Source organism: Streptomyces meridianus (assembly GCF_023703325.1).
Lineage (GTDB): Bacteria > Actinomycetota > Actinomycetes > Streptomycetales > Streptomycetaceae > Streptomyces > Streptomyces meridianus.
In genome coordinates, this window is sequence record NZ_JAMQGM010000033.1 from 1 (window position 1) to 57,671 (window position 57,671).

At 70.9% G+C, this 57,671-nt stretch carries 43 protein-coding genes (1 of these 43 running past the window's edge); 29 read left to right on the forward strand and 14 right to left on the reverse strand.

Annotated elements, in window-relative coordinates:
- Nucleotides 1–40: 40 nt before the first annotated feature.
- On the reverse strand, nucleotides 41–2,677 hold the full coding sequence (locus tag M1E25_RS15695) for a SpoIIE family protein phosphatase (protein ID WP_251415802.1): 2,637 nt from the start codon (nucleotides 2,675–2,677) through the stop codon (nucleotides 41–43).
- Nucleotides 2,678–3,134: 457 nt separating this feature from the next.
- On the opposite strand from M1E25_RS15695, the gene M1E25_RS15700 reads away from it, so the two are divergent.
- From M1E25_RS15700 to M1E25_RS15745, 10 genes are all read left to right on the forward strand, one after another.
- Nucleotides 3,135–8,645, forward strand: a complete 5,511-nt coding sequence (locus tag M1E25_RS15700; RefSeq protein ID WP_251415804.1) for a HAMP domain-containing protein — start codon at nucleotides 3,135–3,137, stop codon at nucleotides 8,643–8,645.
- Between the two features lie 286 nt (nucleotides 8,646–8,931).
- Nucleotides 8,932–9,609 carry a response regulator gene (locus M1E25_RS15705; protein ID WP_251415806.1) on the forward strand — a complete coding sequence of 226 codons (678 nt, stop codon included), beginning with the start codon at nucleotides 8,932–8,934 and terminating at the stop codon, nucleotides 9,607–9,609.
- Nucleotides 9,610–9,731: 122 nt separating this feature from the next.
- A complete protein-coding gene (locus M1E25_RS15710; protein ID WP_251415809.1) occupies nucleotides 9,732–12,446 on the forward strand; it encodes a DNA translocase FtsK in 2,715 nt (904 codons plus the stop codon).
- A gap of 189 nt (nucleotides 12,447–12,635) precedes the next feature.
- Nucleotides 12,636–13,439: a helix-turn-helix domain-containing protein gene (locus tag M1E25_RS15715; protein ID WP_251416027.1), complete on the forward strand. Its 804-nt coding sequence runs from the start codon at nucleotides 12,636–12,638 to the stop codon at nucleotides 13,437–13,439.
- 222 nt (nucleotides 13,440–13,661) lie between these two features.
- A complete protein-coding gene (gene rimO / locus M1E25_RS15720) occupies nucleotides 13,662–15,143 on the forward strand; it encodes a 30S ribosomal protein S12 methylthiotransferase RimO (RefSeq protein ID WP_251415811.1) in 1,482 nt (493 codons plus the stop codon).
- The gene (gene pgsA, locus M1E25_RS15725; RefSeq protein ID WP_251415813.1) at nucleotides 15,140–15,820 is read left to right on the forward strand and encodes a CDP-diacylglycerol--glycerol-3-phosphate 3-phosphatidyltransferase; all 681 of its coding nucleotides are present in this window, start codon (nucleotides 15,140–15,142) and stop codon (nucleotides 15,818–15,820) included. The genes rimO and pgsA overlap by 4 nt, the downstream gene beginning before the upstream one ends.
- Nucleotides 15,817–16,332, forward strand: a complete 516-nt coding sequence (locus M1E25_RS15730; protein WP_251415815.1) for a CinA family protein — start codon at nucleotides 15,817–15,819, stop codon at nucleotides 16,330–16,332. The genes pgsA and M1E25_RS15730 overlap by 4 nt, the downstream gene beginning before the upstream one ends.
- A 109-nt stretch (nucleotides 16,333–16,441) precedes the next feature.
- Nucleotides 16,442–16,825 (forward strand): helix-turn-helix domain-containing protein, encoded by a 384-nt coding sequence (locus M1E25_RS15735; RefSeq protein ID WP_251415818.1) that lies wholly within the window; start codon nucleotides 16,442–16,444, stop codon nucleotides 16,823–16,825.
- Between the two features lie 169 nt (nucleotides 16,826–16,994).
- On the forward strand, nucleotides 16,995–17,480 hold the full coding sequence (locus tag M1E25_RS15740) for a Dps family protein (protein WP_251415820.1): 486 nt from the start codon (nucleotides 16,995–16,997) through the stop codon (nucleotides 17,478–17,480).
- Nucleotides 17,481–17,628: 148 nt separating this feature from the next.
- Nucleotides 17,629–17,880, forward strand: a complete 252-nt coding sequence (locus M1E25_RS15745; protein ID WP_251415822.1) for a hypothetical protein — start codon at nucleotides 17,629–17,631, stop codon at nucleotides 17,878–17,880.
- A 37-nt stretch (nucleotides 17,881–17,917) separates the two neighbouring features.
- On the opposite strand, the gene M1E25_RS15750 is transcribed toward M1E25_RS15745, so the two are convergent.
- Nucleotides 17,918–18,715 carry an Fpg/Nei family DNA glycosylase gene (locus tag M1E25_RS15750; RefSeq protein WP_251415824.1) on the reverse strand — a complete coding sequence of 266 codons (798 nt, stop codon included), beginning with the start codon at nucleotides 18,713–18,715 and terminating at the stop codon, nucleotides 17,918–17,920.
- Between the two features lie 4 nt (nucleotides 18,716–18,719).
- Nucleotides 18,720–23,414 carry an ATP-dependent helicase gene (locus tag M1E25_RS15755; RefSeq protein WP_251415826.1) on the reverse strand — a complete coding sequence of 1,565 codons (4,695 nt, stop codon included), beginning with the start codon at nucleotides 23,412–23,414 and terminating at the stop codon, nucleotides 18,720–18,722.
- A 143-nt stretch (nucleotides 23,415–23,557) separates the two neighbouring features.
- Here M1E25_RS15755 and M1E25_RS15760 point away from each other — a divergent pair, with 143 nt between their 5' ends.
- The 5 genes from M1E25_RS15760 to recX all read left to right on the forward strand — a co-directional run bounded on the left by M1E25_RS15760 (nucleotide 23,558) and on the right by recX (nucleotide 26,823).
- A complete protein-coding gene (locus tag M1E25_RS15760; protein ID WP_251415828.1) occupies nucleotides 23,558–24,337 on the forward strand; it encodes an AzlC family ABC transporter permease in 780 nt (259 codons plus the stop codon).
- Complete coding sequence (locus M1E25_RS15765; protein ID WP_251415829.1) at nucleotides 24,334–24,642, forward strand: AzlD domain-containing protein; 309 nt, start codon at nucleotides 24,334–24,336, stop codon at nucleotides 24,640–24,642. Before M1E25_RS15760 ends, M1E25_RS15765 begins: the two co-directional genes overlap by 4 nt.
- A 44-nt stretch (nucleotides 24,643–24,686) precedes the next feature.
- The gene (locus M1E25_RS15770) at nucleotides 24,687–24,881 is read left to right on the forward strand and encodes a DUF3046 domain-containing protein (RefSeq protein ID WP_251415831.1); all 195 of its coding nucleotides are present in this window, start codon (nucleotides 24,687–24,689) and stop codon (nucleotides 24,879–24,881) included.
- Nucleotides 24,882–25,065: 184 nt separating this feature from the next.
- Nucleotides 25,066–26,181 carry a recombinase RecA gene (gene recA, locus M1E25_RS15775; protein ID WP_251415834.1) on the forward strand — a complete coding sequence of 372 codons (1,116 nt, stop codon included), beginning with the start codon at nucleotides 25,066–25,068 and terminating at the stop codon, nucleotides 26,179–26,181.
- 3 nt (nucleotides 26,182–26,184) lie between these two features.
- Nucleotides 26,185–26,823, forward strand: a complete 639-nt coding sequence (gene recX, locus M1E25_RS15780) for a recombination regulator RecX (protein ID WP_251415836.1) — start codon at nucleotides 26,185–26,187, stop codon at nucleotides 26,821–26,823.
- Between the two features lie 147 nt (nucleotides 26,824–26,970).
- Here the strand turns inward: recX and M1E25_RS15785 are convergent, their stop codons facing one another.
- The 6 genes from M1E25_RS15785 to M1E25_RS15810 all read right to left on the reverse strand — a co-directional run bounded on the left by M1E25_RS15785 (nucleotide 26,971) and on the right by M1E25_RS15810 (nucleotide 32,839).
- Nucleotides 26,971–27,405, reverse strand: a complete 435-nt coding sequence (locus tag M1E25_RS15785) for a rhodanese-like domain-containing protein (protein WP_251415838.1) — start codon at nucleotides 27,403–27,405, stop codon at nucleotides 26,971–26,973.
- A gap of 103 nt (nucleotides 27,406–27,508) precedes the next feature.
- Nucleotides 27,509–29,176 (reverse strand): FAD-dependent monooxygenase, encoded by a 1,668-nt coding sequence (locus M1E25_RS15790; RefSeq protein WP_251415840.1) that lies wholly within the window; start codon nucleotides 29,174–29,176, stop codon nucleotides 27,509–27,511.
- A gap of 272 nt (nucleotides 29,177–29,448) precedes the next feature.
- The gene (locus M1E25_RS15795; protein ID WP_251415842.1) at nucleotides 29,449–30,354 is read right to left on the reverse strand and encodes an amino acid ABC transporter permease; all 906 of its coding nucleotides are present in this window, start codon (nucleotides 30,352–30,354) and stop codon (nucleotides 29,449–29,451) included.
- A complete protein-coding gene (locus tag M1E25_RS15800) occupies nucleotides 30,351–30,998 on the reverse strand; it encodes an amino acid ABC transporter permease (protein ID WP_251415844.1) in 648 nt (215 codons plus the stop codon). The genes M1E25_RS15795 and M1E25_RS15800 overlap by 4 nt, the downstream gene beginning before the upstream one ends.
- Nucleotides 30,999–31,096: 98 nt before the next feature.
- Complete coding sequence (locus M1E25_RS15805) at nucleotides 31,097–32,014, reverse strand: glutamate ABC transporter substrate-binding protein (protein ID WP_251415846.1); 918 nt, start codon at nucleotides 32,012–32,014, stop codon at nucleotides 31,097–31,099.
- Between the two features lie 48 nt (nucleotides 32,015–32,062).
- Nucleotides 32,063–32,839, reverse strand: coding sequence for an amino acid ABC transporter ATP-binding protein (locus M1E25_RS15810; protein ID WP_251415849.1), 777 nt, complete (start codon nucleotides 32,837–32,839; stop codon nucleotides 32,063–32,065).
- A 320-nt stretch (nucleotides 32,840–33,159) separates the two neighbouring features.
- Between M1E25_RS15810 and M1E25_RS15815 the strand changes: the two genes are divergently transcribed.
- On the forward strand, nucleotides 33,160–33,864 hold the full coding sequence (locus M1E25_RS15815; protein WP_251415851.1) for a response regulator transcription factor: 705 nt from the start codon (nucleotides 33,160–33,162) through the stop codon (nucleotides 33,862–33,864).
- A 19-nt stretch (nucleotides 33,865–33,883) separates the two neighbouring features.
- Complete coding sequence (locus M1E25_RS15820) at nucleotides 33,884–35,314, forward strand: sensor histidine kinase (protein WP_251415853.1); 1,431 nt, start codon at nucleotides 33,884–33,886, stop codon at nucleotides 35,312–35,314.
- Nucleotides 35,315–35,408: 94 nt separating this feature from the next.
- Here M1E25_RS15820 and M1E25_RS15825 read toward each other — a convergent pair whose 3' ends face one another.
- The 3 genes from M1E25_RS15825 to M1E25_RS15835 form a co-directional block, all read right to left on the reverse strand.
- On the reverse strand, nucleotides 35,409–38,438 hold the full coding sequence (locus tag M1E25_RS15825) for an alpha-mannosidase (RefSeq protein WP_251415854.1): 3,030 nt from the start codon (nucleotides 38,436–38,438) through the stop codon (nucleotides 35,409–35,411).
- Between the two features lie 113 nt (nucleotides 38,439–38,551).
- Complete coding sequence (locus tag M1E25_RS15830) at nucleotides 38,552–39,550, reverse strand: TAXI family TRAP transporter solute-binding subunit (protein ID WP_251415856.1); 999 nt, start codon at nucleotides 39,548–39,550, stop codon at nucleotides 38,552–38,554.
- A gap of 65 nt (nucleotides 39,551–39,615) precedes the next feature.
- Nucleotides 39,616–40,029, reverse strand: a complete 414-nt coding sequence (locus tag M1E25_RS15835; RefSeq protein ID WP_251415858.1) for a DUF5997 family protein — start codon at nucleotides 40,027–40,029, stop codon at nucleotides 39,616–39,618.
- Nucleotides 40,030–40,088: 59 nt separating this feature from the next.
- On the opposite strand from M1E25_RS15835, the gene M1E25_RS15840 reads away from it, so the two are divergent.
- The 8 genes from M1E25_RS15840 (at nucleotide 40,089) to hflX (ending at nucleotide 49,684) form a co-directional block, all read left to right on the forward strand.
- Entirely contained in the window at nucleotides 40,089–40,838 is a 750-nt protein-coding gene (locus M1E25_RS15840; RefSeq protein ID WP_251415860.1) for a LysR substrate-binding domain-containing protein, read from the forward strand.
- 100 nt (nucleotides 40,839–40,938) lie between these two features.
- Complete coding sequence (miaB, locus tag M1E25_RS15845) at nucleotides 40,939–42,459, forward strand: tRNA (N6-isopentenyl adenosine(37)-C2)-methylthiotransferase MiaB (RefSeq protein ID WP_308290434.1); 1,521 nt, start codon at nucleotides 40,939–40,941, stop codon at nucleotides 42,457–42,459.
- A gap of 31 nt (nucleotides 42,460–42,490) precedes the next feature.
- Nucleotides 42,491–43,225 carry a class III extradiol dioxygenase subunit B-like domain-containing protein gene (locus tag M1E25_RS15850; protein ID WP_251415862.1) on the forward strand — a complete coding sequence of 245 codons (735 nt, stop codon included), beginning with the start codon at nucleotides 42,491–42,493 and terminating at the stop codon, nucleotides 43,223–43,225.
- Between the two features lie 79 nt (nucleotides 43,226–43,304).
- Complete coding sequence (gene miaA, locus M1E25_RS15855; protein WP_251415864.1) at nucleotides 43,305–44,243, forward strand: tRNA (adenosine(37)-N6)-dimethylallyltransferase MiaA; 939 nt, start codon at nucleotides 43,305–43,307, stop codon at nucleotides 44,241–44,243.
- A 107-nt stretch (nucleotides 44,244–44,350) separates the two neighbouring features.
- Nucleotides 44,351–44,800: a hypothetical protein gene (locus M1E25_RS15860; protein ID WP_251416034.1), complete on the forward strand. Its 450-nt coding sequence runs from the start codon at nucleotides 44,351–44,353 to the stop codon at nucleotides 44,798–44,800.
- Between the two features lie 20 nt (nucleotides 44,801–44,820).
- Complete coding sequence (gene dapF / locus M1E25_RS15865; protein WP_251415866.1) at nucleotides 44,821–45,729, forward strand: diaminopimelate epimerase; 909 nt, start codon at nucleotides 44,821–44,823, stop codon at nucleotides 45,727–45,729.
- A gap of 142 nt (nucleotides 45,730–45,871) precedes the next feature.
- Entirely contained in the window at nucleotides 45,872–48,022 is a 2,151-nt protein-coding gene (locus tag M1E25_RS15870) for a RelA/SpoT family protein (protein WP_251415868.1), read from the forward strand.
- 168 nt (nucleotides 48,023–48,190) lie between these two features.
- A complete protein-coding gene (gene hflX, locus M1E25_RS15875; RefSeq protein ID WP_251415870.1) occupies nucleotides 48,191–49,684 on the forward strand; it encodes a GTPase HflX in 1,494 nt (497 codons plus the stop codon).
- A 72-nt stretch (nucleotides 49,685–49,756) separates the two neighbouring features.
- On the opposite strand, the gene M1E25_RS15880 is transcribed toward hflX, so the two are convergent.
- Nucleotides 49,757–50,941, reverse strand: coding sequence for a trypsin-like serine peptidase (locus M1E25_RS15880; protein WP_251415872.1), 1,185 nt, complete (start codon nucleotides 50,939–50,941; stop codon nucleotides 49,757–49,759).
- 204 nt (nucleotides 50,942–51,145) lie between these two features.
- On the opposite strand from M1E25_RS15880, the gene M1E25_RS15885 reads away from it, so the two are divergent.
- Together M1E25_RS15885 and M1E25_RS15890 are read left to right on the forward strand one after the other, a co-directional pair.
- Nucleotides 51,146–52,519, forward strand: a complete 1,374-nt coding sequence (locus M1E25_RS15885; RefSeq protein WP_372500874.1) for an aminotransferase class III-fold pyridoxal phosphate-dependent enzyme — start codon at nucleotides 51,146–51,148, stop codon at nucleotides 52,517–52,519.
- Between the two features lie 80 nt (nucleotides 52,520–52,599).
- Nucleotides 52,600–54,594 carry an ATP-dependent DNA helicase gene (locus tag M1E25_RS15890; RefSeq protein WP_251415875.1) on the forward strand — a complete coding sequence of 665 codons (1,995 nt, stop codon included), beginning with the start codon at nucleotides 52,600–52,602 and terminating at the stop codon, nucleotides 54,592–54,594.
- A 133-nt stretch (nucleotides 54,595–54,727) separates the two neighbouring features.
- On the opposite strand, the gene lexA is transcribed toward M1E25_RS15890, so the two are convergent.
- Nucleotides 54,728–55,516, reverse strand: a complete 789-nt coding sequence (gene lexA, locus M1E25_RS15895; protein WP_251415877.1) for a transcriptional repressor LexA — start codon at nucleotides 55,514–55,516, stop codon at nucleotides 54,728–54,730.
- A 502-nt stretch (nucleotides 55,517–56,018) separates the two neighbouring features.
- On the opposite strand from lexA, the gene nrdR reads away from it, so the two are divergent.
- Nucleotides 56,019–56,552 (forward strand): transcriptional regulator NrdR, encoded by a 534-nt coding sequence (gene nrdR, locus M1E25_RS15900; protein ID WP_251415879.1) that lies wholly within the window; start codon nucleotides 56,019–56,021, stop codon nucleotides 56,550–56,552.
- Nucleotides 56,553–56,668: 116 nt separating this feature from the next.
- Nucleotides 56,669–57,671: the beginning of a vitamin B12-dependent ribonucleotide reductase gene (locus M1E25_RS15905; RefSeq protein WP_251415881.1), read on the forward strand. Its footprint extends 1,862 nt past the window's final position; only the first 1,003 of its 2,865 coding nucleotides appear in the window; the start codon lies at nucleotides 56,669–56,671; the stop codon falls past the right edge of the window.

A 57,671-nucleotide genomic window follows, 5' to 3' on the forward strand; every position in this document is an offset into this window, starting at 1 on the left:
GGCCCTTCCCATGTGTGGAGGTGCCCGGAACCCGTTGGGCTCAGTGGTTGTGCGGCTCCGGGACGCGCAGGGCGAGGATGGCCATGTCGTCCGAGGCCGGTTCCGCGGCGAACCGCTCCACGGCGCGCAGAATGCGGGCCGCCACCGCGCCGGCTGTCAGGCCCGTGCAGGTGGTCAGGACGTCCGCGAGGCCGTCGTCACCGAGCATTCGGGAACCTTCACGGCGCTCGGTGACACCGTCCGTCACGCACAGCAGCACATCGCCCGGGTCCAGGGTCACCGTCTGCTCGTACAGGTCGAGGTCGTCCATCACTCCCAGCAGCGGCTGCGGTTCCGCGGCCGGCTCCACCGTCCCGTCCTGGCGCAGGCGCAGCGGCAGCGGGTGACCCGCGCACACGACCTTGAGCAGGGCGCTGCCGTCCCTCTGCGGCCACAACTCGCCGTACAGCAGCGTCAGGAACCTGCTGCGAGCCCCTTCGTCCAGGATCGCCGCGTTGAGCCGCTCCAGCACAGCAGGGCCGCCGAAACCCTCCCGGGCGAGGAGACGCAGAGCATGCCGGGCGAGACCGGTCACGGCTGCCGCCTCCGGGCCGGTGCCGCAGACATCGCCGATGGCGAAGCCGTAGGCGCCGTCACGGATGGGGAAGAGATCGTAGAAGTCGCCGCCGACCTCGTTGCCCTCGCCGGCGGCCCGGTAGATGACCTCGACCTCGACTCCCGGCACCTCGGGTAGTTCGGGCGGCAGCAGGCTGCGCTGCAGGGACTGACTGATGGCGGTGCGTTCCGAGTACAGCCGCGAGTTGTCCAGGGCCAGCGCCGCCCGCCTGGACAAGTCCTCGGCCAGTTCCAGGATTTCCTGTCGGAAGTGCTCGTCCGAGGGCTTCCCCAGCGTGAGCATGCCGATGACGCGGTTCCGGGCGACCAGGGGCAGGACGACGGTCTCGCCGCCCACTGCCGCGGCGGTGGCCAGCGAAGGCCCCGGCCCGTGTGCCAGCTGGGACGGATCGGCGAGCACGACGTCCCGCAGCGACGAACGCAGTGCCGAGGCGTGGGCAGCTTCGGTGGGGGCGGTCCACACACGTGCACCCGGAGTGGGCACCGGATCCGGCGGAGGGACCTTGCCCAGCAGATTCTTGAGGCCGTCGATCCGATCCTCGTCCTCGTGCAGGACGTAGGACAGTTCGGGCTCCGATGTCTGGTCGGCGACGGTGTAGACCGCGCACCACGCTGCGAGCGTGGGGACGGTCATCTGCGCCATCAGCGCCAGCGTCTGATCGCGGTCGAGCGTCCCGGCCAGCAGATCCGACGCCTCGACCAGGAAGGACAGGGAGCCGCGGCGCAGCCGTTCCAGTTCGGTGAGCCGGGCGCGCTCCACGGCGAGCGCGATGCGGTCGGCGGCGAACTGAAGGCGCAGGGCTTCTTCGTTGCTGTAGCGACCAGCGCTCTCGGCGGCCACCCCGAGTGAGCCGGTGAGACGGCCCTCGACCTTGAGGGGCACGGTCACCACGGACCGCATTCCCGTGCCCGAGAGCAGTGGCACGGCGCCGGGCACCACGGTCAGGTCCTCGTGCACAGCCGGCATGCGGGCCGAGCCGTAACGTCCGGTTCCGGCTTCGACCGGAACACGGGCGAACCGCTGGCGGGCCGACGGCAGGCCGGTCGAGGCGCGTACCTCGAGTTCGGTCTCGTCGTCGGTGGCCAGGAGCAGGTAGGCGGCATCGGCGTCGAGCATGTCCCGTGCCCGCTCCACGGTCCGCTGGAGGAGCCCGTCCAGGTCGTCGGGGGCGGGCGAGCCGATGAAGACCTCGAACGGATCCGTGGCGGGTACGCGGTTCTCGTGCGAGGGGCCCGAGTCGCCGGAGGAGGACCGCATGGACGCCTGCAGGACCGCGCGGTCGTGGGCGAGCACCAGCAGACAGACCGTCGAGGGTGCGCCCGCGGAGTCCCGGACCCGCAGATGAGAGGCGTACACCGGTACCACCCGGTTGTCCGCCGCGCGGATCCCGTACGACCCCTCCCAGCGGGACAGGTGCAGTGCCTCCGAGAGGCCCGTTCCCGTGCCCGGGGTGTGCGGCCAGGCCGCGAGGTCGTTGAACGGCTTGCCGAGGACCTGGTCCGCGGCGTGGCCGAAGAGGGACTCGGCGTCCTCGTTCCAGGAACCGATCCCGCCGTCCTGGTCGATCTGGATCACGGCGACCCGGACCCGGGTGTCGGCGACCGGCAGCGCGTCGGTGGGCAGTGCCGGGCCGGCGGACCGGGTGCCCGCGGGACGCTCCGGATGGTCGAGCCGGAACCAGACCTGTTTGCGGGTGGTGGAGTACTCGACCCCCCAGGCCGACGCGAGGGCCCCGCACAGCAGCAGTCCGCGACCGCCCTCCCGGTCGGGGTGGGCGATCCGGCTGCCGTTCTGCAACGGAAGTTCGCGCTCCGGGTAGCGGTCCGCCACCTCGACGCGAATCCCGGCGTCCGTCCTCAGGCAGAGGACGTCCGCGGCGGTTCCCGCGTGCACGACGGCATTGGTGACCAGTTCACTCGTCAGCACGACGGCGTCGTCGACGATGTCGGAGAACCCCCAGCCCTGGAGTGTGTCGCGAACGAATGCGCGTGCTGTGGCAACCGAACGTCCGACCGGCTCGAAGGTGGCCGTAGCCCGCGCCGTGATCACTGGTCTCCTCATCAACGTCTTTCCACTCCCCCCGGTTCTCTGCCCCGAACCGAGGGGCCGCCACACTCGCCGATTTGCAGGGGGCGTGCGCCGAACCGGATGCCAGGTTAGACCGTACGGAACACACGGAACGGGCCGAGCCCGGGGGAAGAGGAAAGGCGGCTTTCGGGGGACGGGCCATGGGGACAGGTTGACAGCCACCCACGGCGTAATGGGATCTTCGAGGATGGCAGGTGCGACATCATGCCCCGGTCAGGCTGATCGACTCTGCCCCAGGCACAGCCTTCTCGTTCCCGCCGGGTACGGAAAGGCAGCGGAAGGCTACGACGCGTAGTACCCGGGTCGCAGCCGAACACCGCAAAATCCCCCTTGCGTGAGTGCTGGACGGGGTCGCGAGAATCAGTGGAACACTGGGAGTGCTTCGAGAGCAGGCCCGGGTAGAACGGTCGACCCATGCGGGAGGGACACGGTGGAGTCTGGCGCAGCGGCGCGGGGCGCAGGCACGCGCGCGAAAGGCGGCCCGAAGTCTGGACGCTCCCGCGCGAACGGGACCACGGAAGTGGACACGGCGGCCCTCAACAGACTGCTGACGGCCCTCGTCTCCATGCGGGACGGAAACTTCCGCAAGCGCCTCACCGTCTCGGGCGACGGCGTGATGTCGGAGATCGCCGCGGTCTTCAACGAGGTGGCCGACCGTAACCTGCAGCTCACGGGCGAGATCGCCCGGGTCCGGCGGGTGGTCGGACGCGAGGGCAAGCTTGCCGAGCGCCTGGAGACGGGTGCGTGCGAAGGGGCCTGGGCGGTGGCCATCGACGGGGCGAACGCTCTCGTCGACGACCTCGTGCGACCGGTTTCCGAGGTCGGGCGTGTGCTGTCGGCGGTGTCCGAGGGCGACCTCGAGCAGCGGATGGACCTACGGGCCCTGGCCTCGGACGGTTCCGCGCACCCGTTGCGCGGTGAGTTCCTGAAGGTGGGCCGTACCGTCAACGGGCTGGTCGACCAGCTGTCCGCCTTCACCGACGAGGTGACCCGGGTCGCCAGCGAGGTGGGCACCGAGGGCAAGCTCGGCGGCCAGGCCAAGGTCCGCGGAATGTCGGGTTCGTGGAAGGACCTGACCGACTCCGTCAACACCATGGCGTACCGGCTCACCGCACAGGTGCGGGACATCGCCCTGGTCACGACGGCCGTCGCCAAGGGCGACCTCTCGCGGAAGGTCACGGTTCACGTGGCCGGCGAGATGCTCGAGCTGAAGAACACCGTCAACACAATGGTGGACCAGCTGTCGTCCTTCTCCTCGGAGGTGACCCGGGTCGCCCGCGAGGTGGGCACCGAAGGGGAGCTGGGCGGGCAGGCGAAGGTCCCCGGGGTCGCAGGGGTCTGGAAGGACCTGACCGACTCGGTGAATCTGATGGCCGGGAACCTGACGGCTCAGGTCCGCGGGATCGCCCAGGTGACGACCGCGGTGGCCAGCGGTGATCTGTCGCAGAAGGTCACGGTGAGCGCGCGCGGAGAGGTCGCCCAGCTCGCCGAGACGATCAACACGATGACCGAGACGCTGCGCACGTTCGCCGACGAGGTGACGCGCGTTGCGAGCGAGGTCGGCGCCGAGGGTGTGCTCGGCGGTCAGGCGCAGGTGCCGGGCGCGGCGGGTACCTGGAAGGACCTGACCGATTCGGTCAACACGGCCTTCCGGAACGTGACCACCCAGGTGCGCGACATCGCGCAGGTGACGACCGCGGTGGCCAGCGGTGATCTGTCGCAGAAGGTCACGGTCGACGTCTCCGGCGAGATGCTGGAACTGAAGAACACCGTGAACACGATGGTCGACCAGCTGTCGGCGTTCGGTGCCGAAGTGACGCGCGTGGCCCGGGAGATCGGTGTCGAGGGTGAGCTCGGCGGTCAGGCGCAGGTGCCGGGCGCGGCGGGTACCTGGAAGGACCTGACCGATTCGGTCAACACGGCCTTCCGGAACCTCACCGGACAGGTGCGCAACATCGCCCAGGTGACGACCGCGGTGGCCAACGGCGACCTGTCGCAGAAGGTCACGGTCGACGTCTCCGGCGAGATGCTCCAGCTGAAGAACACCGTGAATACGATGGTGGACCAGCTGTCGTCGTTCGCCGACCAGGTGACGCGGGTGGCGCGGGACGTGGGCACCGAGGGACGGCTGGGCGGCCAGGCCCGGGTCGACGGCGTCTCGGGCACCTGGAAGGACCTGACCGACTCCGTCAACTTCATGGCCGGGAACCTGACGTCGCAGGTGCGGCAGATCGCGCAGGTGACGACCGCGGTGGCCCGTGGTGACCTGTCGCAGAAGATCGAGGTGGACGCGCGCGGTGAGATCCTCGAGCTGAAGAACACCATCAACACGATGGTGGACCAGCTGTCGTCGTTCGCCGACCAGGTGACGCGGGTGGCGCGCGAGGTGGGCACCGACGGGCGGCTGGGCGGTCAGGCGCAGGTGCCCGGTGTGGCCGGCGTGTGGCGCGACCTGACCGATTCGGTGAACGGCATGGCCGGGAACCTGACGTCGCAGGTGCGCAACATCGCCCAGGTGGCCACGGCGGTGGCCCGAGGTGACCTGTCGCAGAAGATCGACGTGGACGCGCGCGGTGAGATCCTCGAGCTGAAGAACACCCTCAACACGATGGTGGACCAGCTGTCGTCGTTCGCCGAGCAGGTGACGCGGGTGGCGCGCGAGGTGGGCACCGAGGGAATCCTGGGCGGTCAGGCGGAGGTCCAGGGCGTCTCCGGCACCTGGAAAGACCTCACGCAGTCCGTGAACTTCATGGCGAACAACCTGACGTCGCAGGTGCGCAACATCGCCGAGGTGACGACCGCGGTCGCCGAGGGCGACCTGTCGAAGAAGATCACGGTCGATGCCAAGGGCGAGATCCTCGCCCTCGTCACCACGGTGAACACGATGGTGGACCAGCTGTCGTCGTTCGCCGAGCAGGTGACGCGGGTGGCGCGCGAGGTGGGTACGGAAGGCCAGCTGGGCGGTCAGGCGCGGGTGCGGGACGTATCCGGCATCTGGAAGGACCTGACCGACAACGTCAACCTGATGGCCTCGAACCTGACCACCCAGGTGCGCAACATCGCCCAGGTCTCCGCAGCCGTCGCCAATGGCGACCTCACGAAGAAGGTGACGGTCGAGGCGCGCGGGGAAGTCGCCCAGCTCGCCGACACGGTCAACACCATGGTGACCACCCTGTCGTCGTTCGCCGACGAGGTGACGCGGGTGGCGCGCGAAGTGGGTACCGAGGGAATCCTGGGCGGCCAGGCGCGGGTGCCCGGCGTTTCCGGCACCTGGAAGGACCTCACCGAGTCCGTGAACTCGATGGCGTCCAACCTGACCGGCCAGGTGCGGAACATCGCGATGGTGATGACCGCGGTCGCCAAGGGCGACCTGACCAAGAAGATCGACGTGGACGCGCGGGGCGAGATCCTCGAGCTGAAGACGACCATCAACACGATGGTGGGCCAGCTGTCGTCGTTCGCCGAGCAGGTGACGCGGGTGGCGCGCGAGGTGGGTACGGAAGGCCAGCTGGGCGGTCAGGCGCGGGTGCGCGACGTGGCGGGCACCTGGCAGGACCTCACCGAGTCCGTGAACGAGATGGCCGGCAACCTGACCCGTCAGGTCCGGGCCATCGCGGCCGTCGCCGCGGCCGTGACCCGTGGCGATCTCAACCTGAAGATCGACGTCGACGCCGCGGGCGAGATCCTGGAGCTCCAGGACAACATCAACACCATGATCGCCACCCTGCGCGAGACGACACTCGCCAACAAGGAGCAGGACTGGCTCAAGGGCAACCTGGCCCGGATCTCCGGTCTGATGCAGGGACGACGCGACCTGCAGGACGTGGCCCGTCTGATCATGAGCGAGCTCACCCCGGTGGTCTCCGCGCAGCACGGAGCCTTCTTCCTGGCCATGCCGACCGGCGAGAGCGAGGTTGCCGGCGCCGATCAGGACGGTTCGTACGAGCTGCGGATGATCGGGAGCTACGGCTACTCGATGGGCTCCATGCCCACGTCGTTCCGTCCGGGGGAAAGCCTCATCGGCACTGCCGCCGAGGAGAAGCGGACGGTCCTCGTCGAGAACGTCCCGCCGGGCTACCTGAAGATCGCCTCCGGGCTCGGCGAGGCACCGCCGGCCCACGTCATCGTGCTCCCGGTGCTGTTCGAGGGGAAGATCCTCGGAGTCATCGAACTGGCCTCCTTCCAGCCGTTCGCGCAGATCCAGAAGGACTTCCTGAACCAGATCGCGGAAATGATCGCGACGAGCGTCAACACGATCAGCGTCAACACCACCACGGAGCTGCTCCTCAAGCAGTCGCAGGAGCTGACGGAGCAACTGCGGGAACGTTCCGCGGAGCTGGAGAACCGGCAGAAGGCGCTCCAGGAGTCCAACGCCGAACTGGAGGACAAGGCCGAGCTGCTGGCCGAGCAGAACCGGGACATCGAGGTGAAGAACACCGAGATCGAGGAGGCCCGTCAGGTTCTCGAGGAGCGCGCTGAGCAGCTCGCGGTCTCGATGCGGTACAAGTCCGAGTTCCTGGCGAACATGTCGCACGAGCTGCGGACACCGCTCAACTCGCTGCTGATTCTGGCCAAGCTCCTGGCGGACAACGCCGAGGGCAATCTGTCGCCGAAGCAGGTGGAGTTCTCCGAGACCATCCACGGCGCCGGTTCCGACCTGCTCCAGCTCATCAACGACATCCTCGATCTGTCCAAGGTCGAGGCGGGCAAGATGGACGTCAGCCCGACCCGGATCGCGCTGGTGCAACTGGTCGACTACGTGGAGGCGACCTTCCGGCCGCTGACCGCGGAAAAGGGCCTGGACTTCTCGGTCCGGGTCTCGCCCGAACTGCCGGCAACGCTCCACACCGACGAGCAGCGGCTGCTGCAGGTGCTGCGCAACCTCCTGTCCAACGCGGTGAAGTTCACCGACAGCGGCGCCGTGGAGCTGGTCATCCGCTCGGCAGGGGCGGATGTGCCGGACCCCATCCGCGAGCAGCTGCTGGAGAGCGGATCGCTGCAGTCCGCCGACGCCGAGATGATCGCCTTCTCGGTGACGGACACCGGCATCGGCATCGCCGCGAGCAAGATGCGGGTCATCTTCGAGGCGTTCAAGCAGGCTGACGGTACGACGAGCCGCAAGTACGGTGGCACCGGACTCGGGCTCTCCATCAGCCGCGAGATCGCCAGGCTGCTCGGCGGTGAGATCCATGCGGCGAGCGAGCCCAATCGCGGATCGACGTTCACGCTGTATCTGCCGCTGAACCCCAGCGAGTTGCCACCGCACGGCTATCCCCAGCTGGCACCCGGCGAGCCGGGGCCCAGGGCTGCGCTCGCCGCACAGCCCGGTCCGCTGCCGATCGAGTCGGGGGCCGCGGTCGCCGAAGCGCCCGAGGAGCTACGCCTGGAGCCCGTCGCGGAGCGGGTCGAGCCGGCAGGACGGCGTCGGCGGTCCGTGGCGGACTCGCGGCACCGGAGCGCCCTGACGGGCCGCTTCGGGCCTCCGGTGGAAGCCGACGGGCAGGCCACCGAACCCGCCCGTACGGCCGGGCGGGAACTCACCCTGCAGGACGCCCGCAACGGCTTCGCGGGGGAGCGGGTACTGATCGTCGACGACGACATCCGCAACGTCTTCGCCCTGACCAGCGTGCTGGAGCAGCACGGCCTGTCGGTGCTCTACGCCGAGAACGGCCGGGAGGGGATCGAGGTCCTCGAGCAGCATGACGACGTGGCGCTCGTTCTGATGGACATCATGATGCCCGAGATGGACGGCTATGCGACCACGGCGGCGATCCGCCGGATGCCGCAGTTCGCGGGGCTGCCGATCATTGCGCTCACGGCCAAGGCGATGAAGGGCGACCGGGAGAAGAGCATCGAGTCCGGGGCCTCCGACTACGTCACCAAACCGGTGGACACGGATCACCTGCTGTCGGTGATGAAGCAGTGGATGGGTGGCGAATGAGCCGGGTTCGTGGGGTGCCAGGGTCAAGAGACCGGAAAATGTCGGAGGAGTGCGTTCTGGCAGGTGTGATGACGGCGCGGCAGGGGAACCAGCACGGCTCCCGTCACGCTTTTGGTATGTGCACAGTGACATCACCGTGACAGGGTGTGGCGAACGACGGGGTGCGGCTACCATGACCGGCACAAGTACGGACGGCGTTACGGAGTCGTCCCCGGGGGTGGCGCCCGGTGCTTCCCCTGGCTCTTCGGGCCGGGGAGACCCCAAGGCGGGACGAGGAGGACGGGGCATGGTGCAGAAGGCCAAGATCCTCCTGGTCGATGACCGGCCGGAGAATCTGCTGGCGCTGGAGGCGATCCTCTCTGCGCTCGATCAGACGTTGGTGCGGGCATCGTCAGGGGAGGAAGCGCTCAAGGCGCTGCTGACGGACGACTTCGCGGTGATCCTTCTGGATGTCCAGATGCCGGGTATGGACGGGTTCGAGACGGCCGCGCACATCAAGCGGCGCGAGCGGACGCGGGACATCCCGATCATCTTCCTCACCGCCATCAACCACGGGCCGCACCACACGTTCCGGGGTTACGCGGCGGGGGCGGTCGACTACATCTCCAAGCCCTTCGACCCGTGGGTGCTGCGGGCCAAGGTGTCGGTCTTCGTCGAGCTGTACATGAAGAACTGCCAGCTCCGCGAACAGGCGGCGCTGCTGCGGCTCCAGTTGGAGAACGGGCGTCCGACGCCGGAGGACAGCGCGGAGCCTGCCGGTCTGCTCGCGGAGCTGTCGGCGCGGCTGGCGGCGGTCGAGGAGCAGGCGGAGGCGTTGTCCAAGCAGCTCGACGAGTCCCCGGACGCAGCCGCCGTCGCGACGGCGGCCCACCTGGAGCGCAAACTGACCGGCCTGCGACGGGCGCTCGATGCGCTGGAGCCGGGTGCCGGGAACGGCGCCCCGGTGGTTCCGTCCCAGAGCTGAGGCGCCGTCAAGGCCTGTTTCCGTAAGTTGACCGGGCGTCAGCGTCCAGCGAACGGCGACACGAACGGGTTAACTCAAGGGCACACGTGTCCCGTAGGGCCCACAGCGGTAATCTCGCATCCATGGCCTCACGTACGTCCGGCAAGGCTTCTCCCAGCGTTTCGGGCACCTCGAAATCACGCGCCGGCCGTACCGCGGGCGCGGTGAAGAAGACGCCTGCCAAGCGGACGCCGGCCAAGAAGCCTGCCGCGGTCCGGAAGACCCCCGTGCGCAAGCCGGCCGTCAAACCGGCGCCGTCCCCGACCGGGGGCGTCTACCGGCTCGTGCGCGCAGCCTGGCTGGGGGTCGCCCACGCCATCGGGGCGGTCCTGCGCGGCGTCGGCCGCGGGGCGCGCGGACTCGACCCGGCGCACCGCAAGGACGGGCTCGCCCTTTCCCTGCTGGGGCTGGCGCTGGTCGTCGCTGCCGGCACCTGGTCGAAGCCGGCCGGTCCGGTCGGCGGGCTGGTGGAGATTCTGGTGACCGGCGCCTTCGGCCGGCTCGATCTGCTCGTCCCGATTCTGATCGGGGCGATGGCCGTACGGCTCATCCGGCACCCGGAGCGGCCGGAGGCGAACGGACGGATCGTCATCGGCCTGTCGGCGCTGGTGATCGGGGTGCTCGGACAGGTCCACATGGCCTGTGGCGCCCCCGGCCGAGGTGAGGGGACCGCCGCCATCCGTGACGCGGGAGGCCTGATCGGGTGGGCCGCCTCCCGACCGCTGATCTTCACGATGGGCGAGGTGCTCGCCGTCCCGCTGCTGGTGCTCGTCACGGTCTTCGGGCTCCTGGTGGTCACGGCCACGCCGGTCAACGCCGTCCCGCAGCGGCTGCGGCTGCTCGGTGTCCGGCTCGGGGTCGTCGACGAAGTCCGGCCGGGTCGGGGGGCAGCGGACAGCGCGTACGAGGCCGACGGGCAGGAGCCGGTCTCCCGTTCGCGGCGTGGCTCCGCGGGGGTTGCCGCCGTGTCCGGCCCCGACCGCGTCGAGGAGGAGGCGCTGCGCAGGCGACGCCGCCCCCGGCGTGCCGCCTCCGGCGCCGTGGAGGACGGCCCGATGGACGCGGTCGACGTCGCGGCGGCCGCCGCTGCGGCACTGGACGGCGCGGTGCTCCACGGCGTCCAGCCCTCCCCACTCGTGGCGGATCTGAGCCACAGCGTCTCGGGCGAACGGTCGGCGGGAGTTCCCGGCGCCCGGGGAGCCGGTGATGCGGGGCGGGAGCCGGAGGCCACCGCGGTCGTCCCCGACCTGACCCGATCCGCCGAACCCCTGCCCGAACCGGCCGCCCTGCCGCCCCGTGCCGAGCAGTTGCAGCTGGCCGGGGACATCACGTACGCGCTCCCGTCGCTGAACCTGTTGCAGCGGGGCGGGCCGGGCAAGACCCGCAGTGCCGCCAATGACGCCGTCGTGGCCTCGTTGACCAATGTCTTCTCCGAGTTCAAGGTCGATGCGGCTGTCACCGGCTTCACCCGGGGCCCCACGGTCACGCGGTACGAGGTGGAGCTCGGGCCGGCGGTCAAGGTCGAGCGCATCACCGCGCTCACCAAGAACATCGCCTACGCGGTCGCCAGCCCCGACGTACGGATCATCAGCCCAATTCCGGGCAAGTCGGCGGTGGGCATCGAAATCCCCAACACCGACCGGGAGATGGTCAATCTCGGCGACGTGCTGCGGCTAGCCGCGGCCGCCGAGGACGAGCACCCGATGCTCGTGGCCCTGGGCAAGGACGTGGAGGGCGGCTTCGTCATGGCCAACCTCGCGAAGATGCCGCACCTGCTCGTTGCCGGCGCCACCGGATCGGGCAAGTCCTCCTGCATCAACTGCCTGATCACCTCGGTGATGGTGCGGGCGACCCCGGAGGACGTGCGGATGGTCCTGATCGACCCCAAGCGGGTCGAGCTGACCTCCTACGAGGGCGTCCCGCATCTGATCACACCGATCATCACCAATCCGAAACGCGCGGCCGAGGCGCTGCAGTGGGTGGTGCGGGAGATGGATCTGCGCTACGACGACCTCGCCGCCTACGGGTTCCGGCACATCGACGACTTCAACGCCGCGGTGCGCAGCGGCAGGGTGTCCGCCCTGCCCGGGAGCGAGCGGGAGTTGCAGCCGTATCCCTACCTGCTGGTGATCGTCGACGAGCTGGCCGATCTGATGATGGTGGCGCCGCGTGACGTCGAGGATGCCATCGTCCGCATCACCCAGCTCGCCCGGGCCGCCGGTATCCACCTGGTGCTCGCCACCCAGCGGCCCAGCGTCGACGTCGTCACCGGCCTGATCAAGGCGAACGTGCCCTCGCGGCTCGCGTTCGCCACCTCGTCGCTGGCGGACAGCCGCGTGATCCTCGACCAGCCGGGGGCGGACAAGCTGATCGGCAAGGGCGACGCCCTCTTCCTGCCGATGGGGGCCGGGAAGCCGACCCGTCTGCAGGGCGCCTTCGTGACCGAGACGGAGATCGAGTCGGTCGTCAGCCATTGCAAGGCGCAGATGGCCCCGGTGTTCCGGGACGACGTCACGGTGGGGAGCGGGAAGAAGAAGGAGATCGACGAGGACATCGGCGACGATCTGGATCTCCTCTGCCAGGCTGCCGAACTCGTCGTCACGACGCAGTTCGGATCGACATCGATGCTGCAGCGGAAACTGCGTGTGGGCTTCGCCAAGGCGGGAAGACTTATGGACCTGATGGAATCGCGCGACATCGTCGGTCCGAGCGAGGGTTCGAAGGCGCGCGACGTCCTGGTCAAGCCCGACGAGCTGGACGGGGTCCTCGGCGTGATCCGCGGGGAGACTCACTCGTAAGAGGGAGGCGGGCAACCGTTTCCTCTGGCCGTGCGTCAAGTTGACCGGGATGACGGAATGATGTGACGACTGTCGGCCGGAAGGAAATCCTGATGGCGTACAAACTCTGTCCTCCCGGTTGCCCCACCCTTTCGTACCACCCCTAGACTGAGCATCCAGCAGGTGGCTACACGCTCGAAAGGCACCCCCGTGTCCATCGGCAACTCCCCCGAAGACGACCGTCCTTCCATCGGTCAAGCCCTCCAGCATGCCCGCGTCGCCGCCGGTCTCACCGTCGACGAGGTCAGTGGCACCACGCGGGTGCGCATCCCCATCGTCCAGGCGATCGAGCAGGACGATTTCAGCCGCTGCGGTGGTGACGTGTACGCGCGGGGCCACATCCGCACCATCGCCCGCGTGGTCGGTCTCGACCCCGCACCGCTCGTCGCGCAGTTCGACGCCGAGCACGGCGGACGGCCGGAGCCGACGGCTGCCGCGCCGCTGTTCGAAGCGGAACGCATCAAGCCGGAGCCGCGCAGACCGAACTGGACGGCCGCCATGGTGGCCGCCATCGTCGCGGTCGTCGGTTTCGTCGGTTTCACCGCGTTCGGCGGCAACAACGGCAAGGACGGGGAAGGTACGCAGTCGGCCGGCGACCTGCCCGCGCAGCAGCCCACCCCCGGCCCCACCCGGACCAAGTCCTCCGAGCCCGCGCCGGAGACGTCCGAGAGCGCCATCGCAGCCGTGCCGGCCGACAAGGTCACGGTGAAGGTGACGGCCGAGGACGCGCCCAGCTGGATCTCGGCGAAGGACCACAACGGCCGTCTCCTGCACGAGGGCGTCCTCAAGAAGGGCGACTCCAAGACCTTCACCGACAAGAAGCGCATCGACCTCGTGCTCGGCAACGCCGGCGCGGTGCAGCTCTTCGTCAACGGCAAGGAGATCAAGGAGCACGGAGAAGACGGCCAGGTGCAGCGGCTCAGCTACACCAAGGGTGACCCCGAGGCGGGCTGACCGGCCCGCACCGTCCGGTCTGCCGGCGGACACCGAAGCTCTCCCCGCCCTGTGGGCGGGGAGAGCTTCGGTGTCCGCCCCCGGTGCCACCCGCGTTCCGGGCCCGTGCCACCGCACGTCAGGCGGGCGCTCGGCCCGCTCCGGCGAAGACCTGTTGCCTTCCCCCGGGGCCGCGAACCCTGACAGCCGGACCCCCCGCCGTGACAAAGTAGGCTTGTCCCCATGCCCGAACGCCGTACCGTCGCTCTCGTCACTCTTGGCTGCGCCCGTAACGAGGTGGACTCGGAGGAACTCGCCGGCCGTCTGGCGGCGGACGGCTGGGAGCTCGTCCCGGAAGCCGCCGACGCCGATGTGGCCGTCGTGAACACCTGTGGATTCGTCGAGGCCGCCAAGAAGGACTCCGTCGACGCCCTTCTCGAGGCCAACGACCTCAAGGACCACGGCCGCACCCAGGCCGTCGTCGCCGTCGGCTGCATGGCCGAGCGGTACGGCAAGGAACTCGCGGAAGCGCTGCCGGAAGCCGACGGCGTCCTCGGATTCGACGACTACACGGACATCTCCGACCGCCTCCGAACCATTCTCTCCGGCGGCATCCACGCCTCCCACACCCCTCGAGACCGGCGCAAGCTGCTGCCGGTCAGCCCGGCCGAGCGGCAGAACACCGACGTGGCCCTGCCCGGTCACGGCGATGTCTCCGCCTCGATCCCCGCGGACCTGCCGGCAGGCGTCGCCCCCGCCTCGGGACCACGCGCCCCGTTGCGCCGTCGGCTGGACTCCGGGCCTGTCGCCTCGGTGAAGCTGGCCTCCGGCTGCGACCGCCGCTGCTCGTTCTGCGCGATCCCCGCCTTCCGCGGCTCCTTCGTCTCCCGCCGGCCGTCGGACGTGCTCGGCGAGACCAAGTGGCTGGCCGCGGAGGGCGTCAGGGAGATCATGCTGGTCTCCGAGAACAACACCTCCTACGGCAAGGACCTCGGAGACATCCGGCTCCTGGAGTCACTCCTGCCGGAACTGGCGGCCGTCGAGGGCATCGAGCGGGTTCGGGTCAGCTATCTCCAGCCGGCCGAGCTGCGTCCGGGCCTGATCGACGTCCTCGCCTCGACGCCCCAGGTCGCGCCGTACTTCGACCTGTCCTTCCAGCACTCGGCCCCCGGCGTGCTGCGGGCCATGCGCCGCTTCGGCGACACCGATCGCTTCCTCGGTCTCCTCGAACAGATCCGTTCCCGGGCCCCGCAGGCCGGTGCCCGGTCCAACTTCATCGTCGGTTTCCCCGGTGAGACCGAGGAGGACGTGGCGGAGCTGGAGCGGTTCCTGACCGGTGCCCGGCTGGACGCCATCGGCGTCTTCGGATACTCCGACGAGGAGGGCACCGAAGCACTGGGGTACGAGGGCAAGCTCGACCCGGAGATCGTCGCGGAGCGGCTTTCCCGTATCTCCCGGCTGGCCGAGGAACTCACCTCGCAGCGTGCCGAGGAGCGGCTGGGCGAGACGGTCGAGGTCCTGGTGGAGACGATCGACGACGAGGACGGCGCGGTCGGTCGCGGTGCGCACCAGGCGCCGGAGACCGACGGGCAGACGCTGCTCACCAGCGCCGAGGGGCTTGTTCCGGGCCGTATGGTCCTCGCCAAGGTGGTGGCGACCGAGGGCGTGGACCTGGTGGCCGAGCCGTTGCCGTCGGCCGGGTGCCCCGAGGAGGCCGGCAGATGACGGGTGTTCCCGCCTCTGCGGCAGGCAGTCCAGGTCGCCCGCCGGTGCGGGACGGCCTCGTCAGCGCCCCTGCGGTTCCGCAGGCGGGCCTGTGGAACATCGCCAACGTCCTCACCATGGTGCGGCTGCTGCTCGTCCCCGGGTTCGTCGTGCTGCTGCTGCACAACGGCGGATACGACCCGGTGTGGCGTTCGTTCGCCTGGGCCGCTTTCGCCGTCGCCATGATCACCGATCTCTTCGACGGTCATCTGGCCCGGCGCTACAACCTGGTCACCGACTTCGGGAAGATCGCGGATCCCATCGCGGACAAAGCGATCATGGGGGCGGCGCTGATCTGCCTGTCCGCCCTGGCCGAACTGCCCTGGTGGGTGACCGGGGTGATCCTTTTCCGGGAGATCGGCATCACGTTGATGCGGTTCTGGGTGATCCGGCACGGCGTCATTCCGGCCAGCCGGGGCGGCAAGCTGAAGACCCTGGCCCAGGGGACCGCGGTCGGCATGTACGTGCTCGTGCTGACCGGCCCGCTCGCCACCCTCCGGTTCTGGGTGATGGTGGTGGCCGTCGTCCTGACCGTGGTGACCGGACTGGACTACGTGAAGCAGGCCGTGGTGCTGCGCCGGGCCGGGCTCACGGCCCGGGCCCGGGCGAGGGCCGTGGCCGGGAGGCCCTTGGGATGAGCGGGGGGAGCGCCGCCCGGGTGCTGGATCTGCTCGTCGCCCGCGACGAGTCCGTCGCCGCGGCCGAGTCCCTCACCGGGGGCCTGCTGGCGGCTGCGCTCACCGATGTGCCCGGAGCGTCGCGCGTCTTCCGCGGAGCAGTGACGGCTTATGCGACGGACGTGAAGCGTGACGTGCTCGGTGTCGATGGCGCCCTGCTGGCCGAGCGGGGTGCCGTGGACCGGGACGTCGCGCTGTCGATGGCGGACGGGGTCCGCCGGCTGCTGGCGGCGGACTGGGGAGTCTCGACGACGGGGGTTGCGGGCCCCGGCCCGCAGGACGGGCAGCAGGCCGGCACCGTGCACGTGGCCGTGGCAGGGCCCCGGGGCGCAGCCGCGCATGCGCTTCTGGAGCTGCCGGGGGACCGGCAGGCGGTACGCGTCGGGACGGTGCAGGAGGCACTCGGACTGCTGTTGCACGAACTGCTGAAGAACGCGAGCGGTCATGATACGGAACGGAGCGGGGGAAGTTGATGTTTGCAGCCCTCAGTGAACACGTCATAGCTCCCCGCACGGTCGCCTCCCGAGGCGGTACGGTGGGTCGAGAAGGATCCGGATTCGAGGTCCGAGGAGGGAGCCACCGATGATTCTGCTCCGTCGCCTGCTGGGTGACGTGCTGCGTCGGCAGCGCCAGCGGCAGGGCCGAACCCTGCGCGAGGTCTCCTCGTCGGCGCGGGTCTCCCTCGGCTATCTCTCGGAGGTCGAGAGGGGGCAGAAGGAGGCGTCCTCCGAGCTGCTCTCCTCGATCTGTGATGCGCTCGACGTCCGAATGTCCGAAGTCATGCGCGAGGTGAGCGACGAGTTGTCGCTGGCCGAGCTGGCGCAGTCCGCGGCATCGAGCGAGCCGATCCCCGCCCCGATGCGACCGATGTTCAACTCGGTCCCGGTGACGTCGGTGACAGGCGTCCCGGAGGAACGCGTCACGATCAAGGCGCCTGCCGAAGCCGTGGACGTCGTCGCGGCCTGAGGCGCCAGTCGGTTCATCCTTATTGGCCGCAGGGCCCGGTCTGTACACCCGACCGGGCCCTGCGGCCTTTCCGGTTGCAGCCGGAGAGGGTGGCCGACGTCCTGCGCATGCTGCCCGTCGAGCGAGATGCGATGGTGGAGAGACCGTTCGACGTATCAGGAGGAATCGGATGTCTGTGGTCAAGAGCCCACTGTCCGACGAATACCGGAAGACGGTCGGCGACGCCCTGCAGGGTGCCCTGGTCGACCTGGTCGATCTCTCCCTCGTGGCCAAACAGATTCACTGGAATGTCGTCGGCCCGCGCTTCCGCTCGGTTCACCTGCAGCTCGACGAGGTCGTGACCAGTACGCGCGGGCACTCCGACACGGTGGCCGAACGCGCTGCCGCACTGGGCATCTCGCCCGACGGCAGGGCCGAGGCCATCGCCAAGACCAGTGGCGTCGGCACGGTCAAGGAGGGCTGGATCAACGACGTCGATGCCGTGCAGACCATGGTGGCCGCGCTCCACGCGGTGATCGTGCGCATGCGTGAGCGGATCACCGCCACGGACGTGCCGGATCCCGTGACGCAGGACATCTTCATCGGCCTGACCGCGGATCTCGAGAAGCACCACTGGATGTTCCAGGCGGAGAACGTGAGAGGCTCCGCGGCATGACCTCGCGGTCCTGCGACTGACCCCGGCGGCCCTCATCCGCACGGGACCTGCTGCGGCCCACTGCTGCATCCGGGAACCGGGAGGAGAGCCGGGGGCGGGTGTGGGCACCGGCGTCGCGGCATGCTCCCGCCGACCGAAGGAGGCAGCCATGCCACGGCCCGACTGCCGCGGCAACGGGCTTGTCCGCCTGCTGTTCCTCGCGGCGGTCACAGGCCTGTGGTGGTGGACCGCACTGCGGCTGATCATGCAGCCTGACCGGGCCGGCATGGTGGAGACCCTGTTCCTGGCCGGAGGCTGGAGCCTGAGCCTGCTGCCCGTCCACTGTGTTCCGGCGCCGCGCACACCCCGGCACCGGTCGCGATCGCTGCTGTGGCGGCAACGGGGAGACGACCCTACGTGACCCGGGCCCGCCGAGGCGCCGGCAGACCCCGTGGCTCTCACCCCGGGGCCGGTCCCGTCTGGCATCGGGGACACCAGAAGGTGTGCCGCTCCTGGCCGGCCGGCCCCTGGGCGGCCACCTGGACCCGGGTTCCGCAGCGGGGACAGGGACGGGCCGTCCTGCCGTACACCCACAGACGCAGCCCGGCCCGGTCCTCGCCGGTCGTCGTCCGCATGCCCCGGGCCTTGTTCGCCTCGAGCAGCCGCTTCGCCAGTGCCACGAGACGCTCCGGGCGAGGGACCTCGCCCATCGGGAGCCAGGGAGTGAAGCGTCCGAGAAAGCAGAGTTCGCACTTGTAGACGTTGCCGATGCCGGCCAGATTCCGCTGGTCCAGAAGTGCCTCTCCCACCGGCCGTGCCGGATCGGCCAGCAGACGTCGCAGCGCCTCCTCGGGGTCCCAGTCGGGGCCGAGCAGATCGGGGCCCAGGTGACCGACGGCGTCCGACTCGTCGGGCGTGCGGATCAGTTCCAGGACCGGCAGCCGGTACCCCACCGCGATCCGGTCGGCCGTCGCCAGGATCGCTCTGATCTGGTGCTCCGGGCCGCCCCGTCGGCGCTCCCCAAGGGCGTAGAGCTGCCAGGCGCCGTCCATCCGCAGATGGGAGTGCAGAGTCAGCCCGCCTTCGAAGCGGGTCAGCAGGTGCTTCCCCCGGGCCACGGTTCCGACGACTTCGCGTCCCGACAGGTCCGCGGTCGCGAACCGCGGAACCCGCAGATCCGACCGGACGAGCACCTGACCGGCCAGCGCCCGGTCCAGTCGGCGCGCCGCACGCCAGACGGTATCGCCCTCCGGCACGCCCTCACCCCCTCAACCGCAGGCCCTGCGGAGTCGCGTGGAAACCCGCAGTTTCCAGCACCCGGCCCACAGGGTCCGACAGTGCGGACCCACCGTTGATGCGCTGCACGGTCAGGGTGCCCAACCGCCCGGCGTGCGCAGTGGCGGTCAGTGCCTCGGCCGCGGCCACGAGGCGGTCGTGGCCGTCCCCGTTCTCCGCTTCCGCCGCCCCCCAGGCCAGCAGGGTTTTGCCTCCCCGTTCCATGTAGAGGGAGAGTTCGCCGTCGACGAGGACGACCAAGGCTCCCGCCTTGCGTCCCGGCTTGTGCCCCGCGCCCTGCGGGGGCTCGGGCCAGGACAGGGCGGCACCGTACGCGTTGGCCGGGTCGGCGGCAGCCAGGACGACGGCACCGCGACCGGTGTCGTGCGCGTGGCTCCCGTGGCCCCCGCGGTCCCGCCCGTACCCGTCCGGTCCCTGGCGGTCCCTGGCGGTGCCGACCGCACGCAGCCGGTCGACCGCACCGTCCATCGCGAACTGGGCGGCCCCGAGACCTTCGACGACATAGCCCCGGCGGGCCTGCCCCGTCTCCTCGAAGGCGGACAGCACCCGGTAGGTGGCAGCGAATCCGCCCTCGACGCCCTCGGCGGCCACTGCCCCGCGCGTCACGACACCGTGCCGGTCGAGGAGTGTGCGGGCCAGCGCGTGGGCGCGGTGGGTCGTGTCGCTCTCCCGTTCCGGCAGCAGCGACCAGCGCCCGGCCACGGTCGGCGGGCCGGACCGGGAGGCCGTCGGACGGCCGGGGACGCCGGCGAAGCCGTACCGGCCGCGGGGCACCGCACGCTTCGCCCGGTGTGCCGTCGATCCGGCCGTGCGACCCGAACCGAGGAACGAACGCAGGGGCGCGATGGTGTCGTTGGTGAGCCGGCCCGACCAGGCCAGGTCCCAGACGGCCTCGGCCATCCGCTGCTCGCTGCAGTCCGGTTCGACCCGGCGGACATGCTCGGCGATCTGGCGGAAGAACAGTCCGTATCCTCCCTCGAGAGCCTCCATGACCGCCCGGTGCACGGGAGTGGGGTCCAGCGGATGCGGGGGCGGCAGCAGTAGCGGCGCGGTGTCGGCCGGCAGCAGGGAAAGCCAACCGTCCTTCCCCGGGAGCGCCCCGGCTCCGGCCCAGACCACCTCGCCCGCCGAGGTGAGTTCGTCGAGCATGGCCGTGGTGTATCCGGTGACGCGGGACGGCAGCACCAGCTTCTCGAGAGCGGAGGCAGGCACGGGAGCGCCCTGCAACTGCTCGATCGCGCGCATCAGGCCGTCGATGCCGCGCAGGCTGTTGGTGCCGACGTGCTGCCACTGCGGGAGGAACGATCCGAGGACTGCGGGCGCCACCGGCTCCAGTTCGTGGCGCAGAGCGGCCAGCGAGCGGCGGCGCAGCCGGCGCAGGACGTTGCTGTCGCACCACTCCTGGCCCGTGCCCGCCGGATGGAACTCGCCCTGGACCACACGCCCGTTCGCCGCGAGGCGGTGCAGGGCGCCTTCGGTGACCGCCGCACCGAGGGCGAAGCGCTCCGCCGCCGCGGCCGAGGTGAACGGGCCGTGGGTGCGGGCGAAGCGGGCGAGCAGATCGCCCAGCGGGTCCTTGACGGGCTCGGTGAACGCTTCGGGGACGCCCACCGGCAGCGCTGTGCCGAGGGCGTCACGCAACCGGCCGGCGTCCTCGATCGCCGCCCAGTGGTCGATCCCCCCGATCCGCACCCGGATCGCCCGCCGTGCGGCCGCCAGTTCGGGCGCCCACTCGGGGCCGGCGCCCCGCTCGGCCAGCTCCGCGTCGGTGAGCGGGCCCAGCAGCCGCAGCAGGTCGGCGACGCCCTCCGGGTCCTTGGCCCGCCGGTCGTCGGTGAGCCACTGGAGTTCGGCCTCGAGTTCGTGCAACACCTCGGGGTCCAGGAGCTCGCGCAACTCGGCCTGGCCCAGCAGTTCGGACAACAGCCGGGAGTCCAGTGAGAGGGCGGCCGCACGCCGCTCGGCGAGCGGGGAGTCGCCCTCGTACAGGTACTGCGCGACGTAGCCGAACAACAGGGAGCGGGCAAAGGGGGACGGTTCCGGGGTGGTGACCTCGACCAGTCGCACCCGGCGTGCCTCGACGTCGCCCATCAGCTCGGTGAGCCCGGGGACGTCGAACACGTCCTGGAGGCATTCGCGGACGGCCTCGAGGACGATCGGGAACGACCCGAACTCCGATGCCACCTGGAGGAGTTGGGCGGCACGTTGGCGTTGCTGCCACAGCGGGGTGCGCTTGCCAGGACTGCGTCGGGGAAGGAGCAGGGCGCGCGCGGCGCACTCGCGGAAGCGTGAGGCGAAGAGGGCGGAACTGCCGACCTGGTCGGTGACCAGCTGTTCGACCTCGCCCTTGTCGAACAGCACGTCGGCGGCGCCGACCGGGGACTGCCGGTCGTCGTACGTGCTGCCGGACCGGGAGGGGTCGATGTCGGCGTCGAGCAGATCGAGACCCATGAGGTCGGCGTCGGGGAGTCGCAGCACGATCCCGTCGTCGGCGTGCATCACCTGGGCGTCCATGCCGTACCGCTCCGAGAGCCGGGCGCCGAGGGCCAGCGCCCAAGGGGCGTGCACCTGCGCACCGAACGGTGAGTGCACCACCACCCGCCAGTCGCCCAGCTCGTCGCGGAACCGCTCGACGACGATCGTCCGGTCGTCCGGTACGTGCCCGCAGGCGCGGCGCTGTTCGTCGAGGTAGGCGAGGACGTTTCCGGCTGCCCAGTCGTCCAGCCCGGCGGCGAGCAGCCGGAGCCGGGCGTCGTCCTCGGCGAGGCCGCCCACTTCACGCAGGAACGCCCCGAGCGCGCGGCCCAGTTCGAGGGGCCGGCCCAGCTGGTCGCCCTTCCAGAACGGCAGCCGGCCGGGGACGCCCGGAGCGGGGGAGACCAGTACCCGGTCCCGGGTGATGTCCTCGATCCGCCAGGTCGTCGTGCCGAGGGTGAAGACGTCGCCGACCCGCGACTCGTAGACCATCTCCTCGTCGAGCTCGCCGACCCGGCCGCCGCCCTTCTTCGGGTCCGCCCCGGCCAGGAAGACTCCGAAGAGGCCGCGGTCGGGGATCGTGCCGCCGGAGGTGACCGCCAGCCGCTGGGCGCCGGGCCGGCCGGTGACGGTGCCGGTCACCCGGTCCCACACCACCCGCGGCCGCAGCTCTGCGAAGGCGTCCGACGGATAGCGGCCGGCGAGCATGTCGAGGACCGCGGTGAAAGCTGACTCCGGCAGCGAGGAGAACGAGGCGGTGCGGCGCACGGTCGCCAGCAGTTCGTCGGCGTCCCAGTCGTCCATCGCGGTCATGGCGACGATCTGCTGGGCGAGTACGTCCAGCGGGTTGGACGGCACCCGTAGCGACTCGATGGCGCCCTGGCGCATGCGCTCGGTGACCACCGCGGCCTGCACCAGGTCCCCGCGGTACTTGGGGAAGACCACGCCGGTGGAGACCGCCCCGACCTGGTGTCCGGCCCGGCCGACGCGTTGCAGGCCGGAGGCGACCGAGGGCGGCGACTCGACCTGGACGACGAGGTCCACGGCGCCCATGTCGATGCCCAGTTCCAGGCTGGAGGTGGCGACCACCGCGGGCAGCCGCCCTGCCTTGAGGTCCTCCTCGACCAGCGCGCGCTGCTCCTTGGAGACCGATCCGTGGTGTGCTCTGGCCAGCACCGGAGGTGCTCCCTGGGCCGCCCCCGAGCCGCCCATCAGTTCCGCCGGGGCGTGGTGCTCGGGCGCCGGTTCGCCGGTGGCCCGCTCGTATGCGATCTCGTTCAGGCGGTTGCACAGCCGCTCGGCGAGGCGCCGGGAGTTGGCGAAGACGATCGTCGACCGGTGGGCCGCGACGAGGTCGGCGATCCGTTCCTCCACATGCGGCCAGATCGAAGGCTTCTCCGCGTCGTCGGTGTCGGTGGCCGGTGAGCCGCCGAGCTCGCCCAGGTCCTCCACGGGGACCACGACGGAGAGATCGAACTCCTTGCCGGAATGGGGCTGTACGACGGCCGCCCGGCGCTGCGGCGACAGGAAGCGGGCCACTTCGTCGACCGGGCGGACGGTGGCGGAGAGGCCGATCCGGCGGGCCGGGCGGGGCAGCAGCCCGTCCAGCCGTTCCAGGGAGAGGGCCAGGTGCGCGCCGCGTTTGGTCCCGGCGACCGCGTGCACCTCGTCGACGATCACGGTCTCGACGCCGGTCAGTGCGTCCCGGGCGTTCGAGGTGAGCATCAGGAACAGCGACTCGGGGGTGGTGATGAGGATGTCCGGGGGGCGCACGGCCATCGCCCGGCGTTCCGCGGCGGGGGTGTCACCGGACCGGATGCCGACACGGACCTCGGGTTCGGGCAGACCGAGGCGTGCGGCCTCGTGCCGGATGCCGGTGAGCGGGCTGCGCAGGTTGCGTTCCACGTCGACCGCGAGGGCCTTGAGGGGCGAGACGTACAGCACGCGGCAGCGCTTCCCCGGTTCGGCCGGGGGAGGCGAGCTCGCCAGCCGGTCGAGGGCGGCAAGGAAGGCGGCCAGCGTCTTGCCCGATCCCGTGGGGGCCACGACCAGGACGTCCGACCCCTCGCCGATCGCCTGCCAGGCGCCCTCCTGGGCGGCAGTGGGCGCGTCGAAGGCTCCCGTGAACCAGGAACGGGTCGTGCGGGAGAAGAGATCGAGGGCCGAGGCCGGGCGGTCCGACATGCCCCCATCCTGCACCCGGCCGCTGACAGCCGCCGGACCCCCGCTGAGGTGCGGGCGATGCGGCGGCCCGGCGGCCCGGGGGCGATCACCTGGAGAAATGGGCAGGCGGAGGCCGAGCCGGATGCTGCCCGTAGTGTGGCCGGGTGCCAGATCGAACACTCCTCCGCACACCATCCGGTTCCGGCAGAGCCGTTTCCGACGCGGGTGTCGTCCGGGACGCCCTCGGAGTCGGGGTCGCCGTCGGGGTCTCCGGTTTCGCCTTCGGGATCACCGCCGCGGGCAGCGGGATCAGCCTCGCACAGGCGGCCGTGCTCAGCCTCCTGGTCTTCACCGGTGCCTCCCAGTTCGCACTGGTGGGAGCCCTCGCCGCGGGAGGAAATCCGCTCACGGCAGCGGCCGGCGCGTTCTTCCTCGGAACCCGCAACGCCTTCTACGGGCTGCAACTGGCCCAGGTGCTCCGGCTGCCGCGCCGAATGCGCCCGGTCGCGGCGCACGGGGTGATCGACGAGACGTCTTTGGTGGCGCTGGCACAGCCCGACCGGCGTTCGGCGCGCATCGGGTTCGCGGTCACGGGCGTGACGATCTACGCACTGTGGAACCTGACGACGGTGCTCGGGGTGCTCGGGGCGTCGGCACTCGGGGATCCCGAGGCGTGGGGCATCGACGCGGCGGGTCCCGCGGTGTTCCTGGCCCTGCTGGCGCCGATGCTCCGGTCGCGGACGGAGCGTGCGGTCGCCGCGACTGCCGTGCTCCTCGTCCTCGCGGGGCAGCCGCTGCTGCCGGCCGGGGTTCCGGTGCTCGTGGCGGTCCTGGCCGTACCGGTGACCCTGGCCCTGCGGGAACGTGCGCCCCGGACGGTCGGTACGGCGGACCGCGAGGAGGCCGCCCCGCCGTCCGGCGGGGAGAGGGAGGAGGAGTCGTGAGCACCTGGATCGCCATCGGGCTGACGGCCCTCGGCACCTATTTCGTGAAGCTGCTGGGCCTCTCGGTGCCGGAGGGCGCGCTCGAACGGCCGCGGGTCCGGCAGCTCGCAGCTCTGCTGCCGGTGGCTCTGCTGGCCGCGCTGACCACGGTGCAGACGTTCGGCGAGGGCACGTCGCTGGTGCTGGACGCCCGGGCGGCGGGCCTCGCGGCAGCCGGGCTGGCGCTCGTGCTGCGGGCGCCGTTCCTCGTCGTGGTCGGGGCCGCGGTGCTCGTCACCGCGGGAGCGAGGGCGTTCGGCTGGTGATCGTGCCGGTCCGCCTCCGGTCTCCGGCGGGCGATACTGGGGGCATGCGGTTGACGGATTTCTGGCAGCGGATGGCGGACTGGTTCGGTGAGACGTATGCCGACTCGTTCGCGCGTGACCACGTGATGTCCGAGCTCGGCGGGCGCACGGTCCACGAGGCGCTGGCCGCCGGCTGGGAGGCCAAGGACGTGTGGCGAAAGGTGTGCGTCGCACAGGAGATCCCCCAGGAGCGGCGCTGAGGGGATCCGCGAAACGCCTGGGATCCCGTGGGCGTGCGGACTTGACACCAAAATCGAACAAGCATTCTGATGGAGATCCCGGCCCGGTTGTCCACAGGCCGGCCGACGCCCGGGCGCATTGTCAGTGGCAGGCGCTAGCGTCATGGACGTGAAGCGATCGACTCAAGCAAACCGGGTGGAACCCATGGCAGGAACCGACCGCGAGAAGGCGCTCGACGCCGCGCTCGCACAGATTGAACGGCAATTCGGCAAGGGCGCCGTCATGCGTCTCGGTGACCGGCCAAACGACCCGATCGAGGTCATCCCCACCGGGTCGCCGGCACTCGACGTCGCGCTCGGGGTGGGCGGACTGCCGCGCGGCCGTGTCGTGGAGGTCTACGGACCGGAGTCGTCCGGTAAGACGACACTGACCCTGCACGCGGTCGCCAACGCCCAGAAGGCCGGCGGAACGGTCGCCTTCGTCGACGCCGAGCACGCACTCGACCCCGAGTACGCCAAGGCTCTCGGCGTCGACACCGACAACCTGATCCTCTCCCAGCCCGACACGGGCGAGCAGGCGCTCGAGATCACGGACATGCTGGTCCGCTCGGGAGCACTCGATCTGATCGTGATCGACTCGGTGGCGGCGCTCGTGCCCCGGGCCGAGATCGAGGGTGAGATGGGCGACTCGCACGTCGGCCTCCAGGCGCGGCTGATGAGCCAGGCGCTCCGGAAGATCACCAGCGCGCTGAACCAGTCCAAGACCACCGCGATCTTCATCAACCAGCTCCGCGAGAAGATCGGCGTCATGTTCGGGTCGCCGGAGACGACGACGGGTGGCCGGGCGCTGAAGTTCTACGCCTCGGTGCGCATCGACATCCGCCGGATCGAGACCCTCAAGGACGGCACCGATGCGGTGGGCAACCGCACCCGCTGCAAGGTCGTCAAGAACAAGGTCGCGCCGCCGTTCAAGCAGGCGGAGTTCGACATTCTCTACGGCCAGGGGATCAGCCGTGAGGGCGGTCTGATCGACATGGGCGTCGAGCACGGCTTCATCCGGAAGTCGGGAGCCTGGTACACGTACGAGGGTGACCAACTCGGCCAGGGCAAGGAGAACGCGCGGAACTTCCTCAAGGACAACCCCGATCTTGCGGACGAGATCGAGAAGAAGATCAAGGAGAAGCTGGGCGTCGGTGTGAAGCCCGGGGAGACCGCTGCCGAGGCGGTCGCCGAGCCGGCGGCGGCGCCGGCCAAGTCGGTGCCCGCGCCGGCTGCCAAGGCCACCAAGGCGGTCAAGGCCGCGCCCGTCGCCAAGAGCTGATCAGTGACACGGCGGACCGACTGGACGCCCCCGGAGACCGAGGGCGAGAACGTTCCGGACAGCGGTGGCTCCCGGTCGTCGAGGGCCGGGCGGGGGCTGCCGCGACCGGAGAGGCGCGACGCCCCTCCGGTGCAGCAGGACCCGGCCGAGCAGGCGCGGGCGATCTGCCTGCGCCTGCTCACCGGCACTCCCCGGACCAGGAAGCAGCTCGGGGACGCCCTGCTCCGCCGCGGGATCCCGCACGACGTCGCCGAGGAGGTGCTGTCCCGGTTCGAGGACGTCGGGCTCATCGACGACGCGTCCTTTGCCGACGCGTGGGTGGAATCCCGGCACCATGGCCGGGGGCTCGCCCGGCGGGCGCTAGCGCGCGAATTGCGCACCAAGGGCGTCGACTCCGTCCTGATCGACGACGCGCTGGGGCAGTTGGACGCCGACCAGGAGGAGCGGACAGCCCGTGAGCTGGTGGACCGCAAGCTGCGCAGCACCCGCGGTCTCGACCGCGACAAGCGGCTCCGCCGGCTCGCCGGAATGCTGGCGCGTAAGGGGTACTCCGAGGGGCTGGCCCTGCGCGTCGTCAGGCAGGCGCTCGAACAGGAGGGCGAGGACACCGAGTTCCTGGACTGCCGACTCCCCGACCCCTGACGGCTCGTGTGCACTCGGCGGCGGACAGCGCATCGGCCGAGGGCAGTGCGCGGCTCGTGTCCGGCTTCCTGTTGCATCACCCCCTGCGGACGTCCCCGCCGCCCTCGGACGCAGGCGCTCGGAGGGCGCACCGGCCCGTTCGGCCGCTCAGTCCGTGACGGCCTTTGCCTCCGATGCACGCAAGTGCACCGGCAGCCCCGCCGCCCGCCATGCCTGGAATCCGCCGTCGAGATCCGTGGCCCGCTGGAGTCCCAGCCGGCGCAGCGAGACCGCCGCGAGACTCGAGGCGTACCCCTCGTCGCAGATCACCACGACCGGCAGGTCGTGGCCGGTGGCCTCCGGCAGCCGGTGATCGCACAACGGGTCGAGCCGCCACTCCAGTTCGTTGCGCTCCACGATCAGTGCCCCGGGAACGAGGCCGTCGCGGTCGCGGAGGGCGGCGTAGCGGATGTCCACGAGCAGGCCTCCGGCGGCAGCCGTTTCGGCGGCTTCCTGCGGGCCGACGCGCTGAAGCTCGGTGCGTGCCTCGGCCAGCATGTCGTCGATGCTCCTCGGGACACCGGCCTGTCCGGGGCCGCTCATGGCCACTCCTGTGGTTGTTCGACTCCTCGAGCGGGAACGACGCCCTGTGCCCGCCGTAGCGGGGCAGGGCGGGTGCCCCGGGGTGGGGGGGAGGGGCACCGGGTCAGCGGCGCGAGCGTGCCTTGGCGTCCTCGATGCCGTCGCCCTGTTCGAGCGCCTCGGTGCCGCCGCGGACGGCATCGGCGCATGCGTACAGCTCGGCCGGGCGCACCCCCGCCATGGCCGCGACCAGATGACCGTCCGGCCGGACGAGCAGCACGGTGTGTGCGGCGGCGCCCGGATAGCTCTCGGTGACCAGCAGCTCCGCGGACATCGGCAGTGCCGCCACGGCGGCCGCCAGGCGCGGCATCAGACCTGCCGTCAGCCAGTGCCGTCGGTCCCACACTCCGGTGCCGGGAGCCACCAGCACCACCAGGAGGTCACCGCCCAGCCGGTCGTGCAGCCGCACCGGCGAGCCGTCCGGGGCGGTCACGACCACGTCGGAAACCGGCGCTCCCACAGGGGTCGTAACGTGGGTGCTGCCGGCCGGTGCGGGGGGCGCGAGCGGGGAGAGCGCGTAGACGGGAGCGGAACCGAGCGTCCCCCGGCCCAGATGACCGTCCGTGAGCGCGGCGTCCTGGACGCGGGAGGCGCCCGGCAGGGCACGTCGGATCGCGGCCCATCCGCCACGGGCGCGTACCAACGGAAGGAACTGGTCGGCCGCGCGCAACCGGGCGCTGACCGCGCCGCGCCGCTCGGCCTGGTAGCTGTCGAGGAGCCGGAGACCATCGCCGTGATGCCAGGCACGGGCCAGCTTCCAGGCCAGATTCGCCGCGTCCCGCAGTCCCTCGTCCAACCCCTGGGTGCCCAGCGCACCGAGCAGATGTGCGGCGTCACCGGCGAGGAAGACCCGGCCCACCCGCCAGCGGCGGGCCAGCCGGTGATGGATGGTGTGCACACCCGTGTCGAGCAGTTCGTACGGCGGGACCTCTCCGGCCGGCTCGTTCCAGCTGCCGAGGGTGTCGCGGATGCGTGTCACCAGAGCCTCGGGCGTGACGAGTTCGCCCCGGGGCGGCAGCAGCCAGTCCAGGCGCCAGACGCCGTCGGGCAGCGGGCGCGCCATCACCTCGCCGCCGCGGGGCGGCGAGCGGTGCAGGACGGCCTCCCCCGGCCACGGAAGGTCCACCCGTACCGCCGCCACCGCATGGCGCTCCACGGCGGTACGGCCCGGGAAGCGGACGTCCAGCAGCTTGCGGACGGCCGAGCGCGAGCCGTCGCACCCGACGACGTAACTCCCTCGCCACCAGGTCCCGTTCGGGCCGCGGGTGTGGACGGCGACCCCGTCCGCGTCGGTCTCGAGTCCGTCCACCCGGCTGTCCGTCACGAGCTGTGCCAGGGGCTGTGCGGCGAGGGCCTCGCGCAGCCGCCGGGTCAGGACGTGCTGGGGAAGGTGCAGCGGGGACGAGGAGCCCGGCGCGGGGAGGTCCGGCGCGGCCGGGGACATCCCCGAGGTCCCGCTTGTGGGGTCCGCGAACTCCGTGCGGTGGACGAGCTGCCGCCGCCGCACGGTGCGCCATGCGCTCCAGTGGACTGCTTCGTGGGGTGCGGGCGAGCAGCCGAGCCGTTGGAGGAAACCGGCGGTGTCCGGACGCAGCAGCGCGGTGCGGGAGAGGCGTCGTTCCTCGCGGCCGTTCCCCGTGTCGAGAACGATCACGGGAATGCGCCGGAGCGAGAGGTCCAGTGCGAGGGCCAGTCCGACCGGACCGGCCCCGACGATGATCACCGGGTCCATGGTGCGGCTCCCTGGACCCGTCGGGTCACGGCGGAGCGGAGGGGTGATGAGAACCTGTTGTCCAGCTCCTGCCCGGGTCCGAACCCGAGTTGGACGACAGCTTCCGAAGGCCGGTGCACGATCACACACCGTATGCAACAGACCGGGAGTGCCCACGTCAAGCGACGGGGGCAGCGGCAGGGTGCCGCTGCCCCACTTGGCGTCAGTTCCGTGTGTTCAGCGCCCCGTTCGGCCGGGTGGCGGTGTCGCACCACCCGGCCGGGCGCGTTCGGTCACTGCTCGAGGACGGTCGGGTCCTCGGCGGGCTCGGCGGCCGCGTGTACCGCGATTCCCGTCTTCGTACGGCGTCCACGCTTCTCGATCCAGGTGGCGAGCGAGGAGAGCGCCAGACACAGCGCGAGGTAGATCGAGCCGATCACGATGATCACGGGAACGTACGGATAGGCGCCTTCCACCTGGACGTTGGAGGCGATCAGCCGCGCCGTCTGCAGCATCTCGGGGAAGAGGATGATGTACCCGAGCGAGGTGTCCTTCAGGGTCACCACGAGCTGGCTGATGATCGTCGGCAGCATGGACCGCACGGCCTGCGGGATCAGGACCGTTGCCATGACCTGCGTCTTGCGCATCCCCAGCGCGTATGCGGCCTCGCTCTGCCCCTTGGGCACCGAGTTGATGCCGGCGCGGAGCACCTCGGCCTGCACACAGCCGTTGTAGATCGTCAGGCCGATGATCAGAGCCCACATCGGGGAGATGGCCAGGCTGCCCGGCAGGTGCAGGACGTCCGCCCACAACTTGTCCGCTATGCCGACCCACAGGGCGAAGATGGTGATGAGCAGCGGGATGGACCGGAACAGCTCGATGAACCCGGTGGCCGCCGCGCTCACGACGCGGTGTTCCGAGAGCCGTCCGACCGCCAGCAGCACGGCGAAGGCCAGCGAGAACACCGACGCCAGCGCGAACACCTCGAGAGTGGCCAGCAGTCCGTCGAGGATGTTCTGCCGGATACCGGCGTAGTTGAAGATGTCCCACATCGCCGGGGCGAACTGGCCCTGGGAGGCCAGTCGTGCGATGACCGCGCCGACCAGCGCGAGCAGCACCAGGGTGCCGGCGACGGAGTAGATCCGGTTGCGGACCCGGGCCTTGGGGCCGGGAGCGTCGTACAGAACGTTCGCGCTCATCGGGCAACCTCCAGACGGCGCTCCAGCAGGCGGAACAGACCGCTGATGGTGAACGTGATGACCAGGTAGGCGAGGGTGATCCAGAAGAAGATCATGAGGATGTCGTAGCCGTCGTTGCTCAACACCTTCGCGATGTTGAACAGATCGACGTTGTCGAAGGCACCGGCCACCGCCGTGTTCTTGGTGAGCGCGATGAAGATGCTGCTCAGCGGCGGAACGACGGTCCGGGTCGCCTGCGGGAGCACGATCATCCGCATGGACTGCAGGAAGGTCATCCCGAGGGAGCGGGCCGCCTCGGCCTGCCCCAGGGGCACCGTGTTGACACCGGAGCGGACCGCCTCGCACACGAAGGACGAGGTGTAGAAACCACAGGCCAGCACCGCGAGCAGGAACGAGTTGATGCCCGGGAACAGGATCTCGGGGATCACGAAGAAGGCGACGAGGAACAGCAGCGTCAGCGGGGTGTTGCGCAGCAGCGTCACCCACGCCGTGCCGAATATGCGCAGCGGTGGTACGGGCGAGACCCGGCAGCCGGCGATGGTCACGCCCAGCACCATGGCGAGCAGGGCGCTGGCCGCGGTCAGCTCCACCGTGCCGATGAACCCTTCCCGGAACAGCGCCAGATTGTCGAGCAGAACGTTCATGAGATCTCCGCGGGGGCGGGCGTCGGCAGGTGGTCAGGACCGGTGAGCGGGCCGTGCCCCGTACGGACGTGCGTACGGGGCACGGCAGCAGCGGAGGATCAGTAGCGCTCGAGCGCCGGCGGGTCGACGTAGTCCGAGCCGGAGAGGCCGAGGGTGGCCTCGTAGGCCTTCTTGTAGTCGCCGTTCTTCTGGTGCGCCTCCAGCGCGTCGCTCAGGGCGTCGCGCAGCACCTTGTCGTCCTTCTGCAGGCCGATGCCGTACGGCTCGTCGCTGAACGGCTCGCCGACGACCTTCAGGTTCTTCGGGTTCTGGGCGGCGTAGCCCTTGAGGATCGCGTCGTCGGTGGTGACGGCGTCGACCTGCTTCTGCAGCAGCTGCTGAACGCAGTCGGAGTACTTGGCGAGCTCGGTGACCTTCGCGCCGTACTTCGGCTGCTTGATGGTCTGCAGCGGCGTGGAGCCGACGATCGAGCAGACCTTCTTGCCCTTGACCGAGTCCGGGCCGGTGATGGACTTCTCGTCCTTGCGGACCAGCAGCGAGGCGCCGGCGTGGTAGTACGGGCCGGCGAAGCCGACCTGCTTCTTGCGCTCGTCGTTGATCGTGTACGTGCCGATCATGAGGTCGACGTCGCCCTTGGAGACGGCGGTCTCACGGGCGCCGGAGTCGACGGTCTTCCAGACGATCTGGTCCTTCGAGAAGCCGAGGTCGGCGGCGACCATCTTGGCGATCTCGATGTCGAAGCCGGAACGTTCCTTGGTCGACTGGTCCTCGAAGCCGAGGTACGGCTGGTCGGCCTTGGCGCCGATGACGATCTTGCCGCGCTTCTGCGCCTTCTTCAGCACGGGCGAGTCGAGTTTGACGTCCTTGGCGACCTCGTACTCCGGGAGCTTCGGGGCGTTCTTGCCCTCGGGCTTCATCTTGCCGGCGTCGCCCGCCGGACCTTCCTTGCCGCCGCACGCGGTGGCGGTCAGCGCGAGCACGGCAACGGCAACGGCGGCCGTCTTGCGGAGCTTCATCGTGAATTTCCTTACGTCGTCAGGCGTTGACAAGGCGTGGGGCGTCGGTCAGTGGTGAAGGATCTTCGAGAGGAAGTCCTTCGCGCGATCGCTGCGCGGGTTGCTGAAGAACTGCTCCGGCTCGGCTTCCTCGACGATCCGGCCGTCGGCCATGAAGACCACGCGGTTCGCGGCGGAGCGGGCGAATCCCATCTCGTGGGTGACGACGACCATCGTCATTCCGTCCCGGGCGAGCTGCTGCATGACCTCCAGCACCTCGTTGATCATCTCCGGGTCGAGTGCCGAGGTCGGCTCGTCGAAGAGCATCACCTTCGGGTCCATCGCCAGGGCCCTGGCGATCGCCACCCGCTGCTGCTGACCACCGGAGAGCTGTGCGGGGTACTTGTCCGCCTGAGCGCCGACGCCCACCCGGTCCAGCAGCTTCCGGGCCTTCTCCTCGGCCGCCTTCTTGTCGGTGCGCCGGACCTTGATCTGGCCCAGTGTCACGTTCTCCAGCACCGTCTTGTGCGCGAAGAGGTTGAACGACTGGAACACCATGCCGACATCGGCGCGCAGCCGTGCCAGCTCCCTGCCTTCCTCGGGCAGCGGCTTGCCGTCGATGGCGACGGAGCCGGAGTCGACGGTCTCCAGCCGGTTGATCGTGCGGCACAGCGTCGACTTACCGGACCCGGAGGGTCCGATGACAACGACGACCTCGCCACGCGCGACGGTCAGGTCGATGTCCTGGAGCACATGCAGCGCGCCGAAGTGCTTGTTGACGTTGTCCAGCACGACCAGTGCGTCCGCGGTGGGCGCGGTGTCCTTGGTCAGCGGTACTTCGGTCATCGGGCTCTTGCTCCGTCCTCCTCGGTTGGAAGGACCTTAGTGAGGGCTTGCGACCAGCGTCATTACATCTGAGCGGAAATTGAGCATAACGATCCGGACACCCGCCATCGCCCGGAGTGACCGTCCTGCCACGCCCGGGGAGTGAACCGGGGAACGCGAGGGCGGTTTCCTACCGTCTGCGTAACGGATGTCCCGTACGGGCCGGAGCCGCTTGACTGGCCGCGCCGCTTCGGGCTGGATGCCTGATGGGGCCGTGCACCGCCGTGCGCCCCGGCCCGGTACGGACGGACCGAACACCGCGAGCACCTGATCGGAGGGACATGAGACTGCTGCTGGTCGAGGACGACGACCACGTCGCCACGGCTCTGTCCGCCGTGCTCGCCCGGCACGGCTTCGAGGTCCGGCACGCCCGCAGCGGCGAGGAGGCCCTCCGGGCGCTGCTGCCCGGGGGCGGCGCCCCCTTCGGGGTCGTCCTCCTCGACCTCGGTCTGCCCGACCAGGACGGTTTCGAGGTGTGCGGCAGGATCCGCAAGACCACCGGCACCCCCGTGATCATGGTGACGGCCCGGGCGGACGTGCGGTCCCGCATCCACGGTCTCAACCTCGGCGCCGACGACTACGTCACCAAGCCCTACGACACCGGTGAGCTGCTGGCCCGGATCCACGCCGTCAGCCGTCGGGCGGTACCCGGGGAGACGGCCGCCGACGACGTGGCCGGAGGGCCGGGTGAGCAGTTGCGCCTCGGCGCGGTCCTGGTCGAGATCCCCACCCGGCAGGTGTCCGTGAGCGGTGAGCCGGTCTCGCTGACCCGCAAGGAGTTCGACCTCCTGGCGCTGCTGGCCCAGCGGCCGGGCGTCGTCTTCCGGCGGGAACAGATCATCAGCGAGGTCTGGCGCACCAGCTGGGAGGGGACCGGCCGCACCCTCGAGGTGCATGTCGCCTCGCTCCGATCCAAGCTCCGGATGCCCACCCTGATCGAGACCGTGCGCGGGGTCGGCTACCGGCTCGTCGCACCGGCCGGCTGAGAGCGTCCGACGGCTCCCCGTGCGCACCCGACTGCTTCCCCTGCTCATCGTCCTGATGGCAGGCGTGCTCCTCGCCCTCGGCTTCCCCCTCGCCGGCAGCATGGCGGCCGCCCACCAGCAGCGGCTGGTCGTCGACCGGATCGACGACACGGCGCGCTTCGCTTCGCTCGCCCAGTACGTCACCGCCCGCCCGGCCGCGGCCGACGGACAGGGCGAGGGGCGCCGGCTCGTCACGCTGCAGGCCGAACTCGAGCGCTACCAGGACCTCTACGGCATCCGCGCCGGTGTGTTCTACCGGGACGGCTCCGCCATGGCCGAGGCTCCCCGGAGGTGGCGGGTCCCCCGCGGCAGCGAGGGCGACCAGGCGTTCCGCGAGGCGCTCGCGGGCCGGCGCAGCCACGACCCCCCGCAGGTACTGCCCTGGCAGCGGAGGCGGCTCGCCGTCGCCTCTCCCGTGGTCCGCGACGGGGACGTGGTCGCCGTGGTGGTCACCGACTCGCCGACCGGACAGCTGCGCTCGCGGATCCTGCACAGCTGGCTGCTGCTCGCGACCGGCGAACTGCTCGCCATGCTCGTAGCGATCAGCGCAGCGATCCGGCTCACCGGCTGGGTGCTGCGCCCCGTGCGCATCCTGGATGCGGCCACGCACGACATGGCCACGGGCCGGATGAAGTCCCGGGTGGCGGCCTCGGTGGGCCCGCCCGAGTTGCGCAGGCTTGCCCGGTCGTTCAACGAGATGGCCGACAACGTGGAGGACGTTCTCGAACAGCAGCGGGCCTTCGTGGCGGACGCCTCGCACCAGTTGCGCAATCCGCTGTCCGCCCTGCTGTTGCGGATCGAGCTGCTCGCCCTCGAACTGCCCGACGGAAACGAGGAGATCGCCTCGGTGCGGACCGAGGGCAAGCGTCTGGCGCGCGTCCTCGACGACCTGCTCGATCTGGCCCTCGCGGAGCACGCCTCGCCCGACCTGCGGGTCACCGACATCGCAGCCCTGGCCACGGAGCGTGTCGAGGCCTGGAGGCCGATGGCGGACCGGGAGGGCGTCGCGCTCGGCTACGAGGGCCCCGCGGCCGCCACCGGCTGGGCCGACCCGGTGACGCTGTCGAGCGCGCTGGACGCGGTGGTCGACAACGCCCTCAAGTTCACGCCGGGCGACGAGTCCGTGACGGTGTCCGTGACGCCCGAGGGCGACACCACGCGGATCGTCGTCGCGGATCGTGGACCCGGCCTGGACCAGGACGAACTCGCCCGCGTCGGGGACCGGTTCTGGCGCAGCGGCCGGCACCAGAACGTCTCCGGGTCGGGCCTCGGACTGTCGATCTGCCGGACTCTGCTCGCGGCCGGGGACGCGACGATGTCGTTCGCGCCGAACGAGCCCCGTGGCCTGCGGGTGACGATTCGCGTGCCGCGCGCCGCGCCGGCCGCTGCACCGGCACCCCCGCGGCCCTGACGGCTGTTCCTCGACCCGGGCGCGGCCACCGCGGCCGGGCCCGGGTGCTCGGTCCCGCGGTCCGGGGGCCCCGGCGGTCAGGGGCTGTGGTCCGCTACGAGCCCTGGGAGAGCCGCAGGGTGAGGATCTGGAACGGCCGCAGGGTCATGTCCACCGCGCTGTCCTCCGACACCGGGTATGCGTTCCCGTCGTCCAGTGGCCGCTCCAGCAGGTCCGTGCTCGTGACACCGGCCACCGGGAACCCGGCCGTCAACCGGGCGGACGCCCGCCCGCCGCCGGCTTCGTAGAGGCGCACCACCACGTCACCGCTGCGGTCCTCGGCCAGTTTGACCGCCTCGACCACGACCTGGTCGTTGTCCACCTGCACCAGCGGTTCGACCGGCCCTGCCCCAGGAACCGACCGCTCCGGCAGGTTGATCCAGTGGCCCTCGCGCACTGCGTCCCCGACCGTGGCACCCGGCGCCAGCGCGTAGCGCAGCCGGTGCCGGCCCTGGTCGGTCTCCGGATCCGGGTAACGGGGTGCGCGCAGCAGGGACAGCCGCACCGTCGTGGTCTGCCCGCCGTCTGCCCGGACGTCGCGGGTCACGTCGTGCCCGTACGTCGAGTCGTTGACCACCGCGGCGCCCCAGCCCGGTTCCTCCACCTGGATCCAGCGGTGCGCGCAGATCTCGAACTTGGCCGCCTCCCACGAGGTGTTGGTGTGCGTCGCCCGGTGCACGTGCCCGAACTGGGTCTCCGACGCCGACCGGTCGGCCTTCACGTCCAGGGGGAAGGCGGCCTTCAGGAACATCTCGCTCTCCTGCCAGTCGACCTCGGTGTCGAGATCGACGATCTTGGCCCCCGGCCGCAGGCCGATTCGCTGCACCACCGACGAGCCGCCGAAGGAGCGCCGCACGCGGACCGCCGCCCCCGCCTCGCCGGGCTCCTCGGGCGACAGCTCCCCGACGTCCACGAGGTCGGTCACGTTGTGCCGGTAGAAGGCGTCCACGTCCCAGGCGTCCCACATGTTCGGGAAGTCCGGATGGATCTGCAGCAGATTGGCCGCCTGCCCAGGTGCCACCGCTTCCCGGTCGCTCTCGAGGTCGTACGCCGAGACGACGAGTCCGCGCCCGTCGACCTCCACCCGCAGCAGCCCGTTGGCGAGCACATGGCCGCCGCCCTCGCGCTGCTCCAGGGTCACCGGAGCACCGGTACGGCCGGGCTCAGCGGCGGCGCCGCCCGCGGGCACGCCGCGGCGTGCGTGCGGTGCGCCGTTGAAGACGATCATCTTCTCGCCCTCGCCTGCCAGCGAATGCTGCGCGGTCTCGATGATCCGCTCCAGCTCCTCGCGCACCCGGGCGTACGTCTCGCGTGCCAAGCGGTGCACCCACGCGATCGAGGAGCCCGGGAGGATGTCGTGGAACTGGTGGAGCAGCACCGTCTTCCAGAGTCGCTCCAGGTCCTCGTACGGGTAGCGGAACCCCGGGTCGCGCACCGCCGCCGTCGCGGACCACAATTCGGCCTCGCGCAGCAGCGATTCGCTGTGCCGGTTGCCCTGTTTGGTCTTCGCCTGCGAGGTGTAGGTCCCCCGGTGCAGCTCCAGATACAGCTCGCCCGCCCACACCGGGGCATCCGGGTACTCCTCGTGCGCGGCGGTGAAGAAGTCCACGGGCTTCTCGACCGTCACCCGCGGAGAACCCTCGAGGTCCTTCAGCCGTTCGGCGCGCGCCAGCATCTCCCGCGTGGGGCCGCCGCCGCCGTCCCCCCAGCCGAACGGGACGAGCGAGCGCGAACCACGCCCCTTCTCCTGGTAGTTGCGGGCCGCGTGCGCCATCTCACGACCGCTGAGGTCGGAGTTGTACGTGTCGACGGGCGGGAAGTGCGTGAAGACCCGGGTGCCGTCGATGCCCTCCCACCAGAACGTGTGGTGCGGGAACTTGTTGGTCTGGCTCCAGGAGATCTTCTGTGTCAGGAACCACTGCGATCCGGACAGCGCGACGATCTGGGGCATGGCCGCCGAGTAGCCGAAGGAGTCCGGCAGCCAGACCTCCTTCGTCTCGATGCCGAATTCGTCGAGGAAGAATTTCTTGCCGTAGAGGAACTGGCGGGCCATGGCCTCGCCGCCGACCATGTTGGTGTCGGACTCCACCCACATCCCGCCGACCGGAACGAACTGCCCGTCCGCCACCTTCTTCTTGACCTTGGCGAAGACCCCCGGGCGGTGCTCCTTGATCCAGGCGAGCTGCTGCGCCTGGGACATGGCGAACAGGAAACCCGGGTGGTCGTCCATGAGGTTCACCATGTTCGACGAGGTCCGGGCCACCTTGCGGACCGTTTCCCGCAACGGCCACAGCCACGCGGAGTCGATGTGGGCGTGGCCGATCGCGCTGATCCGGTGGGCGGACGCGTTCGCGGGGGAGGCCAGCGGCCCGGCCAGCTCCGCGCGGGCACGGGCCGCGGTGCCCGGGATGTCGGCGAGGTTCAGCACGTCCAGGCAGCGCTCGACCGCCCGCAGCAGCTCGAAGCGGCGGGCGTCGTCAGTGGTCAGCTCGTGCATGAGGCCGCCGAGCACCTCGAGGTCCTGGACCAGCTCCCACACGCCCGTCTCGAAGACCACCAGATCCATCCGTGCGATGCGGTAGAGCGGACGGTCGCTCGACGTCAGCCGGTCGCCCTGGCGGGTCGGCCGCTGGCTGTTGAGCACCGGGTTCGACGCGGCCTCGACGTACAGCTCGACGGCCTCACCGCCGGCTGCCGGCTCGCCGATGCGCACCCAGTCGTTGCGCGGGTTGAGGGCCTTCACCGCCTCGCCGTCGGCCCGGTACACCAGGCCCTCGCACTGGAACCCCGGCATGTTGCGGCGGAAGCCGAGATCGAGCACGGCCTCGACGGTGCAGTCCTTCCAGTCCGCCGGCACCTGCCCGCTCACCCTGAACCAGGTCGTCGCCCACGCCGGCCCCCAGGCCTCACCCGCCTTGGCCGGCCGGTATTCGGCCGCAAGCCCCTCGGCGACGGGGACCGGCTCCCCGGGGGCGTTCCACCGCTCGACGGTGAGGGGCACGTGGGCGCTGTGGATCGCGGGCCGGATGCGTTCTTCGAGGACGCGACGGAGGCGGTGTTCGACGATGCTGCGGTCGTCATGCATGGGGAGGCTCCGAGGGATGCGCGGACTGCTGTGCGACGTCGGTCAGCCCCCTACCCAACGCCCACCTGCCTCGACCGCCCGGAGCCAGGACTTCTCCGGCCGGCGGCCGGCGGTCAGGACTTCACCGAGCGGTAGTAGCGGCGTGCGCCCTCGTGGAGTTCCAGCGGGTCGGTGTAGATCGCCGTGCGCAGGTCCACGAGCTGCGCGGCGTGAACCTTCCGGCCGATCCGGTCCCGGCTGTCGATCACCGTCCGGGTGACCCGCTCGGCGAGCGCCGGGTCGACCCGGTCCGTGGTCACCAGCAGATTGGCCACGGCGACCGTCTTCACCGGCTTTCCGTCCTGGATCTGCGGATACGCGTCGGCGGGCATGACCGCCGCCCGATAGTGGCGCGTCGCGGAGCTCTCGTCCTGGAGCGCGCCGATCAGATCGCCCAGCGGGACCAGCCGGACGTCGACGGTCTCGGCGAGTGCGGACACCGCCCCGGTCGGCAGCCCGCCGGACCAGAAGAAGGCGTCGATCTTCCCCTGCCGCAGTAGGTCGGGCATCGTGTCGATTCCCACCCGCACCGGCTCGATCCCGGTGTCCGGGTCGATGCCGGCCGCTTTCAGCAGGCGTCCCGCTATGAGGCTGACACCGGAGCCGGGCTGGCCGACGGCCACGCGCTTGCCGCGCAGGTCCGACGCCTTGTGCACCGGGGAATCACGCGGCACGACCAGCTGCATGTAGTCGTCGTACAGGCGGGCGCAGGCCTGCAGCCGGTTCGCGCCCGCCCCGCCGCGGGCGAGGTGGTCGGCGACGGCGTCGGCCGTGGCGATGGTGAATCCGGCTTCTCCGGACACCAGGCGCTCGATGTTCTGCACCGAGCCCTCGCTCCGCTGCAGACGTACGTCGACCCCCGGCAGGTCTTTGTGGAGGCTGTTCCTGAGGAGTTTGCCGTAGCGCTCGTACACGCCGGTGTGGACACCCGTGGTGAACGACACCGTGCCCTGCGGCGCCGGATTGCTCCCGCCCGGCTGCCACCACAGCAGCAGGGCGAGCACGACCGCGGCAGCGACGGCGGCCCGGACGAGCCGTGATCGGCCGGCGAAACGGGTGAGTGCCGGTTGCATGCGCCGAATCCTGCCAAACGGCGCCCCGGACGGCCAGAGGCGGCCGCCCGGCACCGGGAAGCCGGTCAGGAACGCGGGGATCCGGGCTCGTCGCGCTCGGCCGCTTTCGCCTGCTTCTGCTCCTTGATCCGCACCGCTTCCTTGCGAACCTCGGCCTGGGTGGCGCGTTCCCGCACCAGCCACTCGGGGGACTCGTCCTTCAACGCCTCGATCTGCTCCGTGGTGAGCGCCTCGGTGACCCCACCGCGCGCCAGACCCGAGATGGAGACGCCGAGCTTCGCCGCAACCACCGGCCGGGGATGCGGACCGTTGCGGCGGAGCTCCTGCAGCCACTCCGGCGGATCGGCCTGCAGCGCGTTCAGGGTGTCGCGCGTGACGGGGCCCTCCCGGAATTCCGCGGGGGTGGCCTCGAGGTACACACCCAGCTTCTTCGCCGCGGTCGCGGGCTTCATCGTCTGGGTGTTCTGCTGCGCTGTCATGGCGTCCAGGGTAACGAGCGCGTGCGACGGCTCCGACCACGGCCGGTAACCTGGCCCGCGTGACAGGCTCGCAAGCACCCCCCGCGTTCCGGCTCGCCTACGTCCCGGGCGTGACCCCCGCCAAGTGGGTGCGGATCTGGAACGAGCGACTGCCCGACGTCCCCCTGCAGCTCCTCACGGTGACCGCCGCCGAAGCACCGGCCATGCTCCGCCGTCGTGAAGCGGACGCCGGATTCGTGCGGCTGCCCATCGACCGGACGGACCTCAGCGCCATCCCCCTCTACACGGAGACCTCGGTCGTCGTGGTCCCGAAGGACCACGTGGTGGCCGCCGTCGACGAGGTGTCCGCCGAGGATCTGGCCGACGAGGTGGTTTTCCATCCCCTCGACGACACCCTCGACTGGGAGCGTCCGCCGGGCCGGCCCGCGATCGAGCGGCCCGCCACGACCACGGACGCCGTCGAACTGGTGGCCGCGGGGGTGGGCCTGCTCGTCGTCCCGCAGTCGCTCGCCCGCCTGCACCACCGCCGCGACCTCACGTACCGGCCGGTGACCGACGTGCCGCAGTCGCGGGTGGCGCTGTCGTGGCCCGAGGACGAGACCACCGACCTGGTCGAGGATTTCATCGGCATCGTCCGCGGCCGGACCGTGAACAGTTCCCGTGGACGCCGGCCGGCCCCGGCTTCGAAGCAGACGAAGGACCAGCCGAAGGAAGCCGCCGGCACCGCGCGACGTAAGCCGCAGCCGGGCAGGCCGTCCGGCAAGAACTCCCGGGGCACACGGCGTGGCAGGCCCCGCCGCCGCTCGTAGCCGCTGGGAGGCACGGCGTGCGCCGTCACGGTCGCCGGCCGCGCGGACCGGACCGGCCCGCGCGGCCGGGGTGCCCGGCGCCAGCCCTTACCCTGGTCGGGTGAGCGGAAACGACGTGGCTGGTGGAGCGGTGGACGGTTCGAAGACGTACGAGGTGCGCACCTACGGGTGCCAGATGAACGTCCACGACTCCGAGCGGCTCTCCGGTCTGCTGGAGAACGCCGGGTATGTCCGTGCGCCCGAGGGGACCGCCGAGGGCGAGGCCGACATCGTCGTCTTCAACACCTGCGCGGTACGGGAGAACGCCGACAACCGGCTGTACGGCAACCTCGGCCGGCTCGCCCCGATGAAGGCGAAGCGCCCCGGGATGCAGATCGCCGTCGGCGGCTGCCTCGCCCAGAAGGACCGGGACACCATCGTCAGGAGGGCTCCGTGGGTGGATGTCGTCTTCGGCACCCACAACATCGGCAGTCTCCCCGTTCTCCTCGAACGCGCCCGCGTACAGGAGGAGGCGCAGGTGGAGATCGCCGAGTCCCTCGAGGCGTTCCCCTCCACGCTGCCCACCCGCCGCGAGTCCGCCTACGCGGCCTGGGTCTCCATCTCGGTCGGCTGCAACAACACCTGTACCTTCTGCATCGTCCCGGCGCTGCGCGGCAAGGAGAAGGACCGCCGGCCCGGCGACATCCTGGCCGAGGTCGAGGCGCTCGTCGCCGAGGGCGTCACGGAGATCACCCTGCTCGGGCAGAACGTCAACGCCTACGGCTCGGACATCGGTGACCGCGAGGCGTTCAGCAAGCTGCTGCGGGCCTGCGGGAGGATCGAGGGTCTGGAGCGGGTCCGGTTCACCTCGCCGCACCCGCGCGACTTCACCGACGACGTGATCGCCGCGATGGCAGAGACGCCGAACGTCATGCCGCAGCTGCACATGCCGCTGCAGTCCGGTTCGGACACCGTGCTGAAGGCCATGCGTCGCTCCTACCGGCAGGACCGCTTCCTCGGAATCATCGAGAAGGTCCGGGCCGCCATGCCGGACGCCGCCATCTCCACCGACATCATCGTGGGCTTCCCCGGCGAGACCGAGGAGGACTTCGAGCAGACGCTGCACGTCGTCCGCGAGGCACGCTTCGCGCAGGCCTTCACCTTCCAGTACTCCAAGCGCCCCGGCACCCCGGCCGCCGAGATGGACGACCAGATCCCCAAGAAGGTCGTCCAGGCCCGTTACGAGCGGCTGGTCGCACTCCAGGAGGAGATCTCCTGGGAGGAGAACAAGAAGCAGGTCGGCCGCACGCTCGACGTGCTCGTCGCCGAGGGTGAGGGCCGCAAGGACGACGCCACGCAGCGCCTGTCCGGCCGGGCCCCCGACAACCGGCTGGTGCACTTCACCAAGCCCGAGGAGCCGGTGCGCCCCGGCGACGTGGTCACCGTGGAGATCAGCTACGCGGCCCCGCACCACCTGCTCGCGGAGGGACCGTCGAAGGGAGTGCGCCGCACCGGCGCGGGCGACGCCTGGGAGAAGCGCAACGCCGCACCGCCTGCCCCGACGGGCGTCATGCTGGGGCTGCCGGGCATCGGCGCCCCCGCCCCGGTCGCCGCCCCGGTCGCCGGCTGCGGCTGCGACTGACCCTGCGCGGCGGCTTGCTAGGGTTCCCGCCATGCTCGTCGCCGCCGCCGTGTGTCCCTGCCCCCCGCTGCTCGTGCCCGCGGTGGCGGCCGGTGCGGCCGGTGAACTCGAGGCCCTGCGAACCGCCTGCGGGGACGCCCTCGAGGTGCTCGCGCAGGCGCGGCCCGACCGGCTGGTGGTCGTGGGACCGCGCACCGCTGCCACCGATCCGGGCGGTGCGGGGGACCCCGAAAATCTTTCGCAGGGCACGCGCGGCTCGTTCCGCGACGTCGGCGTCGACCTCGACGTCCGACTCGGGGACGCCCAGGGCGCAGCGTCCGAGAGGAAGCTGCCGCCGTCCCTGGCGGTCGCGGCCTGGCTCCTGGAGGCCGCCGGCTGGTCGGCGGCCCCGGTGGAGGGGCTCGCCGTGGACGAGCACCTCGGCCGCGACCGCTGCGCCGAGGCCGGCCGGAAGTGCGTCCGCGGGCCCGCGCGGGTAGCCCTGCTGATCATGGGGGACGGCAGCGCCTGCCGGAACCTGAAGGCGCCGGGCTACCTCGACGAACGTGCCGCCGGCTTCGACGCACGAGCCGCACAGGCCCTCGGGTCGGCCGACACCGGTGCGCTGCTCGCGCTCGACGAGGGACTCGCCCGGGAACTCCTGGTGGCGGGCCGCGCCCCCTGGCAGGTCCTCGCCGGGGCCGGCGAGGGCACCGGGCTGAACGGCAAGCTTCTCCACGACGCAGCCCCGTACGGCGTCGGCTACTTCACGGCCGTCTGGAGCTGAAGAGCGGCCCGGGCCGGAGATCCGATCCGTGCTCCCGGCGCGTTGGAGATCGGGCCCGCCGGTTTGCGAGACTGTGGCGGTGAACAGCAACGAGTCCGCTCCGCGGGTCATCGCCGTCGTCGGGCCGACCGCGGCCGGGAAGTCCGATCTCGGCGTCGCCCTCGCCCGGCACCTCGGCGGTGAGGTCGTCAACGCCGACTCCATGCAGCTCTACCGGGGTATGGACATCGGAACGGCGAAACTGACGCCCGGGGAGCGCCGGGGAGTTCCGCACCGGCTGCTCGACATCTGGGACGTGACGGTCGCCGCCAGCGTCGCCGAGTACCAGCGGCTGGCCCGCGCCGAGATCGACCGCCTGCTCGCCGAGGGCCGCACACCGGTCCTCGTCGGAGGGTCCGGACTGTACGTCCGGGGGGCCATCGACGCCCTCGAGTTCCCCGGAACCGACCCGCAGGTACGCGCCCGCCTCGAAGCCGAACTCGAGGAACACGGCCCCGGGCGGCTGCACAGCCGTCTTGCCCGGGAGGACCCGCAGGCCGCCGCGGCCATCCTGCCCGGCAACGGCAGGCGCATCGTCCGGGCACTCGAGGTCATCGAGATCACCGGCAGGCCGTTCACCGCCAACCTTCCGGGACACGAGGCCGTGTACGAGACCCTGCAGATCGGGGTGGACGTGGCGCGTCCCGAACTCGACGTGCGCATCACCGAGCGGGTCGACCGGATGTGGGAGGCCGGGCTCGTCGACGAGGTCCGCGGCCTCGAGGCCGTCGGGCTGCGGGAGGGCCGCACCGCGTCCCGTGCCCTCGGATACCAGCAGGTGCTCGGATTCCTCGCGGGAGTGTGCACGGAGAGCGAGGCGCGAGCCGAGACAGTCCGTGCCACCAAGCGCTTCGCGCGCCGTCAGGATTCGTGGTTCCGCCGTGATCCGCGGGTGCACTGGCTCAGCGGTGACGCGGACCGCAGAGCGGACCTCCTCGGGCAGACTCTGTCGTTGCTCGAACGAGCGGTCACAGCCTGATCACGTCATGGCATCGGGACGCTCCAGGCACCGTCCGGCCTTCCGCAGGCGTGTCATCATCGTGCTCGATCACCGACGTGGGGTCCGAGTTGGGAGGGCACGTGGCGATGGAGGCCGGCCCTCGAGACGGACGTCAGCCGCTGGACGGCCCTGCGCGCCGGCTGAGCCCCGACGGTCCGGGCACCGAGGCCGACTCCGCCGACCCGGACGCCGTGGACGGTGAGTCCTTCCGGGAGCTGCGTCCACCGCGACGGTTCAAGGTCTGGCAGCTTGCGCCGATCGTCGGCCTGGCCGCCCTGGGCTCCCTGATGTTCGCCTTCCCGCTCGCTTTCGAGTTCGGCGAGGGCGGCGCGATCGTCGCCATGCTGGGCCTGCTCATCAGCGGCTGCGCCGCAGGCTGGGCCCTGATGGCCGCCCGCCGCGTCGGCTACACCTGGCCCGGCCTGCCCGCGCACGGCTCCGGCGGGAGCCCCGCCTGGCGGGTGGTCGTCGGCTACACCGTGCTGGTGGGCGTCATCGCGGCCCTGGCCGTCTGGCGGGTCGCCCACCTGCGCTGAGCGCCCCGTACGATCGAGGAGTGAGCACCGAGCGCATTCCCTTTCTCAAGGGCCACGGCACGGAGAACGACTTCGTCATCGTTCCCGACCCCGGCAACACCTTCGACATCCCGGCTTCCCTCGTCGCCCGCCTGTGCGACCGGCGGGCCGGTCTCGGCGGGGACGGCCTGCTGCACGTCGTGCGTTCCGCGGCGCACCCGGAGGCCGCGCACATGGCCGACGCCGCCGAATGGTTCATGGACTACCGCAACAGCGACGGCAGCATCGCCGAGATGTGCGGCAACGGCGTGCGCGTCTTCGCCCGCTACCTCCAGCGCGCCGGTCACGTGACCACCGGGGATCTCGCCGTCGCGACACGGGCGGGCGTGCGGCTCGTCCACATCGCGAAGGACACCGACGCCGGTGCGGGGTCCGGTCCCGTGACGGTCGGGATGGGCAGGGCAGAGCTCCCCGACGTCGAGGTCGCCGTGAGCGTCGGCGACCGCAGTTGGCCGGCACACAACGTCGGCATGGGCAACCCGCACGCGGTGGTGTTCGTCGATGACCTGGACGACGCGGGCCGTCTGCTCGACGCACCCGGCGTCCGGCCCTCCACTGCCTACCCGGAGGGCGTCAACGTCGAGTTCGTCGTCGACCTGGGGTCGCGGCATGTGGCCATGCGCGTTCACGAGCGCGGTTCGGGCGAGACCCGGTCCTGCGGAACCGGGGCCTGTGCGGTCATGGTCGCTGCCGCCCGGCGGGACGGCGCCGACCCGTCACGGCTCGGCCACCCGGTCACCTACACCGTGGACGTGCCCGGCGGGCGGCTCGTCATCTCGGAACGCCCTGACGGCGGTATCGAGATGAGCGGTCCCGCCGTCATCGTGGCCGAAGGGACCATCGACCTCGCGGCGTTCGCAACCACCGCCGAGCTCGGGGCCACCGGCTGAACCGATCCCTCGATCGGGTGATCGGCGGCGCTCTCGCCAGGAGCCGGGGAACCGCGCGTGGTGAGGTCGATAGCATCAACCACCGGCCAGGAACCCGACCCGCAGCAGATGGCTCCGCCGGTCGACCCCGCCGGAGGCGCCCGTGAGTACAGAGGCCCCCAACCCTGGTTCGCTCAGCCGCAGACGCGGTCTTCCCCGCCTCGATCTGCGCCGCATCGGCCGCGCCGCGCTGCTCGCACCCTCCAGGGACCGGCTGCCCGACGCGATCGACCACGTCGCGAAGGTGCACCGCTCGCACCACCCGCGCGCCGATCTGGACGCCCTGCGTCGCGCCTACCTGCTGGCGGAGTCCTCCCACCGGGGCCAGATGCGCAAGAGCGGCGAGCCGTACATCACGCATCCGCTGGCGGTCACCCTGATCCTGGCCGAACTGGGCGCCGAGACCACCACCCTGACGGCGTCTTTGCTGCACGACACAGTCGAGGACACCCATGTGACGCTGGCGCAGGTCCGCGCGGAGTTCGGTGACGAGGTCGGCTACCTCGTCGACGGTGTCACCAAGCTGGAGAAGGTCGACTACGGGGCCGCCGCCGAACCCGAGACGTTCCGCAAGATGCTCGTGGCCACCGGCAACGACGTCCGGGTGATGTCCATCAAGCTGGCCGACCGGCTGCACAACATGCGGACCCTCGGCGTCATGCGTCCCGAGAAGCAGGCCCGGATCGCGAACGTGACCCGGGACGTGCTGATCCCGCTGGCCGAGCGACTCGGCGTGCAGGCGATCAAGACGGAACTCGAGGACCTGGTCTTCGCGATCCTCCACCCCGACGAGTACGCCCGCACCCGGGACCTCGTCGTCGGGCAGGCGGCCCGCACCGACCCTCTCGTCGTCATGGCCGAAGGGGTGGACGCCCTGCTCCGCGAGGCCGGCATCGCGGCCGAAGTCCTCGTGCGGCCACGCCACTTGGTCTCCGTCCACCGGGTCCGGCTCAAACGCGGTGAGCTCGGCGGCACCGACTTCGGACGGATTCTCGTACTGGTCACCGAGGACGCCGACTGCTACGCCGTGCTCGGCGAGCTGCACACCTGCCACACCCCGATCGTCTCCGAGTTCAAGGACTTCATCGCCGCCCCGAAGTTCAACCTGTACCAGTCCTTGCACACCGCGATCGCCGAACGCCCCGGGGGCGAGGTCGCCGAGGTGCTCATCCGTACCCACCGCATGCACCGGGTCGCCGAGACCGGCGTCATCGCCCTCGGGAACCCCTGGGTCGCGCCGGGGGACGCCGGCGACACCGCGGAGGCCCCGGACGGCGAGCGCGCGGACCCGACCCGGCCCGGCTGGCTGTCCCGCCTGCTCACATGGCAGGAGTCGGCGCCCGACCCCGACACGTTCTGGACCTCCCTGCGGCACGACCTCGCCCAGGACGCCGAAGTCACCGTCTTCTCCGCGGACGGCCAGGCGCTCGGGCTGCCCGCCGGAGCCAGCTGTGTGGACGCGGCGTACGCCCTGCACGGCGAGAAGGCGCACGCCTGCATCGGCATCCGCGTCAACGGTCGCCTCGCCACCCTCGGCACGGTGCTGCGCGACGGCGACTCGGTGCAGGTGCTCATGGCGCCGGACGGAGCCGCCCGCCCGTCCCCGGAGTGGCTCGGCACAGCCCGTACCGCCGCTGCCCGGATCGCCATTCAGAGGTGGCTCGCCGCCCACCCATCGGCCGAGGCGGCCACGAGCGCGCCCGAGGCCGGCCGTTCCGGCTCGCCGGCTGCCGCCCGGTCCGCAGCGGTGCCCGGGGACGGGAAAGCCGCATCGCAGGTTCCGGCCGTCGCCGACGAGCCCGGGTCCGAGGTCCGTCTGGCGGGCTGCTGCACCCCGGTTCCCCCGGACGCCGTGACCGGCTTCGCGGTCCGCGGAGGGGCGGTCACCGTCCACCGGGCGCAGTGCGCCTCCGTGGCCCGGATGGCGAAGGCGGGCCACCGGAAGGTCGGGGTGCGCTGGCAGCACGGCGACGAGGGCCCGTCGCCCGACTGCCGGGTCACTCTCGTGGCGGAGGCATTCTGCCGGGCGCGGCTGCTGGTCGATCTCACCGAGGCCATCGCGCAGGAGGGGGCGGCCATCGTCGCCGCGGACGTCGAGCCGCCCCGGGAGCAGCGGGTCCGCCACACCTACACCCTGCGGCTGCCCGATCCCGCCGGGCTGCCCGGCCTCATGCGCGCCATGCAGAAGGTGGCCGGGGTCTACGACGTGAGCCGGTCCGCTGCGCAGCCGGCCCGCCGTCCGTCCCGCCGCTGAGTCCGACGTCGCTTTCCCCCCGGGCGCCCGTGCCGCCGGGGGAAACCGGATGACGGCCGGACCGCGGCGTGCGACCATTTTGGTATCGGCGCCACCGGCCGCCCCGGGAATCCTCCGGACCGGCCGTGCGTTGTAGCCGACGAGGATTTCCGACGACCTAAGGATCAAATGACCCCCTCTTCCTCTCCCACCCAGGACACTCAGCGCTTTTCGGAAGGCCTGCGGGCCGATGCCCTGATGGAGGAGGACGTCGCCTGGGGCATGGAGATCGACGGGGAGCGTGACGGCCACCAGCACGACCGCTCCGACCGGGCTGCGCTCCGCCGCGTCGCGGGACTTTCCACCGAACTCGAGGACATCACCGAGGTCGAGTACCGGCAGCTGCGCCTGGAGCGCGTTGTGCTGGTGGGTGTGTGGACCTCGGGCACTGCAGACGACGCCGAGAACTCGCTGGCGGAGCTGGCGGCCCTCGCCGAGACGGCGGGTGCGCTCGTGCTCGACGGCGTGATCCAGCGTCGCGACAAGCCGGACCCGGCGACGTACATCGGTTCCGGCAAGGCCGAGGAACTGCGCGACATCGTGCTCGAGACCGGAGCCGACACCGTGGTCTGCGACGGCGAGCTCACCCCCGGCCAGCTCATCCATCTCGAGGACGTCGTCAAGGTCAAGGTGGTCGACCGGACCGCCCTGATCCTCGACATCTTCGCCCAGCACGCCAAGTCCCGCGAGGGCAAGGCGCAGGTCTCGCTGGCCCAGATGCAGTACATGCTGCCGAGGCTGCGCGGCTGGGGCCAGTCGCTCTCTCGGCAGATGGGTGGCGGTGGCTCCGGTTCGGCGGGCGGCGGTATGGCCACCCGTGGTCCCGGGGAGACCAAGATCGAAACGGACCGGCGCCGGATCCGCGAAAAGATGGCCAAGATGCGCCGCGAGATCGCGGAGATGAAGACCGGCCGTGACCTCAAGCGGCAGGAGCGGCGGCGCAACAAGGTGCCGTCGGTCGCGATCGCCGGCTACACCAACGCGGGTAAGTCGTCGCTGCTCAACCGGCTGACCGGTGCGGGCGTGCTGGTGGAGAACGCCCTGTTCGCCACCCTCGACCCGACCGTGCGCCGGGCGGAGACGCCCAGTGGGCGGCTCTACACGCTCGCGGACACCGTCGGATTCGTCCGGCACCTGCCGCACCACCTCGTGGAGGCGTTCCGTTCCACGATGGAGGAGGTCGGCGAGTCCGATCTCATCCTGCACGTGGTCGACGGGGCCCACCCGGCTCCCGAGGAGCAGCTGGCGGCCGTCCGCGAGGTCATCCGTGAGGTCGGCGCGGTGGACGTCCCGGAGATCGTCGTGATCAACAAGGCCGATGCGGCGGATCCGCTGGTCCTCCAGCGGCTGTTGCGGGTCGAGAAGCGTGCCCTCGCGGTGTCGGCCCGCACCGGTCGCGGCATCGACGAGCTCCTTGCGATCATCGACGACGAACTGCCGCGTCCGCGGGTCGAGATCGAGGCGCTGGTGCCGTACACCGAGGGCAGGTTGGTGTCCCGCACGCACGCGGACGGTGAGGTGCTCTCCGAGGAGCACACCGGGAACGGCACCCTCCTGAAGGCCCGGGTGCACGAGGAGCTGGCCGCGGAACTCCAGCCCTACGCCCTGGCGGTCACCCGCTGACCGCAGCGTCTTTGCTCCGACGGCGACGGCCGCCCCACCCGGTGGGGCGGCCGTCGCCGTCCGGTCTCCGGGTCAGCGTCCCGCGAATTTCCTGCTGACGCCCAGGTATACGGCCTTCGCTTCGCTGCCCAGGTGCGGGCCCGCCAGCCAGCCGCCACCGACCGGGCCGATGGAGGTGTTCGAGACGAGGGCGGGTTTCCCGTCGCTTCCAGCGGTGAACCAGCCGCCGCCCGACGAGCCGCCGGTCATGGTGCAGCCGATGCGGTACATCGTCGGCTTGGACGCGGCGAGCGAGAGCCGGCCGGCCCGGTCGTTGCAGGAGAACATCTTGGTGCCGTCGTACGGCGGAGCAGCCGGGTACCCCCAGGCCCGGAGCGGTGCCGGACGCCTCACCTGCGGTGCGTTGAAGTCGACCGGCATGGCCGTTCCGACCGTCTCCTCGAGGGACTTGCCGGCGCCGCCCCTCTCGGGCTTCACGTGCAGTACGGCGAAGTCGTACGGGGCGCCGCTGCCGCCCGTGGACGCGCCCTCGGCCAGCCACTGCCGCGAGGTGGCGGCTCCGTCCGCCCACCAGACGCCGTACGGTGCAACCTTCTCGCGGGGAGTGCTCCGCAACCGGTCGGCCGCGAGGGCGCTGTCGTTGAACGAGGGGACGAAGACGAGGTTGCGGTACCAGCCCCCCGACTTCCCCGCGTGCACGCAGTGGCCCGCGGTCCACACCATGTTGGACCTGCCCGGGTTCGCGGGGTCCTTCACCACGGTCGCCGAGCAGACCATGGAGCCCTTGGGACTGTCGAAGAAGACCTTGCCGACAGCGGGGGAGCTGCGGTGGTACGGAGCGGCAACCGCCTGCGCCGGTACGGCCTTCGGCTCGGGGTCGGTGACGCCCTGGTCGTCCGGGACATCGTCGGGGACTGTCTTCTGCGGGTCCCGTGCGTCCTTCATCCGGCCGGGCTTCCAGAGATCCTTGATGATCGGGTTGATGAAGTCGCCGGCCTCGCGCAGCCAGTCCTGGCGGTCCCAGTTCTTCCACTCGCCGTTGCGCCACTTGTCGGGGTCGAAGCCCCGCTCCTTGAGCCGTTCCTTGAGATCGTCAGGCAGCTTGAGACCGCCTCCGTGTCCGTCCTCTCCGGCAGAAGCAGGCGGCGACGGCACATCGCTCGCGCTGTCGTCCGTGGGACCGCAACCGGTCACCGTCAACGCGAGCACGGCGGTCAGTGCCGCTGCGGCGCGTGCTGCCCTTCCTGAGGCTGGCATGGATGGAACTCCCCCTGTATTCGGATTGTCATGTACTCCCGGCCGGGAGGACAGAGTCACTATGCCGGTGCAGAGGGGGACGGGCCGATCCGGGGCCACGGTTCCCCTTCGTGACGATCTGCTCTCTGCCCGTGATCCGCCGCCCCAACCGTCGTTGGTACCCAGGGAGAAGAGGCGATCAGCAGCGCAGGAGGACCGACAGCCGTGGCCCTGACCGAGCCCGAGCCGGTGGTGTTCAGCTCGTCGGACGCAACCGGGGGCAGGAAGCCGCGACACCGTCCGGCGCCGGAGTCCGCGGCCCGTACCCATGCCCGCTCGTTGCCGGTCGTCCCGGTCCGGGCCCGGGGCATGACGATCGAGGACGCCACCGGCCGACGGTATCTCGACTGCCTGTCCGGCGGCGGCACGCTGGCCCTCGGACACAACCACCCTGTGGTTCTGGAAGCCATCCGCTCGGTACTGCACTCCGGTGCCTGCAGCCGTACCGGCGGCTCGGCCGCTGCGGTCAGGAGCCGCTTCGTCGCCGAACTCGCGCGCCTGCTGCCGCCCGGCCTCGACGACGCCGCCCGGATCCGCATCTGCGGCCCCGCCGAAGGGGATGCGCTCGCTGCCGCCGTTCGTCTGGTGCGGGAGGCGACCGGACGCCGCACCGTGGCCGCGTTCACCGGATCCCGCGAGGGCGAGACGGCCCCGGACTCCGGTGAGGCACGGCCCGACCTGCTGCCCCACCCGTCCGACTACCGCTGCCCGTTCGGGGTCGGTGGCCGCCGCGGCTGGGAGCTGTGCCTGCGCCGGGCCGACCACGTCCTCGGCCGGACCGGGACGGAGCCGCCCGCCGCTGTGCTGGTCGAACCGGTGCAGGGCGAGCACGGCGGGGTCGTCCCGGCCCCCGACGGGTGGCTGCGGGGGCTCCGCACTCTCACCTCCGAGCGGAACATTCCGTTGATCGCCGACGAGTCGCAGACCGGCGTGGGACGGACCGGTGCCCTCTGGGCCGTGGGGCACAGCGGCATCGCCCCCGATGTGATGATCCTTTCCGGAACGATCGGCGGGAGCCTCCCGCTGGCGGTTCTCGCGCACCGTGAGGAACTGGCCTGCGGCCGCCCCGGTCCGGGGCCGGACGCCCACCGGGGCAATCAACTGGCCATGGCTGCGGGGGCGGCCACCCTCTCGTACGTCGCCGGCAGCGGGCTCTGCGAACGGGCGGCGCTCCTCGGCGAGCGGATGCTCCGGCGGCTGCGCGAGCTGGCTCTGCACCATCCCTTCATCGGTGACGTGCGCGGCCGGGGGTTGATGCTCGGCGCCGAACTGGTCGCCCCGGTCCGCCCGCCGCGCTCGGACGACGCCGTGGTCGGGCGGCATCCGCGGCCCGCAGTCCCGGCCGCAGATACGGCCGTCGCGGTGCGGCGCGCATGTCTGCGCCGCGGCCTGATCGTCGGGATCGGCGGCCGTGACGCGAACGTGGTGTGCCTCCTGCCCCCGTTGACGATCACCGATGAACAGGCGGAATCCGTGCTGGACCGGCTGAGTGAGGCCGTCGCGGCCGTGGAGCGGGCCGGTGACCGGTCCGCGGTGTGAGCGGAAGGCGTGTCCCACGATCGCCTGTCGCTGCCCGGCCGGCCGGCGATGTCGGTGACGCCCCGTAGGCTGAAGACGCTATGACGAAGCCCTCTCTCCCCGATCTGCTGCACGCCGCCGTGACCGCCGTTGGCGGCAGCGAGCGCCCCGGCCAGGTCGCCATGGCCGAGACCGTCGCCGAGGTCATCGACAACGGATCCCACCTGCTCGTCCAGGCCGGCACCGGCACCGGCAAGTCCCTGGGCTATCTCGTGCCCGCGCTGGCCCACGGGACCGGGGGGCCTCCCGCCAAGGGCGGGGGGAGGGTCGTGGTGGCCACGGCCACGCTCGCGCTCCAGCGTCAGCTGGTGGAACGCGACCTGCCCCGCACGGTCGACGCCCTGCAGCCGCTGCTGCGCCGCCGCCCCGAGTTCGCCATGCTCAAGGGGCGTTCGAACTACCTGTGCCTGCACCGCCTTCACGAAGGCGTCCCGCAGGACGAGGAGGACGGCCTCTTCGACCAGTTCGAGGCCGCCGCACCGACCAGCCGGCTGGGCAAGGACCTGCTCAGGATGCGCGACTGGGCGGACGAGACCGAGACGGGCGACCGCGACGCCCTGACCCCCGGGGTCTCGGACCGCGCCTGGGCTCAGGTCTCGGTCTCCTCCCGCGAATGCCTCGGCGCCTCCAAGTGCGCCTACGGCGCGGAGTGTTTCGCCGAGGCCGCCCGGGAGCGGGCGAAGCTGGCCGAGGTCGTCGTCACCAATCACGCCCTGCTGGCCATCGATGCGATCGAGGGTGCGCCCGTCCTGCCCGAGCACGAGGTCCTGGTCGTCGACGAGGCCCACGAGCTCGTCTCGCGCGTGACCGGCGTCGCCACCGGCGAGCTCACGCCCGCCTCCGTCAATCGGGCGGTGCGCCGGGCCGCCAAGCTGGTGAACGAGAAGGCCGCGGACGCCCTTCAGACGGCCGCCGAGACCTTCGAACGGCTCATGGAACTGGTTATGCCGGGGCGGATCGAGGAGATGCCGGAGGACATGGGCTACGCGCTCATGGCTCTGCGCGACGCCGCCCGTACGGTGATCACCGCCCTCGGCAACACCCGCGACCAGTCGGTGCAGGACGAGGACGCCGTGCGCAAGCAGGCCCGTGCCTCGATCGAGAACATCCACGCCGTCGCCGAACGCCTGGCGAACGGCTCCGAGTACGACGTCGTCTGGGCCGAACGCCACGACCGGTACGGCGCTTCGCTGCGCGTTGCGCCCCTGTCGGTCTCCGGTCTCCTCCGGGAGAAGCTGTTCTCGGACCGGTCCGTCGTACTCACGTCGGCCACGCTGAAACTCGGGGGCGGCTTCGACGGGGTCGCCGCGTCCCTCGGCCTGTCCCCGGAGGGGGCCGAGGGAGAGGACGTGCCGGTGTGGAAGGGGCTCGATGTCGGTTCGCCGTTCGACTACGGCAAGCAGGGCATCCTCTATGTGGCCCGGCACCTGATGCAGCCGGGCCGGGAGGGCAGTCGCGACGACATGCTGGACGAGCTGACCGATCTCGTCGAGGCCGCCGGTGGCCGGACGCTCGGACTGTTCTCGTCGATGCGGGCGGCTCAGGCCGCGGCAGAGGCGCTGCGGGAGCGGACCGACGCGCCCATCCTGCTGCAGGGCGAGGAGACCCTGGGCGAGCTCATCCGGGCCTTCGCGGAGGATGCCCGCACCTGTCTGTTCGGCACGCTGTCGCTGTGGCAGGGCGTCGATGTCCCCGGCCCCAGTTGCCAGTTGGTGGTGATGGACCGGATTCCGTTCCCGCGCCCGGACGACCCCCTGATGAGCGCTCGGCAGAAGGACGTCGAGCAGCGGGGCGGCAACGGATTCATGGCCGTGGCGGCCACCCACGCGGCACTGCTCATGGCTCAGGGAGCAGGGCGGCTGGTCCGCGCGTCGGGTGACCGGGGCGTGGTCGCCGTCCTGGATCCCCGTATCGCCACGGCCCGGTACGGCGGGTTCCTGCGTGCCTCGATGCCCGGCTTCTGGTACACCACGGACCGCAATCAGGTGCGTCGCTCGCTGGCGGCGATCGACGCGGCGGCAGGGAGCGGGGCCTGACGGGCCGCCCCCGCGGTGGGCCCGTCAGGCCGGCCCGTCAGGCCTCCGCGGTCTGTGCCCCTCGGGGGACGCGGCAGCAGTGGGCCCCGGAACCGGCGCAGGGGTTCCGGGGCCCGGTCACGAGAGCGGTGCGTCAGATCCGCCGGAGCACCGCCACCACCTTTCCCAGGATGGTCGCGTCGTCACCGGGGATGGGCTGGTAGGCCGCATTGTGCGGCAGCAGCCACACGTGTCCTTCTTCGCGCTTGAAGCGCTTCACGGTGGCCTCTCCGTCGAGCATGGCGGCCACGATGTCGCCGTTCTCGGCGACCGGCTGGCGGCGGACGGTCACCCAGTCCCCGTCGCAGATGGCCGCCTCCACCATGGAGTCACCCACTACCTTCAGGACGAACAGCTCTCCGTCGCCCACGAGTTGACGCGGCAGCGGGAACACGTCCTCGACCGATTCCTCGGCGAGGATCGGTCCACCGGCGGCGATCCGGCCGACCAGGGGGACATACGAGGCAGCGGGCTTGCCGGTGGTGTCGGCCGGCTGCGCCGCGGGGCCGTCCGAGCCGCGGACCTCGTAGGCCCGGGGCCGGTGCGGGTCCCGGCGCAGGAAGCCCTTGCGCTCCAGCGCCATCAGCTGGTGGGCCACGGACGAGGTGCTCGACAGCCCCACCGCCTGGCCGATCTCGCGCATGGACGGCGGGTAGCCGCGGCGTTGCACGGAGTCGCGGATGACCTCGATGACGCGCCGCTGCCGGTCCGTGAGGCCGGAGCTGTCGGCCCTGATCCCCGGTGGCCTGCCGGGCAGCGAGCGCGCGGGCTTCTGCGCCTCCGCGTTCATGCCCGCGTCCGGCTGCGCCGCGCCGGTGTGGTCGAAGCCGTGCCGGGTGCGGTCCTGGGCGGCGATGGCGGCGCTGTCTGCGGTAGTGGTCACGTCGGCCCCTCTCGAGATGTTCTCCCTAACTGGACAACGGTAGTTGCTTTCGAAAGGTTGCGCCAAACACACGTTCGAGTGAAAATTCAAGAAGAGATGGGTCGGGCCGAGTGCTCGGGTGTATAGGCGGGGTCGACCGGTTCGACCGGTGGCCCCCGGGTCCCGCTCCTCGTTGCATCGCGCCGGGGGTCCGCAGGTGGTGCTCCGGAGGTGCTTGCCGCTCGCCGGTCGGGCGCCCGGGCCCGCGGCTCCCGAAGTGTCTCGCGTACGCTCCGGGGCGTCGGCGCACCCGCGACACGCGTTCCATCGGGGCGCGTTGCGGGCACCAGATCTTGTGGTTGAGTGTGGTTCGGTCACCCACAAGTTGTGGTGCCCGGTCTTTTGCAGCTTCCGGGATCGCCTATGCTTGTGGCTACTTCGGAGGCCCACGCCGGGCGGTCCGAGGTCGTGCAGCAGCGCTGCGCCACAAGACGGATTCGAGGGGCTTGGAGGGTGGACACTCATGCACTGCCCCTTCTGCAGGCACCCGGACAGTCGCGTCGTCGACAGCCGGACCACGGACGACGGGACCTCGATCCGCAGGCGCCGTCAGTGCCCCGACTGCACCCGGCGATTCACCACGGTGGAGACCGCCTCGCTGATGGTGGTCAAGCGCAGTGGCGTCACCGAGCCCTTCAGCCGTGACAAGGTCATCTCCGGGGTGCGCAAGGCGTGCCAGGGCCGGCCGGTCACCGAGGATGCGCTCGCCAAGCTGGGTCAGCAGGTGGAGGAGGCGGTACGCGCCACCGGCAGCGCCGAGCTGACCACCCACGATGTCGGGCTGGCCATACTCGGTCCGCTCCAGGAGCTGGATCTGGTCGCGTACCTGCGCTTCGCGTCCGTTTACCGGGCGTTCGAATCGATCGAGGACTTCGAAGCCGCTGTCGCAGAACTGCGCGACCAGCGGCCTCCGGCCGGCGCGGGCGAGGCGGACGACTGCCGCTGTGCGACCGCAGCGCCCGCCGGCATCCAGACGGAACCCCGCGCCGCCGACTGAGCGGCTGCCGGTGCAGGCCTGCCCGGAGCGCCCCGCGTGCTCAGGGAGTCAGACACACACCGTGCCACGGGAAGAACCGGGCACATCAGGGCGTTTTGCCCGTACAGGGAGGCGGAATGACAGAGACGACGAGCGGCCCGGCACGGGGCTCCCGCGCCAAGGGCGGCAAGGCGAACAAGGGGCTCCGGATCGAGCGCATCCACACCACCCCCGGCGTGCACCCGTACGACGAGGTGACCTGGGAGCGCCGTGACGTCGTCATGACCAACTGGCGCGACGGCTCGATCAACTTCGAGCAGCGCGGCGTCGAGTTCCCCGACTTCTGGTCGGTGAACGCGGTCAATATCGTCACGAGCAAGTACTTCCGCGGTGCGGTCGGCTCGCCCGACCGCGAGTCGAGCCTGAAGCAGCTGATCGACCGGGTGGCCAGGACCTACCGCAAGGCGGGCGAGGACAACGGCTACTTCGCCTCCCCCGCGGACGCCGAGATCTTCGAGCACGAACTCACGTACGCCGTGCTCCACCAGATCTTCAGCTTCAACTCGCCGGTGTGGTTCAACGTCGGCACGAAGCAGCCGCAGCAGGTCTCGGCCTGTTTCATCCTGTCCGTCGACGACTCCATGGAGTCGATCCTCGACTGGTACAAGGAAGAAGGGATGATCTTCAAGGGAGGCTCCGGCGCCGGTCTGAACCTCTCCCGGATCCGCTCCTCCAAAGAACTGCTGTCCTCCGGCGGCAACGCCTCCGGTCCGGTCTCCTTCATGCGCGGCGCCGACGCGTCCGCCGGCACGATCAAGTCGGGCGGAGCGACCCGGCGCGCGGCCAAGATGGTCGTGCTCGACGTCGATCACCCCGACGTCGAAGCCTTCATCGACACCAAGGTGAAGGAGGAGGAGAAGGTCCGCGCGCTGCGCGACGCCGGCTTCGACATGGACCTGGGCGGAGACGACATCACGTCCGTCCAGTACCAGAACGCCAACAACTCGGTCCGCGTGAACGACGAGTTCATGAAGGCCGTGGAGTCGGGCTCGAAGTTCGGCCTCCGCGCCCGCATGACCGGCGAGATCATCGAGGAGACCGACGCCAAGGCGCTCTTCCGCAAGATGGCCGAGGCCGCAT

Coding starts and splice junctions, on each gene's coding strand:
- M1E25_RS15770 (WP_251415831.1), top strand. CDS start 24,687: ATGCGGTTGACGGATTTCTGGCAGCGGATGGCGGACTGGTTCGGTGAG.
- M1E25_RS15785 (WP_251415838.1), bottom strand. CDS start 27,405: ATGAGCGGCCCCGGACAGGCCGGTGTCCCGAGGAGCATCGACGACATG.
- M1E25_RS15710 (WP_251415809.1), top strand. CDS start 9,732: ATGGCCTCACGTACGTCCGGCAAGGCTTCTCCCAGCGTTTCGGGCACC.
- M1E25_RS15825 (WP_251415854.1), bottom strand. CDS start 38,438: ATGCATGACGACCGCAGCATCGTCGAACACCGCCTCCGTCGCGTCCTC.
- M1E25_RS15860 (WP_251416034.1), top strand. CDS start 44,351: ATGGAGGCCGGCCCTCGAGACGGACGTCAGCCGCTGGACGGCCCTGCG.
- M1E25_RS15745 (WP_251415822.1), top strand. CDS start 17,629: ATGCCACGGCCCGACTGCCGCGGCAACGGGCTTGTCCGCCTGCTGTTC.
- nrdR (WP_251415879.1), top strand. CDS start 56,019: ATGCACTGCCCCTTCTGCAGGCACCCGGACAGTCGCGTCGTCGACAGC.
- M1E25_RS15740 (WP_251415820.1), top strand. CDS start 16,995: ATGTCTGTGGTCAAGAGCCCACTGTCCGACGAATACCGGAAGACGGTC.
- hflX (WP_251415870.1), top strand. CDS start 48,191: ATGACCCCCTCTTCCTCTCCCACCCAGGACACTCAGCGCTTTTCGGAA.
- M1E25_RS15730 (WP_251415815.1), top strand. CDS start 15,817: ATGAGCGGGGGGAGCGCCGCCCGGGTGCTGGATCTGCTCGTCGCCCGC.
- M1E25_RS15790 (WP_251415840.1), bottom strand. CDS start 29,176: ATGGACCCGGTGATCATCGTCGGGGCCGGTCCGGTCGGACTGGCCCTC.
- M1E25_RS15705 (WP_251415806.1), top strand. CDS start 8,932: ATGGTGCAGAAGGCCAAGATCCTCCTGGTCGATGACCGGCCGGAGAAT.
- M1E25_RS15815 (WP_251415851.1), top strand. CDS start 33,160: ATGAGACTGCTGCTGGTCGAGGACGACGACCACGTCGCCACGGCTCTG.
- M1E25_RS15800 (WP_251415844.1), bottom strand. CDS start 30,998: ATGAACGTTCTGCTCGACAATCTGGCGCTGTTCCGGGAAGGGTTCATC.
- M1E25_RS15890 (WP_251415875.1), top strand. CDS start 52,600: ATGACGAAGCCCTCTCTCCCCGATCTGCTGCACGCCGCCGTGACCGCC.
- recA (WP_251415834.1), top strand. CDS start 25,066: ATGGCAGGAACCGACCGCGAGAAGGCGCTCGACGCCGCGCTCGCACAG.
- M1E25_RS15850 (WP_251415862.1), top strand. CDS start 42,491: ATGCTCGTCGCCGCCGCCGTGTGTCCCTGCCCCCCGCTGCTCGTGCCC.
- M1E25_RS15795 (WP_251415842.1), bottom strand. CDS start 30,354: ATGAGCGCGAACGTTCTGTACGACGCTCCCGGCCCCAAGGCCCGGGTC.
- M1E25_RS15755 (WP_251415826.1), bottom strand. CDS start 23,414: ATGTCGGACCGCCCGGCCTCGGCCCTCGATCTCTTCTCCCGCACGACC.
- M1E25_RS15805 (WP_251415846.1), bottom strand. CDS start 32,014: ATGAAGCTCCGCAAGACGGCCGCCGTTGCCGTTGCCGTGCTCGCGCTG.
- rimO (WP_251415811.1), top strand. CDS start 13,662: ATGCCCGAACGCCGTACCGTCGCTCTCGTCACTCTTGGCTGCGCCCGT.
- M1E25_RS15810 (WP_251415849.1), bottom strand. CDS start 32,839: ATGACCGAAGTACCGCTGACCAAGGACACCGCGCCCACCGCGGACGCA.
- pgsA (WP_251415813.1), top strand. CDS start 15,140: ATGACGGGTGTTCCCGCCTCTGCGGCAGGCAGTCCAGGTCGCCCGCCG.
- M1E25_RS15735 (WP_251415818.1), top strand. CDS start 16,442: ATGATTCTGCTCCGTCGCCTGCTGGGTGACGTGCTGCGTCGGCAGCGC.
- M1E25_RS15880 (WP_251415872.1), bottom strand. CDS start 50,941: ATGCCAGCCTCAGGAAGGGCAGCACGCGCCGCAGCGGCACTGACCGCC.
- M1E25_RS15835 (WP_251415858.1), bottom strand. CDS start 40,029: ATGACAGCGCAGCAGAACACCCAGACGATGAAGCCCGCGACCGCGGCG.
- M1E25_RS15695 (WP_251415802.1), bottom strand. CDS start 2,677: ATGAGGAGACCAGTGATCACGGCGCGGGCTACGGCCACCTTCGAGCCG.
- M1E25_RS15830 (WP_251415856.1), bottom strand. CDS start 39,550: ATGCAACCGGCACTCACCCGTTTCGCCGGCCGATCACGGCTCGTCCGG.